Origin of the sequence: Lichenifustis flavocetrariae (assembly GCF_026130545.1) — a bacterium.
In the GTDB taxonomy this organism is placed as follows: Bacteria; Pseudomonadota; Alphaproteobacteria; order Rhizobiales; family Beijerinckiaceae; genus Lichenihabitans; species Lichenihabitans flavocetrariae.
The window spans coordinates 225,702-283,057 of record NZ_JAMOIM010000002.1 but is presented as its reverse complement, the minus strand read 5'-3'; the positions used below and the strand labels follow the sequence as shown (position 1 = coordinate 283,057).

53 protein-coding genes (2 of these 53 cut by a window edge) are annotated in these 57,356 nt (G+C 63.8%); 14 read left to right on the top strand and 39 right to left on the bottom strand.

All coding sequences use genetic code 11. The features are described from left to right. Positions 1 to 747, top strand: the 3' portion of a protein-coding gene (locus M8523_RS04770) for an ABC transporter ATP-binding protein (protein WP_282583684.1). The gene continues 27 nt to the left of window position 1, outside the view; only the last 747 of its 774 coding nucleotides appear in the window; its start codon lies beyond the left edge, outside the window; it ends in the stop codon at positions 745 to 747. A 105-nt stretch (positions 748 to 852) separates the two neighbouring features. On the opposite strand, the gene M8523_RS04765 is transcribed toward M8523_RS04770, so the two are convergent. From M8523_RS04765 to M8523_RS04740, 6 genes are all read right to left on the bottom strand, one after another. Continuing rightward, positions 853 to 1,974: an aminotransferase class V-fold PLP-dependent enzyme gene (locus tag M8523_RS04765; RefSeq protein ID WP_282583824.1), complete on the bottom strand. Its 1,122-nt coding sequence runs from the start codon at positions 1,972 to 1,974 to the stop codon at positions 853 to 855. Positions 1,975 to 2,039: 65 nt separating this feature from the next. Then, complete coding sequence (locus tag M8523_RS04760) at positions 2,040 to 2,513, bottom strand: RidA family protein (protein ID WP_282583683.1); 474 nt, start codon at positions 2,511 to 2,513, stop codon at positions 2,040 to 2,042. 15 nt (positions 2,514 to 2,528) lie between these two features. Then, on the bottom strand, positions 2,529 to 3,308 hold the full coding sequence (locus tag M8523_RS04755; protein WP_282583823.1) for an amino acid ABC transporter ATP-binding protein: 780 nt from the start codon (positions 3,306 to 3,308) through the stop codon (positions 2,529 to 2,531). 14 nt (positions 3,309 to 3,322) lie between these two features. Continuing rightward, positions 3,323 to 3,991, bottom strand: coding sequence for an amino acid ABC transporter permease (locus M8523_RS04750; RefSeq protein ID WP_282583682.1), 669 nt, complete (start codon positions 3,989 to 3,991; stop codon positions 3,323 to 3,325). Further along, the gene (locus M8523_RS04745; protein WP_282583681.1) at positions 3,975 to 4,640 is read right to left on the bottom strand and encodes an amino acid ABC transporter permease; all 666 of its coding nucleotides are present in this window, start codon (positions 4,638 to 4,640) and stop codon (positions 3,975 to 3,977) included. The genes M8523_RS04750 and M8523_RS04745 overlap by 17 nt, the downstream gene beginning before the upstream one ends. 21 nt (positions 4,641 to 4,661) lie before the next feature. Continuing rightward, positions 4,662 to 5,546 (bottom strand): transporter substrate-binding domain-containing protein, encoded by an 885-nt coding sequence (locus M8523_RS04740; RefSeq protein WP_282583680.1) that lies wholly within the window; start codon positions 5,544 to 5,546, stop codon positions 4,662 to 4,664. Between the two features lie 147 nt (positions 5,547 to 5,693). Between M8523_RS04740 and M8523_RS04735 the strand changes: the two genes are divergently transcribed. Next, complete coding sequence (locus M8523_RS04735) at positions 5,694 to 6,509, top strand: IclR family transcriptional regulator (RefSeq protein ID WP_282583679.1); 816 nt, start codon at positions 5,694 to 5,696, stop codon at positions 6,507 to 6,509. A gap of 154 nt (positions 6,510 to 6,663) precedes the next feature. Here M8523_RS04735 and arfA read toward each other — a convergent pair whose 3' ends face one another. The 4 genes from arfA to M8523_RS04715 form a co-directional block, all read right to left on the bottom strand. Further along, a complete protein-coding gene (gene arfA / locus M8523_RS04730; RefSeq protein ID WP_282583822.1) occupies positions 6,664 to 8,172 on the bottom strand; it encodes an arabinosylfuranosidase ArfA in 1,509 nt (502 codons plus the stop codon). A gap of 47 nt (positions 8,173 to 8,219) precedes the next feature. After that, positions 8,220 to 9,047 (bottom strand): carbohydrate ABC transporter permease, encoded by an 828-nt coding sequence (locus M8523_RS04725; protein ID WP_282583678.1) that lies wholly within the window; start codon positions 9,045 to 9,047, stop codon positions 8,220 to 8,222. Then, entirely contained in the window at positions 9,044 to 9,922 is an 879-nt protein-coding gene (locus M8523_RS04720; RefSeq protein ID WP_428349824.1) for a carbohydrate ABC transporter permease, read from the bottom strand. The genes M8523_RS04725 and M8523_RS04720 overlap by 4 nt, the downstream gene beginning before the upstream one ends. 75 nt (positions 9,923 to 9,997) lie before the next feature. After that, complete coding sequence (locus M8523_RS04715; RefSeq protein WP_282583676.1) at positions 9,998 to 11,290, bottom strand: extracellular solute-binding protein; 1,293 nt, start codon at positions 11,288 to 11,290, stop codon at positions 9,998 to 10,000. A 211-nt stretch (positions 11,291 to 11,501) separates the two neighbouring features. Here M8523_RS04715 and M8523_RS04710 point away from each other — a divergent pair, with 211 nt between their 5' ends. Next, positions 11,502 to 12,257 (top strand): FadR/GntR family transcriptional regulator, encoded by a 756-nt coding sequence (locus M8523_RS04710; RefSeq protein WP_282583675.1) that lies wholly within the window; start codon positions 11,502 to 11,504, stop codon positions 12,255 to 12,257. 12 nt (positions 12,258 to 12,269) lie between these two features. Here M8523_RS04710 and M8523_RS04705 read toward each other — a convergent pair whose 3' ends face one another. The 15 genes from M8523_RS04705 to bchF are packed head-to-tail and all read right to left on the bottom strand — an operon-like array spanning position 12,270 to position 29,025. Next, positions 12,270 to 13,574, bottom strand: a complete 1,305-nt coding sequence (locus M8523_RS04705; RefSeq protein WP_282583674.1) for a DUF3422 family protein — start codon at positions 13,572 to 13,574, stop codon at positions 12,270 to 12,272. A 56-nt stretch (positions 13,575 to 13,630) separates the two neighbouring features. Beyond that, on the bottom strand, positions 13,631 to 14,842 hold the full coding sequence (hemA, locus tag M8523_RS04700; RefSeq protein ID WP_282583673.1) for a 5-aminolevulinate synthase: 1,212 nt from the start codon (positions 14,840 to 14,842) through the stop codon (positions 13,631 to 13,633). Positions 14,843 to 14,861: 19 nt separating this feature from the next. Then, positions 14,862 to 15,740, bottom strand: coding sequence for a putative photosynthetic complex assembly protein PuhE (gene puhE, locus M8523_RS04695; RefSeq protein WP_282583672.1), 879 nt, complete (start codon positions 15,738 to 15,740; stop codon positions 14,862 to 14,864). A 14-nt stretch (positions 15,741 to 15,754) separates the two neighbouring features. Continuing rightward, positions 15,755 to 16,819, bottom strand: a complete 1,065-nt coding sequence (acsF, locus tag M8523_RS04690; RefSeq protein ID WP_282583671.1) for a magnesium-protoporphyrin IX monomethyl ester (oxidative) cyclase — start codon at positions 16,817 to 16,819, stop codon at positions 15,755 to 15,757. Next, complete coding sequence (locus M8523_RS04685; RefSeq protein WP_282583670.1) at positions 16,816 to 17,118, bottom strand: O2-dependent cyclase accessory protein; 303 nt, start codon at positions 17,116 to 17,118, stop codon at positions 16,816 to 16,818. Before M8523_RS04685 ends, acsF begins: the two co-directional genes overlap by 4 nt. Beyond that, entirely contained in the window at positions 17,115 to 17,567 is a 453-nt protein-coding gene (puhC, locus tag M8523_RS04680) for a photosynthetic complex assembly protein PuhC (protein WP_282583669.1), read from the bottom strand. Before puhC ends, M8523_RS04685 begins: the two co-directional genes overlap by 4 nt. A 12-nt stretch (positions 17,568 to 17,579) precedes the next feature. Beyond that, positions 17,580 to 18,248, bottom strand: coding sequence for a photosynthetic complex putative assembly protein PuhB (gene puhB / locus M8523_RS04675; RefSeq protein WP_282583668.1), 669 nt, complete (start codon positions 18,246 to 18,248; stop codon positions 17,580 to 17,582). Next, on the bottom strand, positions 18,245 to 19,027 hold the full coding sequence (puhA, locus tag M8523_RS04670; protein WP_282583667.1) for a photosynthetic reaction center subunit H: 783 nt from the start codon (positions 19,025 to 19,027) through the stop codon (positions 18,245 to 18,247). Before puhA ends, puhB begins: the two co-directional genes overlap by 4 nt. Next, positions 19,027 to 20,505 carry a BCD family MFS transporter gene (locus M8523_RS04665; RefSeq protein WP_428349819.1) on the bottom strand — a complete coding sequence of 493 codons (1,479 nt, stop codon included), beginning with the start codon at positions 20,503 to 20,505 and terminating at the stop codon, positions 19,027 to 19,029. The genes puhA and M8523_RS04665 overlap by 1 nt, the downstream gene beginning before the upstream one ends. Continuing rightward, positions 20,502 to 21,206 (bottom strand): magnesium protoporphyrin IX methyltransferase, encoded by a 705-nt coding sequence (gene bchM / locus M8523_RS04660; RefSeq protein ID WP_282583666.1) that lies wholly within the window; start codon positions 21,204 to 21,206, stop codon positions 20,502 to 20,504. Before bchM ends, M8523_RS04665 begins: the two co-directional genes overlap by 4 nt. Beyond that, a complete protein-coding gene (bchL, locus tag M8523_RS04655; protein ID WP_282583665.1) occupies positions 21,206 to 22,117 on the bottom strand; it encodes a ferredoxin:protochlorophyllide reductase (ATP-dependent) iron-sulfur ATP-binding protein in 912 nt (303 codons plus the stop codon). Before bchL ends, bchM begins: the two co-directional genes overlap by 1 nt. After that, positions 22,114 to 25,716: a magnesium chelatase subunit H gene (locus M8523_RS04650; RefSeq protein WP_282583664.1), complete on the bottom strand. Its 3,603-nt coding sequence runs from the start codon at positions 25,714 to 25,716 to the stop codon at positions 22,114 to 22,116. Before M8523_RS04650 ends, bchL begins: the two co-directional genes overlap by 4 nt. Next, positions 25,691 to 27,247 (bottom strand): ferredoxin:protochlorophyllide reductase (ATP-dependent) subunit B, encoded by a 1,557-nt coding sequence (bchB, locus tag M8523_RS04645; protein WP_282583663.1) that lies wholly within the window; start codon positions 27,245 to 27,247, stop codon positions 25,691 to 25,693. The genes M8523_RS04650 and bchB overlap by 26 nt, the downstream gene beginning before the upstream one ends. A gap of 3 nt (positions 27,248 to 27,250) precedes the next feature. Then, positions 27,251 to 28,522: a ferredoxin:protochlorophyllide reductase (ATP-dependent) subunit N gene (locus M8523_RS04640; RefSeq protein ID WP_282583820.1), complete on the bottom strand. Its 1,272-nt coding sequence runs from the start codon at positions 28,520 to 28,522 to the stop codon at positions 27,251 to 27,253. A gap of 14 nt (positions 28,523 to 28,536) precedes the next feature. Next, a complete protein-coding gene (bchF, locus tag M8523_RS04635) occupies positions 28,537 to 29,025 on the bottom strand; it encodes a 2-vinyl bacteriochlorophyllide hydratase (protein ID WP_282583662.1) in 489 nt (162 codons plus the stop codon). 326 nt (positions 29,026 to 29,351) lie between these two features. Here bchF and M8523_RS04630 point away from each other — a divergent pair, with 326 nt between their 5' ends. From M8523_RS04630 to M8523_RS04600, 7 genes are all read left to right on the top strand, one after another. After that, on the top strand, positions 29,352 to 30,233 hold the full coding sequence (locus tag M8523_RS04630) for a cobalamin B12-binding domain-containing protein (protein ID WP_282583661.1): 882 nt from the start codon (positions 29,352 to 29,354) through the stop codon (positions 30,231 to 30,233). A 67-nt stretch (positions 30,234 to 30,300) separates the two neighbouring features. Next, positions 30,301 to 31,731, top strand: coding sequence for a transcriptional regulator PpsR (gene ppsR, locus M8523_RS04625; RefSeq protein WP_282583819.1), 1,431 nt, complete (start codon positions 30,301 to 30,303; stop codon positions 31,729 to 31,731). Next, positions 31,721 to 32,614 carry a chlorophyll synthase ChlG gene (chlG, locus tag M8523_RS04620; RefSeq protein ID WP_282583660.1) on the top strand — a complete coding sequence of 298 codons (894 nt, stop codon included), beginning with the start codon at positions 31,721 to 31,723 and terminating at the stop codon, positions 32,612 to 32,614. The genes ppsR (M8523_RS04625) and chlG overlap by 11 nt, the downstream gene beginning before the upstream one ends. 14 nt (positions 32,615 to 32,628) lie before the next feature. Beyond that, the gene (locus tag M8523_RS04615) at positions 32,629 to 33,987 is read left to right on the top strand and encodes a BCD family MFS transporter (RefSeq protein WP_282583659.1); all 1,359 of its coding nucleotides are present in this window, start codon (positions 32,629 to 32,631) and stop codon (positions 33,985 to 33,987) included. Next, complete coding sequence (locus M8523_RS04610; protein ID WP_282583658.1) at positions 33,975 to 35,159, top strand: geranylgeranyl diphosphate reductase; 1,185 nt, start codon at positions 33,975 to 33,977, stop codon at positions 35,157 to 35,159. The genes M8523_RS04615 and M8523_RS04610 overlap by 13 nt, the downstream gene beginning before the upstream one ends. 232 nt (positions 35,160 to 35,391) lie before the next feature. Next, positions 35,392 to 36,729, top strand: a complete 1,338-nt coding sequence (gene ppsR, locus M8523_RS04605; protein WP_282583818.1) for a transcriptional regulator PpsR — start codon at positions 35,392 to 35,394, stop codon at positions 36,727 to 36,729. Positions 36,730 to 36,746: 17 nt separating this feature from the next. Next, positions 36,747 to 38,918, top strand: coding sequence for a GAF domain-containing protein (locus tag M8523_RS04600; RefSeq protein WP_282583657.1), 2,172 nt, complete (start codon positions 36,747 to 36,749; stop codon positions 38,916 to 38,918). Positions 38,919 to 39,032: 114 nt separating this feature from the next. On the opposite strand, the gene pufC is transcribed toward M8523_RS04600, so the two are convergent. From pufC to M8523_RS04540, 12 genes are all read right to left on the bottom strand, one after another. Beyond that, a complete protein-coding gene (gene pufC / locus M8523_RS04595) occupies positions 39,033 to 40,154 on the bottom strand; it encodes a photosynthetic reaction center cytochrome PufC (RefSeq protein WP_282583656.1) in 1,122 nt (373 codons plus the stop codon). Then, positions 40,151 to 41,128, bottom strand: coding sequence for a photosynthetic reaction center subunit M (pufM, locus tag M8523_RS04590; protein ID WP_282583655.1), 978 nt, complete (start codon positions 41,126 to 41,128; stop codon positions 40,151 to 40,153). Before pufM ends, pufC begins: the two co-directional genes overlap by 4 nt. Before the next feature lie 33 nt (positions 41,129 to 41,161). Next, the gene (pufL, locus tag M8523_RS04585; protein ID WP_282583654.1) at positions 41,162 to 41,986 is read right to left on the bottom strand and encodes a photosynthetic reaction center subunit L; all 825 of its coding nucleotides are present in this window, start codon (positions 41,984 to 41,986) and stop codon (positions 41,162 to 41,164) included. 210 nt (positions 41,987 to 42,196) lie between these two features. Then, entirely contained in the window at positions 42,197 to 42,379 is a 183-nt protein-coding gene (gene pufA / locus M8523_RS04580) for a light-harvesting antenna LH1, alpha subunit (protein WP_282583653.1), read from the bottom strand. A 13-nt stretch (positions 42,380 to 42,392) separates the two neighbouring features. Next, positions 42,393 to 42,608: a light-harvesting antenna LH1, beta subunit gene (gene pufB / locus M8523_RS04575; protein WP_428349886.1), complete on the bottom strand. Its 216-nt coding sequence runs from the start codon at positions 42,606 to 42,608 to the stop codon at positions 42,393 to 42,395. 124 nt (positions 42,609 to 42,732) lie between these two features. Further along, positions 42,733 to 42,960, bottom strand: coding sequence for a hypothetical protein (locus tag M8523_RS04570; RefSeq protein ID WP_282583651.1), 228 nt, complete (start codon positions 42,958 to 42,960; stop codon positions 42,733 to 42,735). 40 nt (positions 42,961 to 43,000) lie between these two features. Further along, positions 43,001 to 44,464 (bottom strand): chlorophyllide a reductase subunit Z, encoded by a 1,464-nt coding sequence (gene bchZ / locus M8523_RS04565; RefSeq protein ID WP_282583650.1) that lies wholly within the window; start codon positions 44,462 to 44,464, stop codon positions 43,001 to 43,003. A gap of 2 nt (positions 44,465 to 44,466) precedes the next feature. Then, positions 44,467 to 45,993, bottom strand: a complete 1,527-nt coding sequence (gene bchY, locus M8523_RS04560) for a chlorophyllide a reductase subunit Y (protein ID WP_282583649.1) — start codon at positions 45,991 to 45,993, stop codon at positions 44,467 to 44,469. Between the two features lie 7 nt (positions 45,994 to 46,000). Further along, positions 46,001 to 46,996, bottom strand: a complete 996-nt coding sequence (locus M8523_RS04555; protein WP_282583648.1) for a chlorophyllide a reductase iron protein subunit X — start codon at positions 46,994 to 46,996, stop codon at positions 46,001 to 46,003. Continuing rightward, positions 46,993 to 47,934 carry a chlorophyll synthesis pathway protein BchC gene (gene bchC, locus M8523_RS04550; RefSeq protein ID WP_282583647.1) on the bottom strand — a complete coding sequence of 314 codons (942 nt, stop codon included), beginning with the start codon at positions 47,932 to 47,934 and terminating at the stop codon, positions 46,993 to 46,995. The genes M8523_RS04555 and bchC overlap by 4 nt, the downstream gene beginning before the upstream one ends. 102 nt (positions 47,935 to 48,036) lie before the next feature. Further along, positions 48,037 to 49,173 carry a methyltransferase gene (locus M8523_RS04545; RefSeq protein WP_282583646.1) on the bottom strand — a complete coding sequence of 379 codons (1,137 nt, stop codon included), beginning with the start codon at positions 49,171 to 49,173 and terminating at the stop codon, positions 48,037 to 48,039. Between the two features lie 4 nt (positions 49,174 to 49,177). Continuing rightward, positions 49,178 to 50,044 carry a polyprenyl synthetase family protein gene (locus tag M8523_RS04540; protein WP_282583645.1) on the bottom strand — a complete coding sequence of 289 codons (867 nt, stop codon included), beginning with the start codon at positions 50,042 to 50,044 and terminating at the stop codon, positions 49,178 to 49,180. 69 nt (positions 50,045 to 50,113) lie between these two features. Between M8523_RS04540 and crtD the strand changes: the two genes are divergently transcribed. From crtD to M8523_RS04520, 4 genes are all read left to right on the top strand, one after another. Beyond that, a complete protein-coding gene (gene crtD, locus M8523_RS04535; protein WP_282583644.1) occupies positions 50,114 to 51,691 on the top strand; it encodes a 1-hydroxycarotenoid 3,4-desaturase CrtD in 1,578 nt (525 codons plus the stop codon). Further along, on the top strand, positions 51,631 to 52,557 hold the full coding sequence (locus M8523_RS04530; RefSeq protein WP_282583643.1) for a carotenoid 1,2-hydratase family protein: 927 nt from the start codon (positions 51,631 to 51,633) through the stop codon (positions 52,555 to 52,557). The genes crtD and M8523_RS04530 overlap by 61 nt, the downstream gene beginning before the upstream one ends. A gap of 231 nt (positions 52,558 to 52,788) precedes the next feature. After that, entirely contained in the window at positions 52,789 to 53,688 is a 900-nt protein-coding gene (locus M8523_RS04525) for a formate/nitrite transporter family protein (RefSeq protein ID WP_282583642.1), read from the top strand. 102 nt (positions 53,689 to 53,790) lie between these two features. Continuing rightward, positions 53,791 to 55,350 carry a c-type cytochrome gene (locus M8523_RS04520; protein ID WP_282583641.1) on the top strand — a complete coding sequence of 520 codons (1,560 nt, stop codon included), beginning with the start codon at positions 53,791 to 53,793 and terminating at the stop codon, positions 55,348 to 55,350. Positions 55,351 to 55,380: 30 nt separating this feature from the next. Here M8523_RS04520 and bchO read toward each other — a convergent pair whose 3' ends face one another. After that, positions 55,381 to 56,340, bottom strand: coding sequence for an alpha/beta fold hydrolase BchO (gene bchO, locus M8523_RS04515; protein ID WP_428349884.1), 960 nt, complete (start codon positions 56,338 to 56,340; stop codon positions 55,381 to 55,383). Between the two features lie 32 nt (positions 56,341 to 56,372). Continuing rightward, positions 56,373 to 57,356: the 3' portion of an alpha/beta fold hydrolase gene (locus M8523_RS04510; RefSeq protein ID WP_282583640.1), read on the bottom strand. It continues 132 nt past the right edge of the window; the window shows 984 of its 1,116 coding nt (coding positions 133–1,116); its start codon lies beyond the right edge, outside the window — the gene reads right to left on this strand; it ends in the stop codon at positions 56,373 to 56,375.

Below are 57,356 nucleotides of genomic sequence, written 5' to 3'. Positions count from 1 at the left end.
GATCTCGCCCTCGGTTTCGACCAGGGCGGCACGCGTCACGAAGTCTTGCGCCACCTCGATCTGGACGTTCCTCGCGGTGAGTTTCTCGCCATTGTCGGGTCGTCGGGCGTGGGCAAGTCGACGTTGCTGCGCGTCCTGATGGGATTGTCGCCCCCCAGTGCGGGAAGGGTGGAGATCCGGCCGAGCCGGAAGGCGGAGCGCACGGCTGCACTCGTGTTTCAGGATGCGCGCCTTCTCCCCTGGCGGCGGGTGACAGCGAATGTCGCTTTCGGGCTGGAGAGGTTGAACCTGTCCGGGGCGGAGCGGCGCGACCGCGCCCTGCAGGCCCTGGCTCGCGTCGGGCTCCGCGAGCATGGAGGCCGCTGGCCTCATCAGCTTTCAGGCGGGCAACGCCAACGCGTGGCGCTCGCCCGCGCCCTGTGTGTGAAGCCCGAGCTGCTGTTGATGGACGAACCATTTAGCGCGCTCGACGCGCCGACCCGCGAGGGCCTGCAGGACGAGGTCGTCAGAATTTGGCGCGACCAGGGGGTCACGGTGCTCTTCGTCACGCATGACATCGATGAGGCGGTGTATTTGGCCGACCGGGTCATCGCACTTGGCGGCAAGCCGGGAGAGGTTCGATCGTCGCTACCGATCGACGTCGAGCGACCGAGGCGGCGCGGTGACCCGCGCCTCCAGGTGCTTGCTGAAAAGATCAAGCGCGATTTGTCGGCGGAAGCTGCATCGCGGGAGGACTGGAGTATCTGAACGCGGGATGGTTGCGCCATCCGGAAGCCCTGCTCTGCGACGCCCCCGGACCGGTGCTGCATCAGCTATTTGCGTGACGCAGTTCGCCCGCCAGATTACGTAAATTTAGTCCGGCCATTGAGCCTCGGCTGAGCTCGTCCGAATCGCAGAAGTTTCGGCGAACCTGCTGGAATTGGAGGACCGGAGCAGATGCGTGATCTGCCGGGCCACGACTTCGGCTTCTCCTGGATGGAGGTTGCAGGGATCGAGAAAGAAGTGGCCGCGCTCGACCTCGTGATTTCGCACGATGATCGGCGGATCGCCCGCCGCCAGCGCCGACGCGAGGCTCGCCGCCGAGAAGCCACTCTCGGGGCCGACATCGACCTGGAGCCGATCGAGCGGGTTATCGGTCGGATCCGGGATCATCCTTGCGGTGATGCCGGTCATGCCCTGCATCGCGGTGAGCCACAGGTCCAGCGCGGCGCGTTCCCTGGCTCTGATCCCAGCATGGTCCCGCACGTCCCAAGCTTCGAGCGCCGCCATCACGCCGGCGATACTTTCCTTGCCGACCTTCATGCCGCGCCCGATGCCGCGGTTCTGGTGGTAGGCCGCCCGCACGAGATCCTTGCGTCCGGCCACGATCCCGCTCGTCGGACCGCCCAGGAATTTGTGGCCGGAATAGATGACGATGTCGGCCCCCTGGGTGAGAAAACCCTTCAGGTCGTATTCCGAGGCTGCATCGACGATGACTGGAACGTCTCTGGCCCTGCAGATCGCGGCAAACACCTTCAGTGGAATCATGCCGTACTGCACCGTGTGGTGCGACACGACATAGAGCGCCGCCGCCGTGCGTTCCGAGATCGCATTCTCGAGCTGATAGGTGGCGGCGCTGCTCACCGTCCCCACCGGGACAGGCGTGCCGCCGGCGAGGCGGATCGATTGGTCGACAGGCGCGCCATAGCTGACCATATGGCCCGCCAGGATGAGGACCTCAGTATGGAGGCTACGTGTGTCGTCCGGCAGCCGCTCGACTGCGAGAAGATTGTCGCGCGTCATGGCGCCGGCGATCGACAGGGCGATGCCGCTTGCACAGGAGGCTGTCACAAAGCCCGCTTCGCCGCCGGTCAGCCTGCCGATCACCTGGCTGGCCTTGCGGAAGAGCGCGTCCATCTCGACAAATTCAGGCCCAATCGCGGCCATGGCGGCAATCGCCTCCGGCACCATGATTGAGGCGCCGAGCGCCGTCATGGTGCCTGACACGTTGATGACCGGCCGCAAGCCGAGACGGGCGCGGATGTCGTCCGAGGTGGCGCTCACAGGGCAGCTCCGCTGATTTCGAAGATGGCCTCGATTTCCACCGAGATGCCGCCTGGCAGCGATCCCATGCCGACCGCGGATCGAGCATGGCGCCCGGCCGCCCCCAGCACATCGACGAAAAGGTCCGAGCAGCCGTTGATGACGGCCGGATGGTCGGCGAAGTCCGGCACCGCGTTGACCATGCCGAGCAGCTTGACGGTCTGCACGATGCGACCGAGATCGCCGAGGACCTGATGGGCCACCGAGAGAAGGTTGAGGCCCGTGAGGCGCGCGTGCGCATAGGCGTCCTCAATGCCGATGTCCCGGCCGACCTTGCCGATCATGAGCCGGCCGTCCGCATCGCGCGGGCCCTGTCCGGAGAGGTAAAGCAAGTTGCCGACGCGCGTGCTGGGCACGTAATTGGCGATCGGCGTCGCGGGAGTGAGGAGCGACAGGCCAAGTTCAGCCAGTCGGTCATAAGGGTTCGGCATCGGAGTCTTTCAGGGTTACAAGCGGTGAGCCGCAGTGAAGCGGCCGAGGAAACCGCGCAGCCTCTCGTTTGGCTGGTCGGCGGCGAAGATCTCGCGCGGCGGGGCGTCGGCTCCGACCGCGCCGCCGGCCATGAAGACGATCCGGTGCGAGGCATCCCGCGCAAAGCCGATCTCGTGTGTCACGACCAACATGGTCATGCCTTCGGCGGCGAGCGAGAGGACGACATCCAGCACCTCGCCGACAAGCTCGGGATCGAGCGCCGATGTGATCTCGTCGAGCAGCAGGATCTTGGGTTCCATCGCCACGGCGCGCGCGATCCCAACCCGTTGCTGTTGGCCACCCGACAGCTCGGAGGGTAGCCGGTCGGCTTTGTCGGTCAACCCGACCCGGCCGAGCCAATGCAAGGCCTTGTCCCGCGCCTCGCGGCGGCTGAGCTTCCGCACCTTGGTCAAGCCCAGCATGATGTTCTCAGCCGCGCTGAGGTGGGGAAAAAGGTTGAAGAGCTGGAACACCATCCCGGTCTCGGCCCGCATGCGGGCGAGGTCGCGTTCGGAGCGTCGTTTCCGCGCCGCGACATCGCGGTAGCCGACTTCCTGACCGTCGATCATGATCGAGCCGTTGTCATACGACTCCAGGAAGTTGACACAGCGCAGCAAGGTTGTCTTGCCGCCACCGGACGGCCCAATGACGGTCACGACCTCGCCTTTGGCCACCCTCAGGTCGACCCCGCGCAGCACCTGCGTCGCGCCATAGGATTTTTGGACGTTCTGGATCTGCAGAAGCGGCGGACCGATTGGCATCGTGGCGCTCACTCGCGGATGTAGCTGAAGCGGCGTTCGAGCGCGCGGCTTGCCAGCGATAGGGCGTAGTTGATGACGAAATACAGGAAGGCACCGAAACCGTAGAGGGCCAATGGCTCGTAAGTGCGGCCCACCACTTTCTGGATGCCGAACATCAGGTCGCCGACGCCCAGCAGCGAAATCAACGCCGAGCCCTTCACGGCGTCGGTAACTCCGTTGAGCCAGGGCGGCAGGAAGCGGCGCAACGCCTGCGGTGCGATCACATAGGCGAGACGCTCCGGAAACGGCAATCCTATCGCCTTGGCCGCGTCGGTCTGCCCGCGCGGGATCGAGCCGATGGCGCCGCGAACGTTTTCGATCACCTGGGCGACCTTGAAGACGATCAGCCCAAGCACGGCCGCCGCGAAGGGCTGCAGGTTCAGCCCGGTGATCGGCAATCCGTAATAGACGAAGAACAGGAGCACCAGGATCGGGATGCCGCGGACGATGTCGCTGAACGCCCGCACGACCCAGCGCAAGGGTGCGGGGCCGTAGACGAGGCCGACGCCGAGCAACGCGCCTACGATGGTCGAGATCGCGACCGTGATGGCCGACACTTCGAGCGTCGTCCACAATCCGGGCAGCAGAAACGGGAACGCGTAGGCGATCTGGCCGAGCATGTCAGCGTCCGATCGCATAGCGGCGTTCCAGCAGTCGGAGGCCGATCAGAATGGCATAGCCGGTCACGAGATAGAGGCCGGTCACCACCAGATAGACTTCCATGATGCGGAACGTGTTGAAGTTGATCCACTGCGCGCCGTAGGTCAGCTCGGGCACGGCGATCACGGAGGCGACCGACGTGTCCTTGAAGAGCGACACGAACGTGTTCGACAAGGCCGGCAGCGCGATCCGCAACATGGTCGGCAGTCGCACGTAGAGAAGTCGCTGCCCAGGCGTGAGGCCGATCGAACGGCCGGCATCGATAAGCCCGCGTGGCACGGCGTCGAGACCGGAGCGGAACACTTCGACCAGATAGGCGCCCGCATAGGCCGAGAGCGTGACCACGAACGACGTCGTGTTGCTGTAGGCGATGTCGACCACCGTCGGCAGGCCGTAGAAGACAAGATACACGAGCAGGAGGAGCGGGACGTTGCGGATCACCTCGACGTAAGCCGCGATCAGCCCGCGCACGAGACGGTTGCCCGACACATAGGCGACCGCCAGTGCGAGCCCGATCACGCAGCCGATGCCGATCGACACGACCGCGAGTTCGAGGCTGAGGATCAGCCCCGACCAGAGCTTGTCGAAGTGCCGCCAGATCAGCGCGAAATTGAGGTGGTATCCCACCCGCCGCCCCGCTTGGTCGGCTCAGACGCTGGGGAAGCCCGTGGCGCGAGGCGGCAGAGTGACGCCGAAATATTCCTTGAAGGCGGCGTCGTAGACGTCCGAATTGTTGCCGAACATCGCGACGTTGAAGCAGGTATTCACGAAGGTGAGCCAGTCGAGATCCCCCTGGCGCACGCCCGCGCCATAGAGCTGGTTCTGCCAGCTCTTCCCGGCGTCGGCATAGCGGGTGGGGTTCTTGGCCACCATCCAGCGAACGGTCGACAGATCCACGGCCGCCGCGTCGGCACGCTTCGACTCGAGCGCCTGGACGACATTGGCTTGCGTGTCCACCTGCAGCACCTGCGCTTCCGGTAGCACTTGATGCACGCCCGCCTCGGCGTCGACGTTTTGCAGGATCGCCACCCGGGTCGCGCTGCCACCCTTGAGCAGGGCGTCGAAGCTCTTGTTCGCCGCATCCGGCCGCGTCAGCAGCGCGACGCCTTCGACGTAATAGGGGCGCGAGAAGTTGATGAGCTGCGCGCGGGCCGACGAAATCGTCATGAACTGCAGGACGATGTCGACCTTGCCCGTAGTGATGTTCGGGATGCGCTGCGCAGGGTCTTCCTGCACGAACTCGACCTTGCTGTCGTCGTCGAACAGCCCCTTGGCAAGGATTTTCGCCATGGCGATGTCCATGCCGACAAGCTCGCCCTTGTCGTTCTCGAAATGCCAGGGTGCGTTGGTCGAGCCGGTTCCGACGAGCAGCTTGCCGCGATCAAGCACCGTGCGGAGCAGGCTGCCGGTTGCCGCCTGGGCGTAAGCCTTCTCGGCGGTGCCTGGCATGGCCGCGAGGGCCGTGGCTCCGGCCAAGACCGCGCCGGCGGACCCGAGCTTGAGGAATTGACGGCGTGCGCTGTCCTGATCCATCGCGATCCCCTCTAAAACTTGGCTGCCGTCTGCTGGCAATGTCGAACCAAGGCAGCAAACAGATGTCCTGTATATTGGACAGCCATCTGGAATACTGTACGATGCTAACACGGCTGCGACCGTGAACAAGAGGAAGTTTCGAGCGGGATGACCGATAAACAGGCGCTGGCGCGCCGACGAAAATCGACGACCGAAGGTCCTGCGGCGATCACGGGGCGTGAACGTGGACTCGACCGCCTCGTGGCGCTTCTCGCCCATCTCCATCAGGTCGGGCGACCGGTCCGCATCGGCGATCTCGCCCGCTCACTCGGCGCGCCACGCTCCACGATCTATGTCCTGGTCAAAACCCTCGTCGAGGCCGGTCTGATCGAGAGCTCGGAAAGCACGGGCGAAGTGTTCTTCGGCAAGACGATCTATTTCTACGGAATGGATTACCTGCGTGGTCATGACCTCTTCGGCCGCGCCCGGGTGGAAGTCGACCGGCTCGCGCAGCAAACGGGCGAACTGGCGCAATTCTGCGTCATGCACGAGTGGAAATACACCGTCGCCTACATGAGTGCGGGCGCGCGCTCCTTCCGCGTGAGTTCGGATATCGGCACTCAGATTCCGCTGCCCTGGACGGCGTCCGGTCGGCTGTTGATTTCCGATCTCCCGGAGCACGAGATCCGCCGTGTCATCACGTCAGAGGATCTGCGTCCGCCCCGCAGCGCGGAAATGACGCTCGACGAATTCATCGTCGCGGTGGCGCAGGCGCGCCACGATGGCTTCTGTGTCACCTCGGGCCTCGTCGACCCCTTTACCCATTGCATCGCGGTGCCGATCCGCGATCAAACGAACCGTATCGTCGCCACCCTGTGCTTCGTGGTCAAAGTCGACACGAGTGCCGATCGGATGGCCTTCCTTCGCGACTTGTTGTTCGCCAGCGCTCAAGCGCTGTCTTTGTCTCAACCGGCAGACTCGTAGCGGCGTCGAACCCGCTACGTAGGAGTATCGCGGTCGCTACGGCTGCGTGATTTTCGAAGAAGCCTCGACCACCCGGCCGGCAGATATCGCGGCTTCATGCGCTTGACCCGTGTTATGGTTGAAGGTGAGCCCCGGTCCGACCGGAGGATCAGTGCTATCCGGCCTTCGTCACGATCACGTTCCAGGACAGCGGCTTCAGCTTGGCGCGTAGCCCATCGCCCTCAATGGTCACGTCGGCATTGGGACGCGGCACGACCGTGTTGGGTGCGGATTTGGTGTTGCTGGCCTTGAGGTTCGGGTGATGCAGCTCCAGGGCCTCGATGAGCGTCCGGTTGGGGCCGAACCCGCGGAGCCCGATCTCGACGTCGAGGCTTTCGCTCGACGAGCGGTTGAGGGCGAAGATCGCGGTCTGGCCTGTCGCGGGATCGTCGGTCACGGCGGCGAGCAAGACCGGCATGTCCGGGACGGCCTTCGTGACCATCGTCGGCGTGTCGATCTTGGCCTGCAGCACGCGGCCTTGGCCGTGCTTCGCCGAAAGCGCGAAGGGGTGGAAAATGCTCTGCCGCCAAGCCGGCCCACCAGTCTCGGTCATGATCGGGCCGATCACGTTGACGAGTTGGGCGAGGCAGGCGCATTTCACGCGATCGGCATTGTTCATCAGTGTGATGAGAGCGCCGCCGACGATGAGCGCATCCTCGGCATTATAGATTTCCTCAAGCAGAGCAGGGGCTTCGGGCCAGCCGGGCTTGCGCATGTGCTCGATCTTGTGCGTCTTGTACCAGACGTTCCACTCGTCGAAACTCAGCATGATCCTCTTGGGAGAACGCCGTTTCGCCGCCACAGCATCGCAGATCGCGACCACCTCCTTGATGAAGGAATCCATCTGATCGATGACGCCGAAATACTCGTCGATCTCGTCGGTCTTATTGGCGAAATAGGTATGGAGCGAGATGAAGTCGGCCTGATCGAAGCAGTGGTCGAGGACCTCATATTCCCAAGATCCATAGGTGGGCATCTGCCGATGCGAGGAGCCGCAGGCCGAGAGCACGAGTGTGGGATCGATCCAGCGCATCACCTTGGCGGTCTCCAGCGCCGTGCGGCCATATTCCTGCGCGGTCTTGGCACCGATCTGCCAGGGACCGTCCATCTCGTTGCCGAGACACCAGAATTTCACGTCGTGCGGCTGCTCGTAACCGTGTGACCGCCGCAGGTCGGCGAAATGGCTTCCGGATGGATGGTTGCAATATTCGAGATATTCACGAGCCTCGTCGGGACCCCGCGTGCCGAGGTTGACGCCCAGCATCGGCTCCACGCCGGTGGCCTTGCACCAATCGACGAATTCGTTGGTCCCGAAGGTGTTCGGCTCGGTCGAGAACCAGGCGAGGTCGAGCTTTTTCGGCCGGGCTTCGACGGGGCCGACGCCATCTTCCCAATTGTAGCCTGACATGAAGTTTCCGCCCGGGTAGCGGATGATGCTGGTTCCGAGTTCGCGCGTGAGTTCCATCACGTCGCCCCGGAATCCCTTGGCGTCAGCGGTGGGGTGTCCGGGCTCGAAGATACCACCATAGACGCATCGCCCCAGGTGTTCGACGAAGGCGCCGAACACGCGGCGGTCGAGATCGGACAGGGCGAAGTCGCGGTCGACGACGATCTTGGCACGGATCATGGGAGGGTCCTGGTTTCCTGCGGTGAGACGGGCGGCGCCGAGCGCTACCCTTTGATGCCGGCCGAGAGCATGATGGCTTCGGTGACGCGGCGCTGGAACACGAGATAGGCGATGGCGACCGGCAGGGCCGCGATGACGGCGCCAGCCAGGTTGCGTGCGTATTGCACGCCGAAGTTTTCATGCACCTGTGTGATGCCGACCGTCACGGTCATGCTGGCGTTGGAATTGGCGACCAGGAACGGCCACAGAAAATTGTTCCAGGCGCCGATGAAGGTGATGATCGCAAGTGCGGTCGTCACGCCCCAGTTCATCGGCAGGTAGATCCGACCGAAGATCTGGAATTCGTTCGCTCCGTCGAGCAACGCCGCCTCGCGGAACTCCTTCGGGATCGAATCGAAGAATTGCTTGTAGACGATGACCGTGACCGGAACGATGAGCTGCGGAAGGATGACGCCGAGCCAGGAATCGATCAGGCCGAAGCTGTTCATCAGCACGAAATGTGTGACGATCAGGGCCTGGATTGGCACCATGAAGCTCGCGAGGATCATCCCGTAAAGCAGGTATTGGCCTGGGAAACGCAGTTGCGACAGGGCATAAGCGCAGCCGGCGCTCAGAATTAGAACCAGAACCGTGATAGCGACCGCCGTCCCGGTCGAATTGACGTACCAGCGCAGGATTGCCGTATTGGCGAAGACGTAGACATAGGCGTCGAGCGTCCAATGCCGGGGAATGAGGCTGATGGCCGGCTCGATCACCTCATATTCGGGCTTGAGCGAAGTGATGATCCCCCAGTAGAGCGGAAAGATCCAGAGGGCCGCGGCCAGGAGGGTCAAGCTCGTGAGAGCAACGCCTGAAGGCGTAAAGCGCTTCATGAGGGCCTCACGCGAAGCGCCTGAAACTGCAGCACCGACAGGGCCGCGATCGCCACGAACAGGACGACCGCCACCGTCGCTCCATAGCCGCCGTGGTTGCTCTGGAATGCCTGCTTGTAGATGTATTGCACAACCACATAGGTGGAATTGAACGGGCCACCTACGGTCATCAGATACACCTGATCGAAGATCTTCAGTTGCAGGATCAACTGGATCGTCAGAACCAGCGCAGTGACGGGCCAGATCAGCGGCCAGGTGATGTAGCGGAATCGCGCCCAGCGATGCGCGCCGTCGAGCGAGGCGGCGTCGTGGACGTCCTGGCTGATATTCTTGAGCCCCGCGATGAAGAGCAGCACATTGAAGCCGTTCGTCCACCAGATCGTGATGAAGGCGATGCTCGGCATGGCCCAGAGCGGGTCGGACCACATCGCGACAGAGTGGCCGAGCAGCAAACGGATCGGCAATTGCGCGATGCCGAATTGCGGATCGATCATCCATTCCCAGATGCGGTACACGACCGTGACGGGCAGGATGTAGGGAAGGAAGAAGGCCGCGAGAACGAGGCTTTGCAGCAGGCCCCGCAAGCGCAGAACCATCATGGCGATGACGAGACCAAGCAAGGTCGTCGGAATCACGGTCAGCACCACGAAATAGATCGTATGCCCGACGGACTGGAGGAAGAGGTTGTCATGGGCCAGCCGGAGATAATTGCTCCAGCCAACCCATTTACCCTCCCCGATAAGCGGCGCGTTGGTGAAGCTCAGCACCACCATCTTGAGCGTCGGATAGACAAACAGGACCAGATAGGCGACCACGAACGGACCGACGAAGACGACCGCCGCTCCGGTCTGTTGGCGTTTACGCACAGTCGGCATCGAGGACGAACCCGATCGAAGATAAAAGTGGACCGGTCGGGCAAGATCGACCGACCTCGGCACTACGGAGGACGCTTATTGCAGCGCGTTCTGCAATTCGTCGCGCGTCTGCTCGATGGCGCTCTTGGCATCCATCTGCCCGTTGACGGCCGGCTCCATGAAGTTCGTGGCCGCATCGTAGGCCGGCGAAGCCACGCCGGTGATGGTCGACTTCGGATCGAATACAGCGGTCTTGGCCAGGGCCGAATAATCCGCGTTGGGCTTCAGGGTCTCGAAGGCCGGGCTTTCCGTGACGGGCTTGTAGGCCGGAATGTGTCCGGCCGAAGCCCAATCGATGCTGTGCTTGTTGATCCAGGCGATCGTCGTCAGCACGGCCTTGAGCTTGTCGGGTGCGATGTCATTGCCTTTACGGTTCGGGATCGCAAAAGCATGGCTGTCGGCCCAGGTCGCCGGATGTTCGAACAGCGTCGGGACCGGGATGGCACCCCATTCGAAGCCGAGCTTGTTCTGCTTGGCGAGGTCGACCATGGTCGGTACCTCCCACACGCCATTGATGTGCATCGCGGCCTTGCCCGATGTGAACAAAGCGATGGAGGACGGGTAGGTGGTGTTTTTGGGCATCCATCCCTGCGCGGCCCAATTCGCCATCGCGTTCAAAGCCTTCTCGGCCTTGCCAAGATTGTCGCCGTCGAGGACCTTGCCGTCCTTCATGAATGTGCCGCCCTGCTGGCTGAGCAGGGTGTAGAAGATGCGCCACACCGAACTGCCGTCAGGCTGGCCGTTGTGCATCGACAGGGCATAGTGCCCGCTTCCAGCGTCCGTCAGTGCCTTTAAGGCAGCGTTGAAATTGTCGAGACCGTCGAAGCCCTTGGGCTTGCCGTCATCCCCCAGCAGGCCGGCCTTCTTGAGGAGATCCTTATTGTAATACAAGACGATCGAGTGGATATCGAGCGGTACCGCATAAAGCTTGCCGTCAACATGCGCCGCGTCCCAGTCGGACGCGAAATAATCGTCCTTGGTCAGGCCGACACTTTTCAGCTCATCATCCGTGAAGGGCCGAAGCGTCCCGGTCGAGACCCCGAGCGGCAGGCGGGACAGATGATAGGTCATCACGTCCGGCCCCTGCCCGATGGCTGCCGAGGTCTGCACCTTCGTGTAGAAGGGGACACCCCATTCAAGTGTCGTCGCGTTGATCTCGATGTCGGGGTTGTCCTTTTGGAAAGCGCTGATGAGCGCCTTCATGCGGACGCCGTCACCGCCGGCCAGGAAATCCCACCAGACGATCTGGGTCTTGGCTTCCGCGGCCGACCCTAGCCCTAGTAACGCCAAGGCCGATGCCGCGGCGACGTTCTTCCACAATCCCTTCATGCCGACCTCCCTGACATGGTTCCGGGCCCATCGAACCCGATCCTGAACCTGGCCCTTTGGGCTCTTGGCGGCCGGGGCCGCTGCGTTGATCTTTTACGGTCTGCCTCACAAACAGGCACAAAGACCAAAACATGGCTTTCATATTATCTTATGTCGGGTATTCTGTTGGCAGCCGCCGGCCTTGTCAATCGGACTCTGTGCCCGCGAGAAGATGATGAAAGGGGTTTGGCGCGGCATGCTTGAGCGTGAACTCGTGCCGATCGGGACGATGTCGGCCCAGATTGCCGCACTGTTGGGTACGCGTATCGTCGCGGGTGAATTTCGGCCTGGTGACACGCTGCCGATCGAGAGCGACCTGTGTCAGCTCTATGGGGTCAGCCGCACCGTCATCCGCGAGGCCGTGAAGAATCTTTCGGCCAAGCGCCTCATTGACGTCTCGCCGAAGGTGGGCACGCGCGTGCTGCCGTTCGCGGACTGGAACCTTCTCGATCGCGACGTCCTCACGTGGCGCCTCTCGGCGCAATTCGACGCGAAGATCATCGAGGACATTTTCGAGATGCGGCTGTGCCTGGAGCCGCGAGCCTCTTTCCTTGCCGCTCGGGACGGCACCGCCGATGACCTGCGGACGATCGAAGATCATTACCGCGAACTGAAGGACGCCTTCGAGAGCAATCTCGCCATTGAGGCGACGTCGCAGGCCGATCTCGCGTTTCACCTCGCGGTCATCCACGCGTCCCACAATGCCCTGTTCATCACCGTCGGCGGCGCTCTGAAGTCCGCGCTTCGGGTGTCCTCACAGATGCTGCAGCGCCATGCGACCCGGCCCGCCGAGGATCTGGCCGCGCATGACGCCGTTCGCGCCGCAATCGCGTCCCGAAGTTCGCCGCGCGCCGAGCGCGCCATGGAGAAGCTTCTCGTCGCTGCCCGCGACCGGCTGCTGCCGCTCACCGTGAAGGCGATCTCCTAGCGAAGCGATCCGCTAATGCTTGTGAATGCGTCGCATGCGAAGCCAGACGAGGGCGACGATCAAGGGCGCGAGGAGCGCGATCGCGATCGTCTTCTCGTATTCGTAGGAGTGATCGAACACATGGAACGCGTAGCCGACGATTCCAAGTATGTAATATGAGATCGCAATGGTCGATAGACCTTCGACGGTTCTCTGTAACCTAAACTGGCTTTGCGCTGTATTTGAAATTGTCTCAAGGATGTGTCGGTTTTGCGTTTGAATATCGAGGCTGATGCGTGTGCCGAGCAGAGCTGTCGAGCGTGCCATCTGGTCAAAAAGGGCGGTCTGTCGTTGTTGGATCGCCTTGAACGTGGCGAGGGCAGGGTCGACCCGGTGGTTGAGGTAGCGCGCTAGCGTGCGATGTTCGCCATTCGGACGTTCGTCGAGGTTTTTCAAACGTTGTCCGAGGATGTCGCCATAGGCTTGGCAGGCGCCGAATCGATAGCGGGTCAACTCGACCGTGTGAGCGGCCGCCACCTGCAGATCATGCATGGTTTCGAGCAGAACATGGCTCTCGGCCGCCGAGGCAGAGGAGCCGATCGCCTGCATGGCCTCGGTCAGCCTCGCCTCGAGGCGACTTAACTGCGGCGACACGTGCCGGGCGAGGGTGATGCCAATGAGGCTCATGACCCGATACGTCTCGATTTCGAGCACCCGCCGGACAATGGCGCCCAGATTGTAGGGCCCGACTGTCCCGGCTGCCATCTCGTAGCGGGTATAACCATGGTGGTCGGCGACGAAATCGGTCGCCAATTGGGCGCGGCCCCCCTCGATGTCGGAGTAACACAGACTCAATTCGTCGAAGCCCGCGAGCGCAGCTGACGTGATGGTCTCGGACGCCATGACGTCGACCCGGACCGCGACGGCCACGCCCTCATTCCCGACGGCCTCCAGGCCGATCCCGGTCGGCCAGTGATCCGCGTTGTCGAAGGGAGAGATCCATGTCGCGGTGTAGAATTCCGTGTGGAATTCCCAGGTAACCTCATGAGGCGCCGCGGCAAAACTGAACCGGCGGTCCCGCTCCGCAGGCGGCGCCACGCCCGCCGCCAAGCAATAGGCGACAAGCCTCGACCGCACCGCGACGATATCGTGCAGATTTTGGCCGAGCAGGAAGGCTATACGCCGGATCCGCGCCGGCGCCTGGATGCGCGAGATGGGACGGGCGTGAATTTCCGCCTGCGCCATCTCCCGGTCGGGATGGTCGATGAAACGACGGCCGGGCGCTGCCTTGGCTGCAAGACTTTGGAGGGCTCGCGTATCCGGATCATTGATCGGCATGGATCGCGGCCATTTCCAAGAAGGTAAGCCTTAGCGCCGGTTCGACCTCGGGAATGCTAGGCCGCTTTCGCGACGCCCAATTCCGCCCAGATCTCCGACAGGGACGCGACGAGGTGCTCGATGTCCTGATCCGAATGAAGGGGCGAGGGCGTGACACGGAGGCGTTCCGTGCCGCGCGCGACGGTCGGGAAATTGATTGGCTGGACGTAAATCCCGTATTGGTCGAGCAGCCGGTCACTGATCTGCTTGCACAGCACAGGATCACCGACCATCACCGGCACGATATGGCTGTCGTTCGCCAGATGGGGAATGCCGGCGGCATCGAACTTCCGGCGGGTGAGGGCCACGCGGTCTTGGTGACGGTCGCGTTCCGCCGAACTGCTCTTCAGATGCTGGATGCTGGCGCGAGCCCCCGCCGCGATGGCCGGCGGCAGGGACGTCGTGAAAATGAAGCCCGAGGCGAAGCTGCGGATGAAGTCGCAGAGCGCGTTCGAGGCCGCGATATAGCCGCCCATCGTCCCGAACGCCTTACCGAGCGTGCCCTCGATGAGGGTCAGCCGGTGGCTCAGGCCTTCGCGGTCCGCGATGCCGCCGCCGCGCGGCCCGTAGAGCCCGACGCCATGCACTTCATCGAGATAGGTCATGGCGCCATGCCGCTCCGCCACGTCGCAGATCTCGGCGATCGGCGCGATGTCGCCATCCATGGAATAGACCGACTCGAAAGCGACGAGCTTCGGCCGGTCCGGGTCGATCTGCGAGAGCCTCCGGTCGAGGTCTGCCACGTCGTTGTGGCCGAAGATGCGCTTGTCCGCGCCGCTCTGCCGGATGCCTTCGATCATCGAAGCGTGGTTGCAGGCGTCGGAGAGAATGACGCAGCCGGGGATGCGGGCGCCGAGCGTGCTCAGCGCAGCCCAGTTCGACACGTAGCCGGAGGTGAACAGCAGCGCCGATTCCTTGCCGTGCAGGTCTGCGAGCTCCTCCTCGAGAAGAATGTGATAGTGGTTGTTGCCCGAGATGTTGCGTGTGCCTCCCGCTCCGGCGCCGCAGCGGTCGAGCGCGCGGTGCATGGCGTCCAGCACCTTCGGGTGCTGCCCCATGCCGAGATAGTCGTTCGAGCACCACACGGTGATTTCACGCCGGTTCTTGTCGCCATAATGTGTCGCTCTGGGGAATCCTCCCGCATGGCGTTCGAGTTCCGCAAAGACGCGATAGCGCCCCTCCCGCCGAAGGCTCTCGAGTTCCCCCTTGAAGAAAGCGTCGAAATTCATGGGACTCCCTTTGCCTTTTCTAGGGTGTGACGGGTTGGCTGAGCCCGGGCTCGGCAAAACTCTGGCCGATGCGCTTATGCGACGGGGATGACTCGGAAGCCCCCTCCACGCCGACTGCGGTCGCGTCAACACTGACCTGGCGGCTCGCCTGCAGGCACCAGCGCCATAGCGCCTCGACCGGCAGCGGCACCACCAGGAACCAATGTTCGAGGATCGCGAGGACCATCAGGCTCGACAGCATCGTCAAGCTGACGGCCTGGAAAGGGGTGGCCTCGCCTGACACGATGCCTTCGATCATCAGCGTGGCGGAAATCATCGAGACGGTGATCGACACGGGGAAGAACAGGTTCATCGACTTCCGGGTCATGAAGCTGCGCAAGAAGCTGAGGTGAGCCGGAAGGAACTCTTCCGCGAGATTCGGCACGCCAAGGAAAACATTCAACTTCGCGCTAAGCTGCATCAACCACAGGATTGCGAAGGTCCAGAATGCCACCTTGTTCGGCATGTCCCAGGTCACGGCGGCAATCATCGCGGCCAAAGCCAGAGCTGCAAGCTCGTGATAGAGGGTCGTGGCGGCTGCGTTGAAGAAGTGACGCCAGCCCGAGCAGCCATCCGGAGATGGCTCGCGACGCGGGCCCATCATGAAACCCATATAGTAGCCGATCTCAAGCCATCCCCAGAGGGCAAGGCCGATGGCAAACCCGATATAGGCGCCGCCGATCGACACGTCGCGGCTCGTCTGCGTCAGCGCATAGACGGCCCCGGCCATGATCGCTGTCGCGCCCGCCATGCTCCAGCGAAAGGTGTGCGTTGGGCGCGAGTCGAGGAAGAAGATCGCGCCGGTGCTGGACCACCAGAGGAAGAGCGTGAAGGCAACGGGCAGGCCGTAGAAGATCACGGGGCTGCTCCCGCTTACCAGGCTGGCGAGAGACGGATGGTTGCCGGAAGCGCGTTGCTTTTCGGCGCAAGCAGGAACAGCCGCGCGAAGGTGGCGGCTGCCGCAGCCACGAGCCCGACCCGCTTGATGTTGCCGACAAGGCCGCCCTGGCGCTTTGCCTCCGCCATCGCATTGGTGATCCGCAACAGCCGGTCGAGACCGGCGTGGAACACCGGGTTTTCGAGATCGAGCGTGATCGGAAAGACTTGCTTCGAGATTTCCGATGTCACGCGATAGACTTCGAAATCATAGGCGGTGGGATCGAGCCCGAGCGCCTTGTGAAACTCGATGCGCGCATGGTCGCGCACATACATTGTGGCAAAGACCGCCAGCAAGAAGAAGCGGATCCAGAGCTTGTTGGTGCCCTGCAACACTTTCGGATCGGCTCGCATCAGCAGCGCGAAAGCCTCACCGTGCCGAAACTCGTCGTTGCACCACTTTTCAAAATACGAAAAAATCGGATGGAATTGCCGCTCCGGATGGCGTTCCAGCTGCCGGTAGATCGTGATGTAACGGGCGTAGCCGATCTTCTCGGACAGGTAGGTCGCGTAGAAGATGAATTTCGGCCGGAAGAATGTGTATTTCTTGGCTTTTGTCAGGAAGCCGAGATCGACGCCGATGTCGAATTCCTTGAGCGCCTGATTGATGAAGCCCGCATGGCGCGCTTCGTCGCGGCTCATGGCCGTGAAGAGGTCGCGCAGATCCTGGTTCGCGACGCGTTTCTTGATCTCGGCGTAGAGCACGCAGCCGGAGAATTCGGCTGTGACAGAGCTGATAAGAAAGTCGAGAAACTCGCGGCGCAGGCCTTCGGGCAGGCTTTCGATGTCGGCATGCCAGTCTTCCGAGCGGATGAAATGCTTGGCGTTGGGGTCGCTGCGCAATTCGTCCATCAGTTCGGTCCACTCGCGGCGGACCAGGCTGACGTCGAGCCTGTCGAGGGCCGCGAAGTCCGTTGTGTAGAACCGCGGGCTGAGGACGGTGTCCTCCTGCGCCTGCCGGGTCGATTCATTGGGTTCGAAGCTGCGGATGGGAGCGTTCATAGAGTCCTCCTCGGCGTGAAGCTGACCTCGTAGAGCTCGGTCAGTTCGAGGAACGCGGTCACCTGCGTCCACAGGCGTTCGATGGGGCCCGCCTGAACGACGGTGGCGTGGCTTCGATGGGTGACAATCTCGCCGAAGCCGACGGCGGTTGGAGCGTCATGCACGAGCACCGTATCCCCCGGACCGACCTCGATACCTTCGAGACTGACATGGGCATGGAGACTGTTCGGCGTATGCTCGATCTCGATCGTACAGGGCACGTCCAGCTCACGCCGTCCGAGCCCGAAGGCCCCGCTCATCGGCTTTGGCTCCCGACATGAAGGAGTTTCGCGAAGGCCGCCTCGTTGGTCTCCCCGAAGGCTTCCAACTCGATCGGGTTCCCGGTGCTCGGATCGTCGAGCGTCAGGCGGCCGTCGGACCAGGCCGTGATATGGAACACCTGGCTCATGTTGCCATCGAACTGACGGCGTTTGGCGAGGCTGCGCAGTGACGCGCGGATGAAGCCATTGCTGCCGGGTGGGAGCGTGTCGACCGTCTGGCCACTACCGGCGTCGACCACCACGATGCTGCCGTCCGCCTTGTCCTCGAACCGAAGGTCACGCGCGGCCAGAACGGCGGCCACCGGGTGAGGTTGCTTCAGACCCACCAGACGCGCCGTTCCAGCCGAGACGATCGTGATCCCCACCAGGGCCGCGGCTCCCAGAAGGGCCCCTCGGGGAAAAGGTTGGATGCTTTGGGTCTGGCTCATCGACATTTCGCCTTAAGCTGCGGCCGGTGCCATCGGCCATGACGGCTGCTTGCCGGCCTGGGCTTGCGAGACGACCGGGTTGGTCACGTTCACGGTCTCCGGCAAGGCTGCTGAGACCGCTTCAGCAAGGATCTGCGCTACCTTCGCGGCATCCGGCACGAAACGCAGCGCCGGCTCGGTCCTTGCCGTGCGCCAGGGTCGCGCATGAGGCCACATGACAAGGTAGGCCAGCCGATTGGAATCGGTCAAGACAAGCGGGATCGTGCCGACGCCTTTTCCCTGCAGTTTCAGGGACGCCGACGCGAGCGTCTTGAACGGCAGGTTGAAGGTGATCGGCAGTGCCACGCCGATGCGCATGACGACGCGCCGGCTGGTGATCGAATAGACGGTCGTGCGGCAGACCAGAGCCGCGAGACCGGCAAGAATCAAGACGGCCGCGACACCGAGCCCCGTAAGTGGAAGCGCCGCTTTGGCGGCCCCAAAGAGCGACGCGCCGTCGTGGAGGGCGCTTGCGAGGCGATAGGCGACCAGAAGGCCAAAATAGATTGCGACTTTGCGGACGTGAAAGACGCGCAGCGCCATGGCGCGAAGGTCGGGCTCGCCCTGCCAAAGCAGGGTCTCCCCCGGAGGCAGGCGCGCCGGCAAGCCGCGGATTGGTTCGAAGTCGAGATCGCCGCTCATAGGATCGGTCCCAGGCGAGAGGGTTTGGCGTAGAGGTGGCCGGAGCCGAAGTAGGCGCAGATGCGGTCTTCTTCGCGCTTGGTCACCTGGTCCAGGCTCTTGGTCGCCGGCACTGTCGCAAAGTGCCTGGCCAGGATGGACTTCACCTTGACCTCGCGCCGGTTGTCGCTGATGCGCGCGAAGGTCATCGGCAGCAACACCTCGCGAGTTCCCGCCTCCGCATCGACCGTGACCTGGAGATAGCGGATCTGGGGTTCGGCCAGATCGATCCAGAGGTCGCTGACGACGCCTGCCCGCTTCTTGTCCGCGCCGATCACCACCATGCCGCGTGGGTCCGAATCCTCAAGGTCGACCGACATATCGGCCCGGTCCCGCATCGGCACGATCATCGGGCGGCCGTCGATCATCATCTCGGGGACCTCCTGCCGTTCCGCGTAGGCCGCAGGCCCGACGGCGTCGATCATCGGGTCGCCGGTGGGTTGAAGCGGCGAGCCGGGCCACCGCTCCAAAGGCTGGGCGAGGATCGGACGACTGTCCGGTTTTCCCGAGGGCGCGAGAACCACGCCGCCGTGGCCGAGCCGGAAGATCTTCGGCTTCGGGACGAGTGGAAAGCCCTGTTTCTTCTCCGCATTTTGCGAAAGGTATTCGACCTCGAGCGGATATCCTTCCCGCTTGTCCTCGCGCCGGAGGTAGAGCACGATTCCCAAAAAGAAGAACAGGAACGCGTAGAGCGTCATTTGGGCAACGTCGATGTAGCCCGTCAGTGAGCCTTTCAGCATCAGGCTTTCCTCCCAGTAGCGACGGAATAGGCGAATGTATCGGACCCGGGGGCCGGCTCCCTGCCTGACCGGCCGACCAGAGGGCCGACGGCAGCGAGTGTGGTGACGAGCAGCACGATCTCGATCAGGTAGACCATGCCGTAACCGACGGACGAGTCGGTGAGCACCGGCCCAAGCGCGCCGTGCGATGCGAGGCTCGAGACGACATCGCGGATGATGCCGCCGGACGCCATGGCGAGCCCGGCCGCCGTGGCCTGGACCGCCCCCCAGACTCCGAGGGCGAGACCGATATGGCTCTTGTCGGCGGTCGCCATGGCGGCCGTCAGCGTCGCATGGGCAAAGAGGCCGCCGCCGAAACCGATCATTGCGACACCGACGACGAACAGGATCGTCGAACCGAGAGGAGCCGACAGGAACACGCATGTGAAGGCGACAAGACCGTTCAAAGCCCCGAAGCCCGCGACCCGGTAGGCATCGATGCCGCGCCCGAGCCATTTGGCCGCCAGGCCGAAGCCGATGCAGCCACCGACGGCCAGCATCGCCGTAAGGGCCGTCGTCTGCCCAACCGTCAGCCGAAGAACCTGGCCGCCGTAGGGTTCGAGCAGGATGTCCTGCATGCTGAACCCGAAGGTGCCGACACCGAGCGCTACGAGGCGTCGGATGGCGCGATCCTCCTGCGCGAAGATGCGCCAGGATTCGCGGAAAGTGGGAACCTTACGGTCGGGCGCGGTTTCGCGCGGACGACGCGGCTCCTGCTTCCACAGCGCAAAGAGGTTGATCAGCATGGTGACGAGCGCGGCGCCCTGGATCACCTGGATCAGCTTGACCTCGGTGAAATTGGCCAGCAGCGCCCCGAACACCAGCGCGCTTACGACCATGCCGACCATGAGCATGACGCAGAGCAGGGCCACCACCTTCGGGTGAGCGTCTTTCGGGGCGAGATCGGTGGCGAGCGCGAGGCCGACGGTCTGCGTCGTATGGAGACCCGCGCCCACGAGCAGGAACGCGAGGGACGCGCCGAGTTGGCCGACGATCAGCGGCCCGTGCGTGTCGCCGGACAGAACGAGCAAGGCGAACGGCATGATGGCGAAGCCGCCGAATTGCAGCAGAGTGCCGAACCAGAGGTAGGGCACCCGCCGCCAGCCGAGCACCGATTTATAGGTGTCGGAGCGATAGCCCACCATGGCGCGCAACGGTGCGAAGACCAACGGCAAGGCCACCATGACCGACACGAGCCAGGCCGGCACGCCGAGCTCGACGATCATCACCCGGTTGAGCGTACCGATCAGCAGCACGACGGCCATGCCGACCGTGACCTGGAACAGCGACAGCCGCAGCAGGCGGCCGAGCGGCAGCTCCGCGGTCGCCGCGTCCGCGAAGGGAAGGAAGCGCGGGCTCAGGACCATCCAGCGTTGCGCCAGCTTCACAGCCGGTTTGACCGGGATGGGCGCCCAGGGAAGGGTTCGCCGCTGGGTCATGACCGCACCAGCTCGAAAGCTTGCGAAATGTAGAAGCCGCCCGCTACCCGATCGGTCCGGGCTGGATACCAGTCGGCGAGCTTCGGCTCGGTTGCGATCCGGCGCCGCAACGTCGTCTCGCTGATCGGCGCGATCGCCGGCGCGCGATCGCCGCGCGGGAACAGGCGGCCGACCGTGTGCATGACGGTGAGCAGCGGGGTCCGGGGCGCAAAAGTGGTGATCACGGAGGTCGAGGCGCGTGCCGTCAATCCGACCATCATGCGCACCATGTCGGGCGCGTCATAGTGGATCAGCGAATCCATAGCGACCACATGATCGAACTGACCGAGCGCGGGGTCGAGCATGTCGCCGACCTGGAACTCGATCCGGCCCTGGCCGAGGTCGCCGGGCTGCCGCTCCCGCGCCAGTTTCACCAAGGTCGGCGAGAGGTCGATGGCGGTCACGAAGGCCCCCCGCCGCGCCGCTTCGACCGCCAGCGCACCCGTGCCACAGCCGGCGTCGAGCAGGCGGGCGCCCCTGAGATCGCCGGGAAGCCAGTTCAGCAGCGTCGTCCGCATTCGGTCGCGGCCGGCCCGCACGGTGGCCCGGATGCTGCCGACGGGCGCTTCCGAGGTCAGGCGCGCCCAGGCTTCGACCGCCGTCCGGTCGAAGTAGGTCTCAAGTTCGCCGCGACGGGCGCGGTAGGAGAGGGTGGTATCCATCAGTCGAACCCCAGCAGATCGAAGATGTCGCGGTCCTTCATGGGCTCGGCAATCAGCGGCTCGGTGCCGTCGAGCAGGGTCTGGGCGAACCGCAGATATTCGGCTTGGACCGCGAGGATCTCGTCGGTCGGCTCCATTTCGAACAACGTCGATTTCTTGAGCCGCGAGCGGCGGATGACGTCGAGGTCCGGGAAATGCGCGACGGTCTTGAGGCCGGTCGCCGCATTGTAGCGGTCGATCTGGTCGGTTGCCGAACTTCGGTTGGCGATGACGCCGCCGAGACGCACGGGGTAGTTCTTGGCCTTGGCCTTGATGGCTGAGACGATGCGGTTCATGGCGAAGATCGAGTCGAAATCATTCGCGGCCACGATCAGGGCACGGTCGGCATGTTGGAGAGGCGCCGCAAAGCCGCCGCAGACCACGTCGCCGAGCACATCGAAGATCACGATGTCGGTGTCTTCGAGAAGGTGATGCTCTTTGAGAAGCTTGACGGTCTGGCCGACCACATAGCCACCGCAGCCGGTACCGGCCGGCGGGCCGCCCGCCTCCACGCACATCACCCCGTTGTAGCCCTCGAACACGAAGTCCTCGCGCCGCAGCTCCTCGGCGTGGAAGTCGACGCTTTCCAGCACGTCGATCACGGTCGGGCAGAGGCGCTTCGTCAGCGTGAAGGTGGAATCGTGCTTGGGGTCGCAGCCGATCTGCAGCACCTTCTTGCCGAGCTTGGAGAAGGCGACCGAGAGGTTCGACGAGGTGGTCGACTTGCCGATGCCGCCCTTGCCGTAGACCGAAAACACCGTCGCCGAGCCGATCTTGACACTGGGGTCAAGCTTGACCTGCACGCTGCCTTCGCCATCCCCGCAGGAAGGCCCGATGCTGCAGCCGGTCGGGGGTTTGATTGCGATTGTCATGCGGCCACCTTTTCGGGAACGATGCCTTCGAGCCGGTCTTCGAGTTCCTCGCCGGCGCGGCGGAGGGCTTCGAGGGTTGCGGCGTCAGGCGACCAATATTGGCGCTCGTGGGCTTCGATCAGCCGGTTTGCGAGCTTGGCGGAAGTCGTCGCATTGAGGGCGGCGAGCCGGTCACGCATCTCGGGATCGAGCACGTAGGTCTCGGCGAGCTGCTGGTAGACCCAGGGCGACACCTGGCCGGTCGTCGCGGACCAGCCGAGAGTGTTGGTGACATGGGCCTCGATCTGGCGAACGCCCTCGTAGCCATGTTCGAGCAGGGCTTCGTACCATTTCGGGTTGAGGGCGCGTGTCCGGGTTTCGAGCGACACCTGCTCGGAGAGCGTGCGAACCGTGCCGTCGCCGCGCGTCTGGTCGCCGATATAGACCGTGGCCGACTCGCCCCGCGCCCGCTTGACCGCCCGGCTGATACCGCCCAGCGTATCGAAATAATGATCGACCGTTGTGACACCGAGCTCGATGGAATCGAGGTTCTGGTAGGTCACCTCGACGCTTTTCAGCATGTGAGAGAGTACGGCCGCCTGCTTGCTCGACTTCCCGTCGACGCCATACGCGAAGCCCTTGCGGCGGACGTAGGCCTCGGCCAGTTCGTCCTCGTCGCTCCAGGATCCGCTGTCCACGAGCTGGTTCACGTTGGCCCCATAGGCCCCCTCGGCATTGCCGAACACCCTGAGCGCCGCCTGCGCGATGTCGCCACCGTTGGCGGCCTGGAAGGCGAGAGCATGCTTGCGGATGAAATTCATTTCGATCGGCTCGTCGGCCGAGGCCGCGAGCAGGGCGGCTTCGGCGAGAAGCTTGGTCTGCAAGGGAAGCAGATCGCGGAAGATGCCCGACAGTGTGATCACCGTATCGACGCGGGCGCGGCCCAGGGTTGCGAGCGGCACCAGCTGGGCGCCGGTCAGCCGGCCGTAACTGTCGCGGCGCGGTTCGGCGCCCATCAGCCAAAGCGCTTGCGAGAGCGGGCCGCCCTCGGTCTTGAGGTTGTCGGTGCCCCATAGAACCATCGCGACGGTCTCGGGCAAGCCATGGCCTTCCGCCGCATGCCGGGCGAGAAGTCGCTCGGCCTGCCTTGCGCCATCCGCCACCGCGAAAGTGCTCGGGATGCGGAACGGGTCGAAACCGTGCAGGTTCCGGCCGGTGGGCAGCACCTCGATGTTGCGCAGCAGGTCGCCGCCGGGCGCCGGCCGGATATAGCCGCCGTCGAGCGCGTGGAGCAGGGCGGGGATCTCATGATCTTCGGCCAGAAGCGCGTCGGCCTTGGCGCGTCGCTCCGGATCGTTGATCCCGGCTGCGTCCAGCAATTCGGCGCGGGCCTCAGGCGAAGGCGGCTCGCCCACGACATGGAACCCGTGCGGGATCAGCGTATATTCGAGGTCGAGCAGGGCTGTGCGAAGCCGGTCGATCTCTGCCGTCGCCTCACCGGTCCAGAGCGGCTCGGCCGGGGCGAGTTCGACAGCCGCGGCCTGAGCCTGCACGAGGACGATCAGCGGCGCGCGCTGCTCGGCCTCCTCGATCGGATCGAGTTGGCGAAGACGATCCATCGACCCTTTGAGCTCCGCCAGCCCGCGATAGAGACCCGCATGGGCGACCGGAGGAGTCATGTAGCTGATCAGCGTCGCGCCGGTGCGGCGCTTGGCGAGCGCGCCCTCCGATGGGTTGTTGGAGGCATAGAGGTAGATGTTCGGCAGGTCCCCGATCAGCCGATCGGGCCAGCAGGCGTGCGAGAGGCCCGCTTGTTTGCCCGGCATGAATTCGAGGGCGCCATGGGTACCGAAATGCAGCACCGCATGGGCGCCGAAATCCTCGCTGACGTAACGGTAAAAGGCCGAAAAAGCATGTGTGGGTGCGAAGCTATGCTCGAACAGAAGGCGCATCGGATCGCCCTCCACCCCGAAGGCAGGCTGGATGCCGATGAAGACGTTGCCGAGATGGAGCCCGAGCACGAAAATGCCCTTGCCGTCGCTTTGCTGGCGGCCCGGAGCCGCACCCCAGACGCGTTCGATCTCGTCGAGGTGGCGCTCGCGTCGGACATGGTCGTCCGTCGAAATGCGCTGCGCCACGTTGGCATGCATGCCGAAATGACTCGCGTTGCCGCCAAGGATCAGCTCGCGCAGCGCATCGGGCGACGCGGGGACGTCGACCTGGTAGCCGGCGTTGCGGGCCGCCGTGAGTGTCCTGTGCAACGAGGCGTAGACACCGAGGTAAGCGGCCGTTCCGACCGTGCCCGCATTCGGCGGGAAACTGAAGAGCACCACGGCCAGCTTGCGGTCCCGGCGCTCCGTCCGGCGGAGTTTCACCAATCGCGCCACACGGGCGGCCAGCATGGCGGCGCGCTCCGGCACGACGGCCATGTCGCGTCGCCCGCAGCCGGGTGTCGCGGAGGACCGGCCACCAAATGTCATCGGCCAGATGGCACCATCCAGTTCGGGGATCGCCACCATCATGGTGGCTTCCACGGGGGTCAGGCCGCGAGCGTCGCCCTCCCACTGCTCGATCGTCTGGAATTCGACCGGATGGGCGGCGAGATACGGCACGTCGAGCTTGGCCAGGATGTCCGCGGCCGCCGAGGCATCGTTGTAGGCAGGACCACCGACCAGGGAGAAGCCGGTCAGGGAGACCAACGCGTCGATAGTTGGAATGCCGTCCCGCAGGAAATACTTTTCGATCGCTGGACGTGCATCGAGACCGTGGGCGAAAGCCGGGACGACGCGAAGGCCGCGGGCCTCGAAGGCCGCGATCACGCCATCATAATGGGCCGTGTTGCCGCCCAGGATGTAGGATCGCATCACCAGCACGCCGACCGTGCCGCCGGCACCCGTGGGCCGTAGCTTTTCGAGCCTCTCGACGATGCGGCCGGGCGCCGCCGGATGATAGAGGCCGATGTCGGGATAGGTCTGGGGAGCGGCGGGCTTCAGCGTACCAAGCAGCGACAGGCGCGGACCGGCGGCATATCGGTTCACCAGAAGGCGCACCAGGTTCGCGATATTCTCGTCGGAACCCGCCAACCAATACTGCAGGGCCAGGAAGTAATTGCGGACATCCTGCGCCGTGCCGGGGATGAAGCGTAGCAGCCGCGGCATCTGTCGCAGCATCTTCATCTGGCCCGCGCCGCTCGATCCTTTGCCGGATTTCGCGCCACGGAGCCGCTTCAGCATCGCCATCGCGCCCGTGGAGGGGCCGGCCATGCTGAACTTGCCGAGCCGTGTCAGCTGCATGACTTCGCCGGCCGACATGGCGCAGAGCATCGCGTCGCAGCTCTCGCGGCGTGCCGCCAAGGCTGCCTGGACCAACCGGATATGGTCCTCAAGGAACAGCATGGTGGCGACCACGATGTCGCCATGGGCGATGGCCGAACGGCAGCGGGCCAGAGCTTCGTCGTCCGTGCCCCACTCGTCCGCCGCATGGATAGAGAGGTCGAGCCCGGGTAATTCTGTCCGGAGCAATGCGCTTGCACGATCGACAGATCCAGCCAGATGGCTGTCCATCGTCACGATGACGACGCGAATGGGCGTCGCGTCAGCGACCGAAATGCGCTTTGGCATCGTACAAGGTCTCGACGGTGATGAGGGCGACGCCGGTGTCGGCGGCGAAACGTTCGGTGTTGCGGCGTGCCTTGCCGCGGACGAAGAAGGGAATTTTGCCGACTTCCTTCTCGGCCTCCGACGACCAAAGAACGGCCGCCTTCTCGGTCTGGACCGTCGCCGGAGCCGGAACTTGCTCCAGCTCGGTCGTCGTACCGAGATGCGACGGCGTGGCCCCGTCATGGAACTCAGGGTCGTCGCGGAACATCGCGAGCAGATGCTCCTCGAGCCCCATCATCAGAGGGTGGACCCAGCTGTCGAAGATGACATTGGCGCCTTCAAATCCCATCTGGGGCGAATAGCGAGCCGGAAAATCCTGCACATGCACCGGCGCCGAGATCACCGCGCAGCCGATGCCGAGCCGCTTGGCGATGTGACGTTCCATCTGCGTGCCGAGCACCAGTTCGGGCCGAAGCTCGGCGACCCTGGCCTCGACTTCGAGGTAGTCGTCGGTGATCAGCGCCTCGATGTCATAGAGCTTGGCCGCCTCACGCACCTCGCGGGCGAATTCGCGGGCGTAGGTACCGAGGCCGACGACCTCGAAGCCGAGTTCTTGCGCGGCGATTCGTGCGGCCGCGATCGCATGGGTGGCGTCACCGAAGATGAAGACGCGTTTGCCGGTGAGATAGGTCGAATCGACCGAGCGGCTGTACCAGGGCAGGCGGGTCTCGTCGCCCGCGAGAAGCGGGGCAGGATCGACACCGGCGAGGGCTGCCACTTCCGAGATGAAGTCCCGGGTGGCGCCGACGCCGATCGGGATGGTTTTGGTTGCGGGCTGGCCGAAGGTCCGCTCCAGCCATTTGGCCGTGGTGGCGGCGATTTCGGGGTAGAGAACGACGTTGAAATCGGCCTCGCTGAGGCGGGCGAGATCAGCGGCCGTGGCACCAAGTGGCGCCACGACGTTCACCACGATGCCGAGCCGCCCGAGCAATCGTGTGATTTCCTCGACATCGTCGCGGTGACGAAAGCCGAGGGCGCTCGGCCCGAGGATGTTACAGCGGGCCGGCAAGCCTTCCGGGCGACGTGGCGGCTTGCTGCCGGACGGTGCCGAAGATCCGGCGAGAGTGCGCACGAGCTGGTAGAACGTCTCCGACGCGCCCCAGTTTTCCTTGCGCTGATACGAGGGCAGGTCCAGCGGAATGACCGGGATCGGCAGGTTCAGCGCGCGGGCGAGGCCACCCGGATCGTCCTGGATCAGTTCTCCCGTGCAGGAGGCGCCGACGATCATCGCGGTCGGCTGGAAGCGCGCATAGGCGTCTTCCACCGCTGTCTTGAACAGCGCGGCCGTGTCGGATCCGAGATCCCGTGCCTGGAAGGTCGTGTAGGTCACCGGTGGCCGCTTGGCGCGGCGCTCGATCATCGTGAAGAGGAGATCGGCATAGGTGTCGCCCTGCGGAGCGTGCAGCACGTAATGGACGCCCTCCATCGCGGTGGCGATCCGCATGGCGCCGACATGGGGTGGGCCTTCATAGGTCCAGACGGTGAGGCGCATGGTCTAGGCCACCAGCCGGGCGCGCCGCGACAGCGGACGCACGAACAATTCGGCGAGGTCCCCCGCCTGATCGTAGCCGTGGATCGGCGAAAACACGAGTTCGATCGACCACTTGGTCGTCATGCCTTCGGCTTCGAGCGGGTTGGCGAGGCCGAGGCCGCAGACCACGATATCGGGCTTGGCGGCCCGGCAGCGGTCCAGCTGCCGGTCGACATCCTGACCCTCGCTGATCAGCGTCCCGGCGGGCAGCAACGCCAACTCCGCTTTCAGGTGCTGCCGATGCAGGTAGGGGGTGCCGACCTCCACGAGCTCCATCGAGAGCTCGCGGCTCAGGAAGCGGGCCAGCGGAATTTCCAACTGGGAATCCGGGAAAAAGAAGATCTTCTTGCCCCAAAGCTGGCAGCGGTAGCGCTGCAGGGCGCGTCGGGCACGCTCCCGGCCTGGCTCGGTCGCACGACGGAATGCCAACGGATCCACGCCGAAGGCCGTCGCGGCGACTTGCAGCCATGCCGTCGTGCCATCGACCCCGAACGGGAAGGGTGCGACGAGAAGCGTGGCGCCGCGATCCTCGATGAGCCGCGCCGTTTCGGCCAGGAACGGCTGCGCGAGGAGCATGCGGGTGTTGGGCCCCACGGGTGGAAGCTCGGCGGCATGGCGCGGCGGGAAGAAGCGCACGTCGATCCCGAGATCGTCAAAGATCCGGCTGAACTGGTCCTCGACGACCTCTGGCAGAGCCCCCACGACAAGCAGCGAAGCCGGGCACCCCTGAGGACTCGCGGGCAGGCTCGGCACGAGGGCCGCCAGGCACGCATCCTCACCCTGGGTAAACGTCGTCTCGATGCCACTGCCGGAATAGTTCAGGATGCGAACAGACGGCGAGTAGGTGCGCGAAAGACGGCTCGCGGCACGCGACAGGTCGAGCTTGATGACCTCCGAGGGGCAGGAGCCGACCAGGAAGAGAAGCTTGATATCCGGCCGACGGTCCAGGAGTTGGGCCACGATGCGGTCGAGTTCGTCATGCGCGTCGGCGAGGCCGGCGAGATCGCGTTCCTCGATAATCGCAGTGGCAAAACGTGGCTCGGCGAAGATCATCACGCCGGCGGCCGATTGCATGAGGTGGGCGCAGGTCCGCGAACCCACGATCAGGAAAAAGGCATCCTGGATCTTGCGATGCAGCCAAACGATACCGGTCAGCCCGCAGAACACTTCGCGTTGGCCCCTTTCCCGCAGGACGGGAAGGTCACCACAGCCCGATATCGCATCTGGCTTCTGCATGGTCAGAGTGTCGCTCATCCGACTGCTCCCGCGAGCGTTTCGACGGAGTGTTGATCCCTCGCGAGCCGCGCCGCGCGCAGCTTCAGCAGAAACTGCGCGGCGTTGATCGCGTAGGTCGCATAGGCCACGAGCGCGAGGGCCAGCAGACCATGCGGCGACAGAGCCCCGGTGAACAGGGACGCCAGGTAGGCTGTGTGCAGGGCCAGCACCACCATGCTGAACATGTCCTCCCAGAAGAAGGACGGCGCGAACAGGTAGCGTCCGAAAACAACCTTCTCCCACATCGAGCCGGTGATCATGATGGCGTAGAGGGCAAACGTCTTGACGACGGCCGATGCGGTCGCGAGCCAGAGTCCCTCGCCGGTCGCGAGATAGTGCAGGATGCATCCGATGCTCGCGAGGCAGATTGCAAACTGGATCGGCGCCAGGACGCCTTGCACTAAGGTCCAAGGAGAAGCGTCGCGCCGGCGGCGCTGTTCCGGCGTGTACAAACCTGCCAGCACGCGTGGAGCCTTTAACGTCTCTACCTCGGCGGCCCCTACCCGTAAGGTCCAAGAGCCGCTGGCCGACCTAAGCGTGGGTTGAGACTTGAGTCGTGTAAACATGCCTTGACATCCCTGGCGGGGAAAGGTCGGATAGTTCCAACGCCACTGCGATCCACCTCTTGAAGCGAGATCGAAACGAGACGGCGGACGGGGGAAACTCTTCTAGGCCTGGGCCCAAGTGGCTATTCGATGAGGCTAGAATGCACGATCCCGACTGTCAACAACGGTTGACGTAAATTTAGATTGACGCCTGATACAATCGGCAATCTATTGGGGAGAGACACATGGCGGAAAGGCAGACCCGCTTGACCCAGCAAGTCGTTGATATGGGCCATTGGGGCGAGACAAATCGAGTCGTTCCGCCCTCGGATCATCCCTGGTCGGTTCCGACGAGCGTCACGGAGCGCGAAAAGCGGCTCGAGGACATCCGCCAGGCGGTCGAGGCCGATATCGTTCCTCGATTGGTCCAGAGCCATGATCGCGCTTATGCCCCCGCCGCCATTGTCCCGGTCGCGGCCGAGGTCATCGCTTTCGTGAAGATCCTTCTGTCTCACCAAGACGAAGCGACGATCGTTGCGCATGTCGCTGCCGTGCAGGCACGCGGGGTCTCGGTCGATGATATCTACCTGCAGTTGTTTCAGCCCACCGCACGCTATATCGGTGAGCTCTGGTGCGACGATCTCTGCAGTTTCATCGACGTGACGCTCGCGGTCGGGACCATGCAGAAGCTTCTTCGGATGCTCGCTCCGATCTTCCATGCGAATGGCCGGCCGGAAGACGGGTCCCGCCAAGCCCTCATCGTGCCGTTACCGGGCGATCAACACACCTTCGGGCTGTCGATGGTGGCGGAATTCATGCGCCGGGCCGGCTGGAGTATTTGGAGCACGCCCTTCGCGTCGATCGAGACGTTGAGCGAAACATTGGGCAAGCTGTATTTTGTGCTCGTCGGCTATTCGGTCAGCAGCGACGAGCGGCTCGACGAGTTGACGAAGGTGATCCGCCAAACCCGGCGGGCATCCTGCAACAAGGCGATCCGCATTCTTGTCGGAGGCCCTGTGTTCGTCGCGCGCCCGGATTACGTCACCAGGGTCGGGGCCGATGCCATGGGAACCGATGCTCCACATGCCTTGAGCCTCGCCGAAAGCTTCGTGGCGTCCGCCGCATGACGGGCCGGCGGATGACGCTTGCGAGACGTGTCCGATCCCGACGTGCTTGGGGAGATCGCTTCCCTTGATGCCCTTCAGCGCGCCCAACCGATCGCTGGGCAAGATAGATCCAGCGACGACCGCGACGCTCATTGCCGCCGCTGCGGATGTCGCCCTCGTGATCGATCGGGAAGGCATCATTCAGGATGTCGCGTTAAATAGCGACGACCTTTCGACCGATCTCACCGGTTGCAGCACGTGGATCGGTCGCCCCTGGGTGGACACGGTCACGATCGAGAGTCGATCCAAGATCGAGGCACTGCTCAAGGAGGCCGTTCCGGGACGCTCCGGGCGATCTCGGCAGATCAATTATCCTTCCGTCCAACAGGCCGACGTTCCAATCCTCTATTCCGCCGTATCCGCCGGTACCGAAGGCAGTGTCGTTGCATTCGGCCGGAACCTTAAGCAGTTCTCGGTCCTGCAGCGCCGGCTGGTCGAGGCGCAGCAGACGATGGAACGGGATTATTCCCGGTTGCATCATGTCGAGACCCGATACCGTTTGCTGTTCAGCGTTTCTGCCGAGCCTGTCCTGATCGTCGATGCGGACAGCCAGAAGGTGATCGAGGCAAATCCTGCGGCCGCCGATATGTTCGGCGAGGCGGTCACGGCAGTGATCGACAAGCCCTTGGTGGACGTGTTCGGGCCACAGTCGACGTCCCCGCTCCAGAGCCTGCTCGCGGTCGTCCGCGCAGCCGGACATGCCGATGACGTGCGCGCCAACTTGCGGCATAGCGGAGAAGAGGTGCTGGTTTCGGCCTATATGTTTCGACAGGAGAACGCGTCGCTCTTTCTGGTTCGCTTGCTCCGGCTGACATCCGACAGCGCGCTTGGCGTCGTTCCCAAAATGACCTGGAAATTATTGAAACTGGTTGAGAATTCGCCGGACGGATTCGTCGTGACCGACGCAGACGGCCGGATTGTCTCCGCCAATGCAGCGTTTCTCGACATGGCGCAGCTCGCCACCGACCGTCAAGCCGTCAACCAGAAGCTCGATCGCTGGCTCGGCCGTCCGGGAGTTGATCTCGATGTTCTCATCGCGAACCTGACGCAACGTGGGACGGTGCGGTTGTTCGGATCGAGTCTGCAAGGGCAATTCGGCACCGAGACGGCCGTCGAGATCTCGGCGGCGTCGGTGATGAACAGCGAGCGGCGCTGTTTCGGCTTCGCGATCCGCAACATCGCGCGGCGCTTCAGGACGGACATGCGGTTCGGGCCCGATCTCCCCGGCTCGGTCGAACATCTGACCGAACTGGTCGGCCGCGTTTCCCTCAAGGATCTGGTGCGGGAGGCGACCGATGTCATCGAGCGCCTCTCTATTCAGGCCGCCCTGAAGATGACTGGCGACAACCGTGCCTCGGCGGCCGAGATGCTCGGCGTCAGCCGGCAGAGCCTCTATGTCAAGCTGCGGCGCTATGGGCTCGCGGATCCCACCGGTGAGAACGGCTCCGATGTCAACTAGAGCGATCTCAGCGCAACCCGCGCCTTCCGCGGTTCTAGAATTGCTGAAGCCGATCACCTGGTTTCCGCCGATGTGGGCCTTCGGCTGTGGCGTCGTCTCGGCGGGTGTTCCGATCGCGGGCCGCTGGACGATGGTCGTCGCCGGCGTCGCTCTTGCGGGCCCGCTGGTCTGCGCGACGAGCCAGGCCGTCAACGACTGGTATGACCGTTACGTCGACGCGATCAATGAACCCCATCGGCCGATCCCATCCGGACGCATTCCAGGGCGGTGGGGATTGTATATCGCCATGATCTGGACCGCGCTGTCGTTCGAAGTTGCCGTCTCATTGGGGACGGCCGTTCTGGCGGCCGCGATCCTGGGTCTTGCTCTCGCTTGGGCTTACAGCGCCCCGCCGTTCCGGCTGAAGCGCAACGGCTGGCTCGGCAATGCGGCTGTGGCGATCTGCTACGAGGGCCTGCCCTGGTTCACCGGCGCGGCCGTCATGATCGGCGCCGTGCCGAATTGGCAGATCATTCTGCTCGCCCTCGTGTACAGCGTCGGCGCGCATGGCATCATGACCCTGAATGATTTCAAATCGGTCGAGGGCGACATTCGGACGGGAATCGCATCGCTTCCGGTGTTGCTCGGGGTCGACCGCGCGGCGCGCCTGGCCTGCGCCGTCATGTTGATTCCGCAGGTCGTCGTCGTGGCCTTGTTGTTGGGTTGGGATCGGCCCGAATTCGCGCTTGTCGTGGGCGGGTTGACCAGCGTGCAACTCGTTCTCATGCAGCATCTGTTGCGCAGGCCGCGTGAGAACGCGCCCTGGTACAATTCGACCGGGGTCACCCTTTATGTGATCGGCATGCTGGTGAGCGCCTTCGCGGTGCGTCACCTGGCCTTTTAAGGGGCGTGAGAGCCATGTCGCGCGTCTCGCCATGGGTTCAAATCGTACGGCTCGGCTTAGTGCAAGCCTCGATTGGGGCGATCGTGGTCTTCGCCACTTCGACGCTGAATCGGGTCATGGTCGTCGAACTGGCCCTGCCGGCGATCGTTCCGGGTGCGCTTGTCGCACTGCATTACGCAGTGCAGATGCTGCGGCCCCGCTGGGGCCACGGATCGGATCGCGGGGGACGCCGAACGCCCTGGATCCTTGGCGGTATGATGGTCCTTGCCACGGGCAGCGTCCTGGCCGCGCTTGCGACGGCTTGGATGAAGACCGCTCCTCTGGCCGGGATCACATTGGGCGTCACAGCCTTTCTCATGATCGGGATCGGCGTGGGATCGGCGGGCACCTCTCTTCTGCTGTTGCTTGCCCGCCAGGCGGGCGAGCGGCGTCGAGCCGCCGCTGCCGCCATCGTCTGGATGATGATGATTGCCGGGTTCCTCGTGACTGCTGCTGTGGTGGGTCAGATGCTGGCACCTTTCTCCGTCGCGGCGCTCGTCAGGACTTCGGTCCTTATCTCGGGGGCAGCCGTTCTTATGACTTGTCTGGCGCTCTGGAGGGTTGAACCCGCCGAAGCGACCGCTCCGGAGGTGTCGACGCAATCTGCCCCCGTGGCCTTTCTGCCGGCCCTTCGCGAGGTGTGGACAGAGCCTGACACCCGCGGCTTCACGCTCTTCGTCTTTTTCTCGATGCTGGCCTATTCGGCCCAAGAACTGATCCTGGAACCCTTCGCCGGATCGGTTTTCGCATTGCCGCCGGCCGAATCGGCAAAGCTCGCCGGCTTCCAGCATTCGGGACTTCTTGCCGGCATGGTGCTCGTGGCCGTGCTGGGGAGTGCGATCGGGGGGCCGCGTCTGGGGTCGATGCGCCTTTGGACGATCGGCGGGTGTCTGGCCTCGATGGCTGCGATCCTTGGCGTGACATGCGTCGCACTTGCGGGAGCCTCAGCTTCCCTGAATGTCCTGCGTTGCGCGGTTGTTCTTCTTGGCTGCGCGAACGGCGCGTTCTCGATCGCGGCTGTCGCCTCCATGATGCAACTCGCGGGCGCCGGTCAGCCGGGACGGGAGGGTGTCCGGATGGGATTGTGGGGCGCCGCCCAGGCTCTGGCCTTTGCGCTCGGCGGGGTTGTCGGGACCGGGTCAAGTGATCTGGCTCGCCAACTCCTCGGCTCGCCGGCCCAGGCCTATACGGCGGTCTTCCTCGGCGAGTCCTTGCTGTTCGGACTTGCGGCATGGTTGGCCGCGGGCGCTTTTCCCCGGGCCGATCGCGACGCGCGCGTGACCGGCAGCGGTCTTGCCCTTCGCGTGCAGGACACGGGCCGGTGGGCGACCTAGGTCTCTACGACGTCCTCGTGGTTGGCGGTGGCCCTGCCGGAGCGATCGCTGCCGCGGATCTGGCCCGGATGGGCCGCAGCGTTCTGCTGCTCGATCGGGACGGTCGTATCAAACCCTGTGGGGGTGCGATCCCGCCGCGCCTACTTGCAGATTTCGAGATCCCCGAGCACCTGCTGGTCGCCCGCGCAACCGGGGCCAGAATCGTGTCGCCTGGCAATCGACACGTGCACATGCCGATCGAGAACGGCTTCGTCGGCATGGTCGACCGAGAGGATTTCGATGCTTGGCTGCGGGGGCGGGCGGAAAGCGTCGGCGCGTCGCGGCTCTCGGGCGTCTTCGAGCGCTTGGAACGCTTGGCTGACGGCACGGTGTCGGCCGTCGTGCTCCGGGGTGGGGAGAGGGTCGATGTGCGTGCCCGGGCGGTCATCGGCGCCGATGGCGCCTTGTCGGCCGTCGCCCGGCAGTGTGTGCCCGTAAGGGGCCGAGAGCCGGTCGTCGTCGCCTATCACGAGGTGATCCGTTCCCCAGGGCCCGAAACCGGTTTTGATGGTACGCGGTGCGACATCTACTATCAGGGTGCCCTGTCGCCTGATTTCTACGGTTGGATCTTTCCGCACGGCACATCGACAAGCGTTGGCACAGGCTCGGCCAAGAAGGGATTCGCGCTTCGTGACGCTGTCGCGGAACTCCGGTCGGTCACGGGGCTGGCGACTGCCGAGACCCTTCGCTGCGAGGGGGCACCGATCCCCTTGAGGGTGCGGCGCAGATGGGACGACGGGCATAACGTGGTGCTGGCGGGCGATGCCGCCGGCGTGGTGGCACCGGCATCCGGCGAGGGGATCTACTACGCGATGGCAAGCGGCAGGATGGCCGCCACCTGCGTGGAGACGTTTCTGTCGACTGGCGATGTACGGGCGCTGGGCGCGGCGCGGAGGCAATTCATGAAAGCCCACGGGCAGGTGTTTCGCGCCCTCGGCATGATGCAGCGATTCTGGTACGCCAACGACTGGCTTCGGGAGCGCTTCGTCGCGCTCTGCGGATACAAAGATGTCCAGCGGCTTGTCTGGTCTGCCTACCTGACAAAGACCACGATGGGATCGCAAAGCCCGATGACGTTTATTCGCGTCATGGCGGCCAATTTTGCTGAATTGCTGGGGCGGCAAACTGTATGATTGGTTAGAACAGCTTGCAAAACTGTAAGGCGGTCAAAATCTTCTTTGTCAACTTCCCTTGACACTTGTCAGCCGCCTTCCTATGTGTATTAGCAGTGGACGATAAAGCCGAAGCCTTGAATAATTGACCCAAGCATATCGCCTGCGGGAACGACCTCAAGACACTTCCGCTGTTGGGCTTGCGGAGCAAGGTAGCAGTCAATTGGCCCGCCTCGATCTCGCCCAACCTGACGTGACACTCCTTCTCGATATGGGGGGGGTCATACGAGAAGCATCGGTCTCGAGCCTGCTCTCGAACGAGAGCGTCGAGGGCTGGCTTGGATGTCCTTGGGTTCAGACAGTGCCTGACTTTGTCGAGGACAAGGTTCGACGCATCGTCGACGACGCCCGAGGCAAGGGGATTTCGGCTTTCCGGCAGCTAACTCAGCGCTTTCCAAGCGGGCGCGAGGTTCCGATCGAATACACCACGGTGCTACTGGGCGGTAGCGCCGGCATGCTGGCGGTGGGCAAGAGCCTGTTGGCTGTTGCGGAGCTGCAATCGCGATTTATCGCTGCCCAGCAGACGATGGAACGCGACTACTGGAAGCTCCGCGAGGTCGAAACCCGCTACCGGCTTTTGTTCAATCATTCGAGCGAAGCCGTGCTGGTCCTCAAGGTCGGAACTTTTGCGATCGAGGAGGCCAATCCCGCGGCCCTGCAGGCGTTGGGGCTCAATGCGTCCGGAGCAGCGGCACGGCGCAGCGTGATGTCCGCTATTCCGGAGGGCGAGCAGCAGGCGTTTCGGGCCATGCTCCTGCGCGCGCAGGATCAAGGAAAAGCACCCGGTATTCTGGTCCACCTTGGTGAGGCTCGCGAACAATGGCTCGTTCGCGCTTCCTCCATGAAGGGAGAGACGGGGCCGATGCTGCTTCTCCAGCTCGTTCCAGCGCAGCCGAAGGCCGCGAAGGCGATCCCCGAATCCCTTCCATCGACCGATGCGGCGATCGGCAGCCTTCCCGACGGTTTCGTCCTGATCGACCAGGATGGGGTCATCCGGCGCGCCAACCAGGCCTTCGTGGATCTGGTCGAATTCGGCTCAGTCGACTCTGTGGTTGGCGAACGTTTGGAACGCTGGATTTGGCGTCCGGGGGCCGACATTCCCGCACTCCTGTCGATCTTGCGTACCCATCAGGTCGCGCGACTGTTCCCGTCTGCGCTGCACAGCGAGCTTGGAACCGAGACGGAGGTGGAAATATCCGCGACCGCGACGCCGCTGGGTCATTCTTTGAGCTGCGCGTTGTTGATCCGTGACGTCGGTCGTCGCCTCGGCCGGCAGCGCGATCCGAAGGAGGTGCGGTCCTTGATCGAGTCGGTCGCCGAACCGGTTGGCAAAATGCCGCTGCGTCAACTGGTGAAATCGGCTGTGGACGGGGTCGAGCGCCACTATGTCAAGGCTGCGCTCGATCTGGTGGGCGGCAACCGAACGGCTGCGGCGGAGCTGCTCGGCTTGAGTCGGCAAAGCCTCTATGTAAAACTGGGCCGATACGGCTTTGATAACGAGGATCAAACGGCACAAAAAGAAGAAGAATAGCCTCGGACTGAGACCTAATGGCATTTGTTGCCTCATCGATGCCGGCTTTCGGCAAAGCTGATTTATCGAATTGTGAACGTGAACAGGTTCATCTCGCGGGGTCGATACAACCTTTTGGCGCACTTCTTGTCCTGAGCGAACCGGGATTGTTGGTCGTGCAGGCGAGCGACAATGCGCAAACCTTCCTGGGTCTCGATCGCTCCCCCGTCGGGCTGGAACTTTCAGCGCTTCCCGGCAACCTGCTGCATCGGGTTCGTCCCCATCTTGATGAACCTTTGACTGATGCTGCAATCGGGGTTCGTTGCACCATCGGGCAGGGTGCCGAAGAATTCGATGGTCTCGTGCATCGGCCGAAAGGTGGGGGTTTGGTGATCGAGCTCGAACGCGTCGGGCCGAATGTCGACCTGTCTCTCCACGTGCAGCAGGCACTCACATCCATGATGGCCTGTTCGTCGCTGCGTCCGCTGTGCGACGAAGCCGCAAGGGTCTTTCGACAACTCACCGGCTACGACCGGGTGATGGTCTACCGCTTCGACGAGCAGGGTCACGGCCAGATCCTTGCCGAGCGCAAGAAGGCGCAACTCGAGTCTTTTCTCGGTAACTGGTACCCTGCCTCCGACATTCCCCAGATCGCGCGTCGCCTCTACGAAATCAATCGCGTGCGTATCCTTATCGATGTCTCGAGTGAGGCTTCACCGCTGGTTCCGCGGCTGTCTCCGATCTCCGGGCAAGACCTAGACATGTCGCTGTGTGTCCTGCGCAGCATGTCACCTCTCCACATCCAATATCTCAAGAACATGGGCGTGGCCGCGACCCTCGTGGTGTCCCTGATGGTTGGAGGACGACTCTGGGGTCTGATCGCCTGCCATCATTACGGGCCGCGCTTCGCGCATTTCGAGGTGCGTGCCGTCTGCGAGCTGCTTGCCGAGGCCCTGGCAACCCGGATCGCGGCACTGGACGCCTTTGTACAGGCTCAGGCCGAAATCTCGGTCAGGCGTCTCGAACAGCGTATGGTCGACACGATTTCTCGCGAGGGCGATTGGCGCGCTGCGCTCTTTGACCGCTCACAGGCCATTCTCACGCTCCTCGACGCTCAGGGGGCAGCTCTCCTTCTCGACGATGACGTCCAGACCGTCGGTGACGTCCCGTCCACGCAGTCCATTCGGGCGGTTCGCGGCTGGCTCAAGCAACGTGATCGCGCGCGGGTGATCCTCACCACGTCTTTGGTGCGGGACATCCCAGAGCTCGTCGGGCAGATGCCGGGCATTGGCGGTCTGTTGGCGGTGCCGATCTCGGATATCGAAGGCGACTACCTGATCTGGTTCCGCCCCGAGCGGATCAAAACGGTGACCTGGGGCGGAAATCCAAGCAAGCCCTTCACGGTCGGCGATAATCCGCTCGACCTCTCACCCCGGAGGTCGTTTGCCAAATGGCACGAATTGGTCGAGGGGACATGCGAGTCCTGGAGTGTCGCGGCGCAGGCGACTGGCCGCATGATTGGCGAAATGGTCGCTGATGTCGTGCTCCAGTTTCGAACCGTTGGAATGCTGATCGTTCAGAATCAGCTCGACAACGTCTCCAGGCAGGTTCAGTCCTCCGAACAGCCGATCATGATGTTCGATGCTCATGGCCGGGCTCTTTTGGCGAACCCGGCCCTTCGCAAGCTGCTGGGCGGGCGGGCGCCGCCCGAGAAGATTTCGGATTTCGCCGCTTATTTCGCCCAGCCGATGCTTGCCGAACAGAAGATCGGGGAACTGGTCAGACACCGCAGACCGTGGCGCGACGAGGCCTTCTTCGTCTCTGGCAACGATGCAGACGTGCCTCTCTTGGTTCGGGCCGATCCTGTCATGTCTGCGCCGGGACGCGTCCTCGGATTTGTCTTCCTGTTTCTGGATATCTCGGAGCGCAAATCCGTCGAGGCGGCTCGCGCCCGCTTCCTCCAGGATGTCATTGCACCGCACCGATTTGCCGAGAGCCGGATCGGCGCCGCTTCCGAGCCGATGTTCGCGGCCCTTATGTCCATCGTCGTCGAGAATGCCCAATTGGCAGCCCTGGAGGTCACGGACGGACATGACACCGGCGGGATCCCCCGGGCTCTCGACGCGATCCAGTCCTCGGTCGATCGCGCCGCGGCGGTCTTAGAGCGGTTGATCTGGCATGCGTCTCGGACCGCCGCGAACGATACGTGAGGCGCGGTCATTCGTCGGGATGGAACAAGCCTTCATCCGACAGGCCGGAACCCAATCTGTAGTTCCACCCAGGAAGAGAGGGGCGGCGGAGGCCGCCTCTTAGTTCGTCTCAGGTCAAGGTTTTGGCGCTGGCGCATCGGGCTGTGTTGCTGGCGCGGGGGCCGCCGGAGGGGTATTTGGGGCCGGAGCGTCGTCCGGGCTGGCCGGAACCGCGCCTGAGGTTGATGACGCAAGCTCCTGGTAATCCTTGAGGGTGCTTCCACCGTAGAGAGGCTTGTAGACGCCCTGGTGGCAGGTGGCGCAATTCACCTTAGGCCCGTCACCCAAGGGTCCCCACCGGTGCGCCGGGAGAACGTCCCGCAAACCAGCGAGAACATTCTGGTTGAGGTCGCGCACCATGCGGATCCCGTACCAGGCCGTCGCACGCTGTGGCGTACTCTGATCCCACTGCGCGAAGGAGCGGGTGTTGTGGCAGAAGGTGCAGTTCACGCCGAGGGAGTTCGAGAAATGCATCATCAAAGAATAGGTCCATTCCGTCTGCTTGATGGACGTATGGTCCGTATCCGGGAGGGCACTCGTGGAAATCACCCGGATATCGTTGTTCTGTTCGAGAAACGGCGTGAACGGATCGTAAGGCAATGACGCTAAGCCAGGCGCCAGGGTCGGCGCGTTCTGTCCTGCACGATTGCCGAGTTCGCCCAGCGCTTGCGGCGGTCCGGGATTGTTGAACCACACATAGGCCGGCACCGGCTGACCACGATGACAGGTGTAGCAGGTCACGCCCGTTCCGGCGACATGGGTTTTCCAGTCGGAATTGATATGCCAGACCATCTGGATCATGCGACGGGCGACGACCTTCGTGTAGAGTTCGTCCGACGCCAGATTATTGAGGTTATGGCAATAGGCGCAGCCTTGCTTGGGCGCGACCCATGTCGTCATCGCGGTCATCAGTCGGGTCAGTTCGGCCGCATCGATATTGCCGAGAACTTTGACGTTCTGGTAGACCTGCGAGGCCGGCACCCCGGTGAGGTCCGCGGCTGGCTCTGCCGCGGGCAGCTGGTTGGCATAGGCCTTCACGGCCAGATCCTGCTTGTTGAAGACCTGGTCCATCCCGGTGCCACGGAAGCCGCGCTGAACCACGTCGGCGTGTGGGCGCTGGAACGTCAGCGCCAAACCGATACCGACGACCGCGACGCCCGCCAGCGCCATGCCGAGCCTGAATTTCATCTGTTTCATGGCTTTGCCCCCGTGGTCAGCAAGGGATCCAGCGTCGTGGGAAACACCTGCGGATAGGCCGGCGCGACGCCATGTTTGACGGCCCACAGATACCAGTTGTCCACCACGGTTCCGGTCAACAGGATGCCGATACCGCCGGCAAGCGGGCAGAGTACGGCGAACCACCAAGCCCAGCGATGAATCGACTCCGCCGTGGCATTGAACCCCATGGTCCAGCGCCAGAACAAAGCGCCACGCTCGAAAGCCGTGCCCCGGTCGACAATCTGCTCGATTTCACGATCGCCGCCGAAGCGGCTGATGGCGAGAACCGTGGCCGCATGCATCGCAAACAGCATCGTCGAACCATAGAGAAAGACGATCGAAAGCATGTGGAACGGATTGTAGAAGAGGTTGCCATACCGGATCGAAAAGGCCGCAGTCCAGTCAAGGTGCGGGAAGATGCCGAAAGGGACCGCCTCGCCCCAACTGCCCATGAGCAACGGCCGGATGAAGCCGAGCACGAGATAGAGCCAGATCGCGGACGCGAAGGACCAGGCGATATGGGTCCCCATCCCGAGCGCGCGGGCCCGGCGATAGGTTCGCACCCACCAGAGAATTATCGAGGTCGTGAGGAAGAAGCCGGCGAGTAGCCACCAGCCGCCCTCACGCAATGGCGGAAGAATCTTCAGCCCATAGGCCGGCGGCGGCGGTTCCAGCGCCAGCCATGGCAATTGCCGGACGAACTGCACCGGGTCCCAATTGACCGAGGCCCACATGTTGAGGCCGATGATTTCGATCGCGATGAAACCGCAGACCAGTGACAAGACCCCAAGTGCGCCGAGGTAGATCGGGCCCACCTGAGCGTCACCGATCAGCCCCAACAAGTAGCTATGATACGGCTTGCCGATGCGGTTCTCGTTGGACTGACCGGGAACCCCGACATAGGCCGGTGCCCGAACCTGAACCTGTGTAAATATATTCTGATATTCGGCCATTGTGATCCTCCGACCGCTAAGGTTCCGGGTCCGTCAATTCCAGATCGGCAGGTTGAGCCACCAGCCCCACCATTCCGGCCAGCCACGCGCCCAGAACGGTCCGCTGATGATGATGCAGATGGCACTCCAAAATCCGGCCGATAAAGCGAGGAACAGGCCGAGCCGATGGATGCCAAGCGTGCCGATGGAATAGCCCATCAGGTCCCGAAACATCGTATTCTCATGTTCCGTCGACTTGACGGTTTCGCCTTTTCCCGGATTGACCGCCGACAGGATCAGAGAGCCGTGGAGGGCGAGTGCGAAGGTTGTCGTGAAGAAGAACGTCACGGCCAGCATGTGCGCCGGATTGTAGTGAAAGTGGAGATATTGATATCCGGTGTTCGAAACCCAGTCGAGATGGCTCATAATGCCGTAGGGGAAAGCGTTACCCCAAGCACCGAGAAGCACGGGACGTATGACTTCCAAGGAAAAATAGGCAAATATTGCAAAACTGAACGCAAAGGGCACGTGGTAGCCCATGCCGAGCTTTCGACAGATCTCGACTTGGCGGAGGGCCCAGGACACGAAGGCTCCGAATGCGAAGATTGTAATCAGTTGCCACAGGCCGCCCTCTTTGAGGGGCGCGAAGGCGAGCCCGTATTTGAGATCGGGCGGCGCGATATTGATGCGCCAGACGTTCCAGGTCGGTCCGATCGCGGCGCCGTAGATGATCAGCAACGTCCCCACGATGGCGCAGAACGCCGATGTGACGCCGAAGAAACCAATGTAGAACGGTCCGATCCAGAAATCGAAAAGGTCGCCGCCGACCAGGGTTCCGCCGCGGACGCGGTACTTCCGCTCAAAGCTGAGCAAAGCCATCGACGTGGTCCTATCGAGATGTCGAGCCGAAACGTGGAGGGCTCGCGCAGATTCAGAGCGATGAATACGGAGCAAGCCTTCGCACGCGAAGGCTCTCCCAGGACCTGCTCTTGAAGGGCAGGGGGTGCAGCCGGGGTCGGATGAACCGTCTCGGCTACGCTTTGCGTTGCGGGTCCAGAATGACTTGGTCCAAGACTGGTTGGACCAAGGCTACTTGGCCGGCACCGGCGTCATTTGTTGAACCGAGGCCGTATGGGCACGGGGGCCTTCCAGCCAGTTGAAACGATCCGTGCTCAACAGGATGAAGTGAATCAACAGAGCAAGACCAAACAGGAACACGGCCAAGGCCATGAGTGTCCGGCGCGGATCGAAGAGCATCCACATGCGATGCATGGTCGCTGTCTCCTTAGGCGAAGTGTTGGATGGCGACGTGAACGCCGTCCATCAAGGATGAATAGCCGTTCGGGCCCGGCAGCCACGGGCGCCACGCCCAAGCCAGAATGTGCGCCACCACGGCGACACCGGTGAAGATGAGGAAGCTCTTCACAAAAAGCTGGTGAACTTCCTTCGCCTCGGCTTCCGTCATGCTCACAGGGGCCTCCGGGATCGGTTCGGTCTGCATCGTCATGAGATTTCTCCTTTCTGAGTGAAATCTTCTGGCTTCAAATCGAGAGTGCCGAGCCGGCCATGCCGTTTTCGGTCATCTCGTGCTTCGCCCGGCACGGCCGCGCGAAAGGGGGGCGCCTTCAGCCCATGAAGGCGAACATGAGGGCGCTGGAGCTCGTGGCTCGAGCTTCGGACAACAAGGATTTCGACGTGCCGGTCAGGCGGGGCCCGACACCCGCCCATCGCCCGAGCCGAATCACCAGGGCGGCCGTCAGGAACAACGGAAACGTCGACACGAAAAGGAGTCGGTACTGCCGGAGATCCGAATAACCATTAGACGGAGCGCGGGGCGAGGCGATGGAGGTCATGGTCGCTCCTGTGAAGTTCTGGGGGTGAATCGCGGGCCGGTCATGCGGCCTGGACTTTGAGACTGGGGTCGAGCGTGGCTGCAACCTCGGTCGCGGTCACTTTGGTCAAGCCTGCGGCGCGGGCGCTCCGTTCGATCCGCTCACGCGCCTGCTTGGCGGCCGAGATGCGGGTCAGGAAGGGAATGGTGTCGAGGTGCTGGTCGAGCGCTTCCTGTGCAGCAGGCTCCCAAATCAGCACGCTGCCGGCCTGCGCGCGTGCCGGTGTCGCCTCGATCTTGTCGAGGTCGGTGCCGAGCGGGAGGATGTGGAACAGCGCGTCGAACAGCGCGTTGCAATAGTCCTGCACGATCGTGGTGGCGCCCGCATAGCCCATGAAGGGCGTGCCGGTGGAGCGGCGGATGATGGCGCCGGGGAACGAGGCCGGGATGAACATCGATCGCCCGCCGAGCTCTGCCGCATACATGCGCTCGTTGAATGAGCCATAGAGCACGAGGGGCGCCTTGGTCCGCAGCGCCTCACGCACAGCGGCATTGTCGGGCTTCACCCCGGGCTTTCGCGCGATCGCGAAGGTGCAAGGAATGCCGAGCTCGCCTTCGAGGAACCGGCGCAGTCCGCGAGCATAGGTATCTGTTGCCACCACAGCGAAGGAGGCCGTGGCGAAGAAGTCCTGTGTGACGCTGCGCCACAGATCCCAGATCGGCTTGATCGTCGTCTGCTTCTCGCGGGCGATGAAGGGCTGCGGGTCGACGCCCGTGAGTTCCCCCAGGGTTTCAAGGAATTTCGTGGTCGCAAAGATACCGATCGGGGCCTGGAGATAAGGCCGGTCGAGTTCCTCGCAGAGCTTTCGCCCGAATTCACGGTACATACAGACGTTGACGTCGGCATCGGCGAGTTTCGGGATGTCCTCCACGTGCGAGCCGAGCGGGAAGGTGAGGTTCACCTCGCAGCCGATGCCTTCGACAAGGCGGCGGATCTCGGCCAGATCGGACGGCATGTTGAACGTGCCGTAGATCGGTCCGATGATGTTGACGCGGGGCTTGGCGCCCTCGGGCCGAGCCGCTTTGCGCCGCCCCTTGGCCTTCTTGGCCCCGAATTCCGACCACAGCCAGTTGATGGCCCGGTCGGCGCTCTGCCATTGATCCTCGTCGATCGTACGCGGCAGGAAACGCAGGAGGTTCGAGCCCTCCGGTGTGACGCCGCCCCCGATCATCTCGGCGATCGAGCCCGTCACCACCACGGCCGGCATATCCGGATCCTGCGTGGCGGCGGCGCGGCGCAAAGCGCCCTCGGTGCCGTGCATCGACAGTTCGTCTTCGGAGAGGCCCGTGACGACGATCGGCAATTCATGCGGCGGCAGGCCGTCGGTATAGTGCAGCACCGCCGTGACCGGCAGGTTCTCGCAGCCGACCGGGCCATCGATGACGACGCGCAATCCGCGCACCGCAGTGAAAGCGTAGACGGCGCCCCAATAGCCCCCGGCGCGATCGTGATCGAGAACCAGCATGGCTAGTTCCCCACCGGAATATTGGCTTCGGCGCGGGCGCGAGACTCACGAACCTTGCGGAAGCGCTCTTTGGCGCCGGGGTGGCTTTCAGGGATGCCCTGCCAGCCGTAGCCGGTGGACTCACCGCTGCCGACACCATCGAAGAACGAGACCATGCGGGCAAAGCGGTCCTTGCCGGCACTCTGGGTCGCCACGATCCTGGTCAACGCCCCAACGCCGGCGGCGCCGAACAACGGGCGGGCCGACACCATGTTGGTGAAGTAGATGGCCGGAATGCCGAGTTCCTTCGCCTTCTGCACCAAAGGCGTCGTGCCGATGGCGAGATCTGGCCGCACCTCCTGCATCGCGGCCAAGTCCTGTTCGAGCGAGGCGCGGTATTGCACGTGGGTACCCCGCGCTGTGAGCCATTGCCGGTCGGCTTCGCTCCAGTCGGTGCGGGGACAGGCCGTGCCCACATAGGGGACTTCCGCCCCGGCTTCGCTGAGCAGCCGCGCCACCAACAGTTCCGATCCCTCATAGCCCGAGACGGTGACACGGGCCTCGATCCGGTTGCCATCGAGCGCTGCCCGGATCGCGGGCAAGCTTTGCGCCTTGGCGGCGTCGATCAACGAGGGGGCGACGCCGGCCGCCTTGCCGATCGCGTCGAGCCAGTCAGCCGTGCCGTCGAGTCCGACGGGGCCGGAGCCGACCACCGGTCGGCCTGCCGCCTGAAATTCGCGGACCGAGGCAGTATAGAAGGGGTGAACCGCTGCCGCGACCGTGCAATCGAGCGCCGCATAGAGATCGCGCCATTCCCGCGCCGGCAGTTGCGGCGCGACACCCAGGCCCATCGGGGCCAGCAGAGCGCCGACGCCGACCGGGTCCACCGGAAACAGCTCGCCGATCAAACTGATCGTGCGGGTCCGCTCCGTCATTGAACGCGGTCGTTGGACGGGGCCGTTCTGGGCCTCCAATCGCGCGTAGCGCAGCATGGCGCCGGCCAGCACATCCTTGGCTTCCGCGTGGGTCGGAACCCCGAATCCGGGAACGTCGATGCCGATAATGCGAACGCCGTCGATCTGGCGCGGCAGACGGTCGAGCGGTACGCCCGAAGCCGTCGGCACACAGAGGTTGATGACCACGACAGCGTCGTAGTCGGCGGGCTTGGCGATCTCATGGACCGCATTGCGGATATCCTCGTAGAGCTGGCCCGTGACCAGCGTCTCGGAATTGAACGGCACGTAGCCGACCGTCCGCTTCGCGCCATAGAAATGTGACGTGAAGGTAAGTCCGTAAACGCAGCAGGCGGACCCGGACAGGATCGTCGCCGTGCGTCGCATGCGCAAGCCCACACGCAGGGCGCCGAAGGCAGGGCACATGGATTGCGGCTGGTCGTGCGGCCCGCGCGGGTAGGTCGCGAGCAGACGATCCATCGTCTCGCTTTTGCCGGCCGCCTTGGCGGCTTCGAGCATGGTGGTCCGGCCGCCGTGGCAGCCGCTTCCGGCCGCTTCCACGGGTCGATCCTGGTCGATGACGGCGGATGCGCTCATGACCGCCTCACGCCTCTTCGTAGATGACTTCGAGGGACGGCTTCTCGACGACCGTGCCGCCGCACATGTCCTCGATCGTCGCCGGCACCAGCACGACGCCGCGGCCCACCGCATCGCCCTTGAAGAGGCCGAGCAGCCCGTCCTGTGTCAGTGGCGTGGGCCGCAGTGGCGGTGCGACCGCGACCTGTTCGCCGAGCGCCTCGAACAGAGAGGCCCATTCGCCGCCCGGCCGGCCGATGATCTCATAATTCGCACTCTTGCGGCGGATGTCCTCGTTGGCCGGAATCGCGGCCAGGACCGGGATACCGACGGCCTGAGCAAAAGCCTGCGCCTCACCGGTGCCGTCGTCCTTGTTGATCACAAGGCCCGCGACGCCGACGTTGCCGCCCATCTTGCGGAAGTAATCGACGGCCGAGCAGACGTTGTTCGCCACATAGAGCGATTGCAGGTCGTTCGAGCCGACCACGATAACCTTCTGGCACATGTCGCGGGCGATCGGCAGGCCGAAGCCGCCGCAGACCACGTCGCCCAAAAAGTCGAGCAGCACGTAGTCGAAGCCCCAATCGTGGAAGCCTAGTTTTTCAAGTAGCTCGAAGCCGTGGATGATGCCGCGTCCGCCGCAGCCGCGCCCGACCTCTGGGCCGCCGAGTTCCATGGCGAAGACACCGTCACGCTTGAAGCAGACGTCGCCGATCTTCACGGGTTCGCCGGCGAGCTTCTTCTTCGACGAGGTCTCGATGATGGTTGGGCAGGAGCGGCCCCCGAAGAGCAGCGAGGTCGTGTCGCTCTTCGGGTCGCAGCCGATCAGCAGCACGCGCTTGCCCTGCTGCGCCATCATGTAGGAGAGGTTGGCGAGCGTGAAACTCTTGCCGATTCCGCCCTTGCCATAGATGGCGATGATCTGCGTCTCCTTCTTGGGCGCGGCGGTCGACACGGGATCGGGTTCGATCGCGGCCTCTGCGCGAAGCGCGTCCGTATTGGTGAAGCGCGGGATGGCGTTCATGAGCAGGCGCTCCAATCGAGAATCATCTTGAGGCAGGCCGGGTCTGCGAAGGCCGTACGGTAGGCGTCGACAGCCTCGGAGGCCGGGGCCGCGTGAGTGATCAGATCAGCGAGGCTCAGCCGTCCCGCGCGGAGCAGATCGACCGTCGCGTCGAGGTCCGGCTGCTTCCATTCCGCGGCAACCCGGAACCGGGCCTCGCGCATGAACGCTGGCGGAAACGAAAGGGACAGAGGTGCGGCGTAGAAGCCCGCCAGGACGATCTCGCCAGTTGGCGCAAGGCGTTGAACAAGTTTGTCCAGCACCATCGCGTCTCCGCTCACGTCATAGATCGATCGGTAATCGCGGCGTTCGTCGCTGCTCGGATCGACCACCGGATACGCTAAGGTTCCCGTGCGCCGCGCCGCATTACTCTCCCAGACGGTCGGCGGCTCGCCACCGAGCGCGACTGTCAAACGGGCGAGCAGGCGGCCCAGCACGCCATGGCCCACGATGAGATCCGGCAATGCGGCATTCGGTGCCGCCAAGGCATGGCGAGCGGTGGCCGCAAGAGCCAGCAGAACCGCATCCTGTCCCCAATCCGAGTCGATCATCGTGGTCCTCGCGGCCGGCACGATCAATCGTGACGCTGCTCCGCCGAACAGTCCGCGTACGGGACCGAAACACCGCGCACCGGGCACGAACACCATGTCGCCGGGCTTTGCGTTCGTGGCGGCGCTCGCCTGCACCACACGCCCGACAGATTCGTAACCAGGGACCAGCGGGTAGCCCATGCCCGGGAAGGTCGGCATCTGGCCCGTGTAAAGCAGCCGCTCGGTTCCGGTCGAAATGCCGCTCCACACCACATCCACCACAAGGTCGTCGCCCTGCGGATCGGTTAGCGGAAGATGTTTGAGATCAAGCCGTTCGGGCGCTTCGAGCACCACCGCAAGCGTATCCATCTGCGGCTCCCTGTTTGTTTTTGACGCTCAATCGCGTTCGTTGTTGTCAGCTTAGTTTGACGCCCAGGACTGTCAACCAAAATATACAAATGGAGCGTCAATCTACGTTGACAGGTGGGCGATCAGAACACTGGTCAACATCGGCATACCGGTCTTGACTGCGTTGACCGTGCCGAACCCCGCGAGGTGCAGCAATGCCGTCAGCTCGGCGCGACTCCGCGGCCGGCCTTGGCCCATGGCCAGGAGATAAAAGCCGAAATAGGCGTGGCCGATCGGTTCGGCTCCCCGTGTGTCAGCCATCGGCTCGGCGAGAATCAGCGTACCGTTCGAAGGGAGGGCATGGCGAACCGCCTGGAGAATCGCCAGCGCCGTGTCGTCGTTGTGATCGTGGATGACGCGCACCAAGGTAACGATGTCGGCGCCCTCGGGCAGCGGATCGACGCGAAAATCGCCGCCAGTGACCGTCGCGCGTGTCGCCAAGCCTGCGCCGGACAAGCGAAGTCGAGCCCGTTCGGCGACGGGCGGCAGATCGAACAGCATGAGGCGGATCTTCGGCGCCTGCGCGGCGACAGCCATCAGGAAGCTGCCGTCGCCGCCGCCAACATCGAGCAACACACGATGTTGCGTGAATGAATGGGCCTGCAGAACCTCGGCCGCGATCATTGCCTGGGTCTGCCCCATCAGGGTGGTATAGGGATCGGTGTCGTCCGCCGTGAGTTGCCTCGGGTGCGGGCGTCCCGAATAGGGCCAGTAAGAGGCAAGATCGTGTGAGGTCGAGGCGCCCCGCAGCAGCGCGACAGGGTCGGCGAGATCGGCGTAGAGCGCCTGATGGTGGGCGATCATCGCGGCCACCCCTGGATTGCCGCGTAGGGCCGCGCCGAGCGCACCGAGCCCGTAGAGCTCCCCTTTGCGAATCTCGACGAGCTCCAGGGATCGGGCCGCTTCCAGGAGCCGCCGTGTCGCGTCCTCGCTCAGCGACGAATGACGGGCGAGCGCCGCGAGGCTTTGCGGACCCTTGGACAGTTGCTCGAAGATGCCAAGCTTCACGCAGGCAAAGAGCACCTGCGAATAGACGAAGCCGGCGCAGAGGTCGAACAGCGTGCGGGCGCGGCGTCGCGCGATCCACCGGGTCGGCGGAAAGCGAATCGCCCAACGCTGGAAGCGGGCGCTCGCCAGCAGGCGATCGCGCCAGGCCTGCCAGTCGCGGAGGGCCGGCAGACCCAATGCCGTCGTGGTCACAACCTCAAGCGGCCCGCTGCCAATGCTGCTTCGGCAGTAGGCGTCGCGATTCCGTGATGATCAGCGTCTGAAGGTCGTTCACGCCCGGGCAGGAGGGAATCGAGGCGATAGCTTCCTCGACCAGCCTGTCGAACCGCTGCAGCGCGCCGGCAAGGCCGAACTGGGCGACGATGCTGGGACGTCCGAATGCCAGATCGCGTCCGACGGGTTTGCCAAGCGCCTCGACTGAGGATTCGGCATCGCCGATGTCGTCTGCGGCCTGATAGGCTTCCCCGAGTGTCTCCCCGAGCTGCCGCCACGCGTCGTGTTGCGCTCCGCACGCGGCGGCGCCGATCATGGAAGCCCCTGCGAAAAGCGCTCCCGTCTTCTGTCTGTGATAGAGGCCGACATCGGGTGCGTCCTCGCATTCCCAAGCCTGGCCGGCGACGATACCGGCCGGGCCCCCGACAGCGCGTGCCAGGATGGTCACTAAGGCGCCGAGCCGCTGCGGTTGCGTTGACCCGAGCGCGAGGATTTGAAAGGCGAGGACGATCAGGGCGTCGCCGGCCAGCACGGCGGTTCGTTCATCGAAACACTTGTGCACGCTCGGGCGCCCGCGCCTGAGGTCGGCGTCGTCGAAACAGGGAAGGTCGTCATGCACCAGTGAGGCGCAATGCATGAGTTCGATGGCGGCACCGGCGAAATCGACCAGCGCCGGCTCATCCTCGCCGCAGGCTGCGGCGACCGCCAGCGTCAGGCGCGGCCGGATGCGGGCCCCGCCTGGAAACACGGCATGGCGCATGCCGGCGGCAAGCCGCGGAGGAGAATCGGATGTGCCGACCCGGGTGAATGCAGCTTCGAGCGCTTTTTCGATCCGACCCGAGACGCTCATGGCGCCGCCTCCTGGAGTAAGTGTCAATTCATCTTGTCACTCTTATGTGTCTCATCGTATAGACACATTGTGGCACACTCAACCGTCTTTTCCACATTGTCGTCGCCCCGCGGAACGCCCCACGTCATCGTGATCGGCGCGGGTGTCGGCGGTTTGGTGGCTGCCCTGATGCTCGCATGCCGCGGTCTGCGCGTGACTGTGCTCGAACGAAGCCAGGTACCCGGCGGCAAGCTGCGGCAGGCCTGTGTCGAAGGCTCAGCCATCGATTGCGGCCCCACCGTCTTCACCATGCGAGAGATCTTCGAGGAGATCTTCGCGGAAGCCGGCACGACCCTCGCCGAGCACCTCACGTTGAAGCCGGCCACGGTTCTGGCGCGTCACGCGTGGGGTGCAGGCGAGCATCTCGACCTGCACGCCGACATCGAGACCTCCGTCGCCGCCATCAGCGCATTCGCCGGACCCGCGGAGGGCCGGGCCTATCGGGCGTTCTGCGCGCAAGCGCGCCATGTCTACCGCACACTCGATCAGCCGTTCATTCGGGCCGCGCGGCCCAGCATGCTGAACCTCATGCGCGCCGTCGGCCCAACCTCAAACCTGTTCGCCCTCGCGCCCTTCTCGACACTCTGGCGGACGCTCGGGGGGCATTTTCGCGATCCCCGCCTGCGGCAACTCTTCGCCCGCTACGCCACCTATTGTGGGTCGTCCCCCTTCGCCTGTCCGGCCACGCTGATGCTGGTCGCCCATGTCGAACAAGCCGGCGTCTGGCTGGTCGAGGGCGGCATGCACCGGCTTGCCGTGGCGCTCGCGACACTCGCGCAAAAGCGCGGTGTGACGTTCCGGTATGGGGTCGGGGCCCGAACCATCCGGGTCGAAGCCGGCAAAGTCGCGGCAGTCGAACTCGACGACGGCGCCAGGCTTACCGCCGATGCGGTTGTCTCCAACGCCGATATCGCAGCCCTGGCGGCCGGCGCTTTCGGGACTCAGGTGCGTGGCGCCGTCAAGGCCCCCAAACCGCGAGAGCGATCGCTTTCGGCCGTCACCTTCGCGTTGAAAGCCACCAGCCGGGGCTTTCCCCTGGCCCGGCACAATGTGTTCTTCTCAGAGGCCTACAAGGCCGAGTTCGAGGACATCTTCCGGCATCGCCGCTTGCCGCGAAATCCCACCGTCTATGTCTGCGCACAGGATCGCGACGAGACGGGCGCGAGCCGTGCTGGCCGGGAGGCAGAGCGCCTGTTCTGCATCGTCAACGCCCCGCCCACAGGCGACACCCATTCGTTCGACGCATCGGAGATTGCGCAATGCGAAGCGAGGACCTTTCAGACGCTGGAGCGCTGCGGCCTGACCCTGGACTGGCGGCGCGAACACTGCACGACCACGACGCCCGCGGATTTCAATCGGCTCTACCCGGCCACCGGGGGGGCGCTCTATGGCGCGGCCTCGCACGGCCCGCTGGCCTCGTTCCGCCGGCCGGGCGTGCGCAGCCGAGTGCCGGGTCTCTATGTCTGTGGGGGGAGCACCCACCCCGGGCCCGGCTTGCCGATGGCGGCACTGTCGGGCCGGATGGCGGCCCTGAGCCTGATCGAGGATTGGGCTTCGATGCGCCGGTCCCAGCCGACGGCTATGCTTGGTGGTATATCGACGGCCTGAGCGCCGACGGCCAGAACGGCATCACGCTGATCGGCTTCATCGGCAGCGTGTTTTCACCCTATTACGCCTGGGCGCGCCGCCGGGGGCGCGGCGACCCGCTCAATCATTGCGCCATGAACGTCGCCATCTATAGTCGGGGGCGCAACCGCTGGGCCATGACGGAACGAGGCCGCGCCGGGCTCGCCCGTGATGCAGCGACGCTCGCGATCGGGCCAAGCTCGATGGTGTGGGATGGCACGAGTCTCACGATCAGCCTCGATGAGCGTACCGCACCTTTTCCGTCCCGCATTCGCGGAATGGTGCGGGTCCACCCAGAGGCCGTTTCCAGCCGGACCTTTAACCTCGACAGCGTGGGACAGCATCGCTGGCGACCGGCCGCGCCCTGTTCAACCGTCGAGGTCGACCTCGACGAGCCGGGCCTGTCTTGGCGCGGTCCGGCCTATTTCGACATCAACCATGGCGATGGCCCGCTCGAAGCGGCCTTCAGCCATTGGGATTGGTCACGCGCCCGGGTGCCTGGCGGCACTGCGATCCTCTACGACGTCAAGCGCCGCGACGGGCTAGAACTTTCGATCGCCATGCATGTCGACCGGACCGGCCGGGCCCGGGATCTCGACTGCCCGCCGCAAGCCACCCTTGCAAAGACGCTGTGGCGCATGCCACGCACCACCCGCGCCGATGAAGGCTCGCGCCCCACCGTTCTCCGGACGTTCGAGGATGCGCCCTTTTATGCGCGCTCGCTGGTTGCCTCGCATGTGCAGGGTGCGCCGGTTACGGCGATCCACGAGAGCCTGTCGCTGGATCGCTTTCGGGCGCCGGTGGTGCAGGCGATGCTTCCGTTCCGAATGCCGCGGGTGTCTCGTTAATACGAGAGGGTCGTCCTGTTTCCTGTGAGGCGGTTCTGCCGTTCTTCGCCGGCGCGCGACGGAGCGTCCAGAGTTCGTAGAACCCCCAACCCATGGCGCCCGAGAGCACCAGCACGAGTTCGATCAGCCCAAGACTATTGCCCATGATGGCGTCTCCAACTGCACGACAACGTCCGGACGACCCGATAGGAGCACCGTTTCCGATGGGTTTTCTCTTTTCCACGGCTCGCCATGTCCGAATCTCCTGAGACGCCTGACGACGGAAAGGAAGCCTCGCCACTGCCGACCCTGTCCGAGGACGAGATCACCGCTGTCGCTGAACGAAAGGCGGGCTCGCCGAAAGTCGTTCACGAAGTGATCCGGCTGCAGGGCGATGAGGAGCTTGACCGCCCGCTACTCTCCCTCGTGTCTTCGGCCTTTGCGGCGGGGTTCTCGATCTGCGCCTCAATCCTGGCCGAATCGGCTCTGGCGATGCGGCTGCCCACGGCGGAGTGGTCCGAACTCCTCTCGAAGCTCGGCTATTCGGTCGGCTTCGTGATCGTCATCATGGGCAACCTGCAGCTGTTCACCGAGAATACGATCACGGTCATCCTCCCGCTCGCGACCCATCCCACCCTGCGCAACCTCGGCCGCCTCGGCCGGCTCTGGAGCATCGTGTTCTGTGCCAATCTCATGGGCACCTTCCTGGTCGCGCTCGTCATGGCGAAAGGCTGGATCATCTCGGGGGAACAACTTGCCGTCGCTTTGGAGCTCTCGGCCAAAAACCTCGGCCACGACGCGACGACGATCCTGCTACGCGGCGTCCCGGCGGGCTTTCTCGTGGCATCCATCGCCTGGATCATGCCCAATGCGCGCGGCGGCAGCGAGTTCTGGCTGATCGTGCTCATCACCTATGTGATCTCGATCTGCGGCTTCAGCCATGTGGTCGCAGGATCGGGTGAGGCCTGGCTGCTGCTTCTGGCCGGCAAGGTAAGCTTTTGGGGCTTGATGACGGGGTTCATCATACCGGCGCTGCTTGGCAACATTCTGGGCGGAACGGGTTTGTTCGCGGTTCTGGCCCATGGCCAGGTTCGAGAGGAGATCGCAGCGAAGGGCGACGATGTAAGAAGCAAAGACGGTGCCTCGGTGTAAGGTCCGCAGAGCATACGATCGTCAACCAGAGTGGACGAGTGCGGGAACCACACGTGCGCTCGGCCGTTCGATATGGCGTCCCTTCGAAGCGCGAGCCTGACCGTGCCCTTTCGTTCCTCACTGGCAAACATCTCTGCCGCACTGACGGCGGGTGTGATGCTTCTGTCCTCTCACCCGGTCTCCGCAGCTGAGGATAGTTTGACCGAACGGGGCAAATATCTCGCCACGGCGGGCGATTGCGTCGCATGCCACACCACGCCGGGCGGCAAGCCTTTCGCGGGCGGCTTGGGGATGGAGACGCCGTTCGGAACGATCTACACACCCAATCTGACACCCGACAAGGCGACCGGGATTGGCGATTGGAGCGACGACGAGTTCTACCGGGCCTTGCATGAGGGGATCGGGCACAAGGGCGAGTACCTTTATCCCGTGTTCCCGTTCCCCTGGTACACGAAGGTCACGAAGGACGATGCGCTGGCCATCAAAGCCTATCTGTTTTCGCTGCCGCCCGAAAACGCGCCGCGGAAACCGCTGAAATTCATGTTTCCGTTCAACATTCGCACGGCGCTGCTGACCTGGCGTACCGCCTTCTTCAAGCCGTCGACCTTCAAGCCCGATCCGGCCAAGAGCGATGAGGTCAATCGTGGTGCCTATCTTGTCGAAGGGCTCGGCCACTGCGGAGAGTGCCACAATCATAACAATCTGCTCGGTGCCTCCGACTGGAGCGGCAAGCTGAAAGGCGGCCAGATCGAGGGATGGTATGCGCCGAACATCACCTCCGATGGCAAGGAGGGCGTTGGATCCTGGCGTCAGGATGAGATCGTGCAATATCTCAAGACCGGCGCCGCACCCGGTCGCGGCATCGCGGTCGGCCCGATGAAGGAGACCATCCACGACTCGCTGCAGTATCTGACGACTGCCGATCTGGGCGCCATCGCGGCCTATCTCAAATCATTTTCGAAATCGGAGACCTACAAGCCGCTCGATACCGCGCAAGTCGATACGGCGTCGGCGGGCGCGGGTGCCTATCTCAGCAATTGCTCGTCCTGTCACGGTATCGATGGCCGTGGCGTCAAGGGCCAGATACCTGCTCTGGCCGGGAACGGATTGGTGACGGCCGCGGGACCGGAGAATGTGATCCGTGTCGTGGTCGGTGGTCTTCCAGCCTCGGGCGGCTACGCGCCGATGCCTGCGGCCGGCGCGGCCCTCAGCGACGAGACCGTCGCGGCTATCGTCAACTACGCCCGCACGGCGTGGGGCAATGCGGCGCCGGCCAATGCCGAGGCGGGACAGGTTGGGACACTGCGGGCCAAGACATCGACCTTGATGTTACCATCCCTGGCCTCCGGGTGCTCGAAGCCGGAAGCCACGACCTCCTTGGCCGCAGGGATCAACCAGGCCGGGGTCCGCGAAGCGCTCACCGGGGTCAAGCTGACCGACATGCTGCAGCGGATCGACGACGTGCTGCCCAAGGTCAAGTCCAGCGATCCTACCGCAACCAACGACGCGATCGTCAACGCCATGATTGAAGCCTATTGCCCGATCGTCCTGGCCGACAACACCGTGCCGCCCACCGAAAAGTCGGCCGTCCTCGGGAGCTTTGGTGGGTTGGTCTATGGCCAACTCAACAACATCGAGGCTAACGGGTCGCCGAAGAACTGAGGGCGAAACAATGCTTCGCTTGACGCGCCGTTAGCTCTGGCCAAACCCGGCCGACGCGACATCGTCGGTCGGTTCTTCGATGACATCCCAAACCACGGCCCAGCGCTTGATGACATCGACAATCTCGGCCGGCCGCTCTTCATGCGCCAAATGACCGAGACCCTTGAGCTGCTCGACCTGAGCTCCAGGCAGTAGCCGCCGAATACGATAGGCCTCGCTAGGCTGGATACTTCGATCGCGGCTGCCGACAACGAGAACGAGGGGAACCGGCAAGCCGGGGAGCCGGCGCTGTAGCCCGGCCAAATCCCAGTTGGCCATCATGGCCAACGCACCTGCGGTGTGATGAGGGTCGCGCGCGAGGCGGCGGTAGAAGGCAAGTCCTTTCGCGTCGAGCCGCGATCCGGTCTGGGCCATCAGCCGATCGACGACGCTTTCGTCGCTGGCCCACCATGAGAACAAACGCGCCGCCGTCGGGCTGCTCGCCATCAGCTTGGCCAAGGGTGAGAAGATCTGGCCAGCGATGCCGCCGATAGGCAGCAAGGCACCATTCAGGCTGATGATCCCGGCCGGCGCGATCTGCCGATCGAGAGACATCTGCGCCAAGATCGCGGCACCCGCCGAATGACCCGCTGCCAAACGCGGCGAAAGACCCAGCCTTTGCAGCAGGCTGCTCAACGCCGCCGCCATTCCTGGCAGCGACATCCGGGTGACGTCCGATCGACCGGTGAAAGCGTGGCCCGGCAGGTCCGGAGCGATCACCGTGAATCGGGCCGCCAGCGGTGACATCAGATCGCGCCAGGAATGGGTCGAGGCGCCCGTGCCATGAAGGAGGAGAAGGGGAGGCCCGGAGCCCATCACCTGGACGTGCCACGTCAGGCCACCGGCCTCGATGAACCTGCTCGCGTCTCGATGCGGCCAGTCGCGTCCTTCGTTCTCCCAAACCAATCCACCCGCAGGAAGATTGTCGCTGGCTCGGCGGACGTCGTGCAGGGGATGGCGCTCCTCACCCACCCTCGGCTCGCTCACAGTTGTTGTGCGGGCAAATTCCCATCTCGATCTTGTGGAATAGCCGTTGCGGGTGCGGGCAACGTGGCCAGGAAGGCCTCGAAGCGGTCCTGGAACCGATCAGGGATCTCAAACTGGGGCAGTGCACCCGTCTGAAAGACCTCGATCGACCAGTTCGCACGATTTTCGACCATCCGCTTTCCGCTGTAGTCTTGGAAATCACCGCGCACCCCGTGCACCATCCAGATCGGAAGCCGCAGGGCATCGTAGATGCGCGAGATGTCGTTGCTGAACAGAAATCCTGAAATGAAGGAAAAGGGCGCATGTTCGGCGCCAGGTTGATGCGTCGTCAGATAATCGTAGTCGATCAGGCTCTGATCGACCTGCTTCGAGCCGAAGGTTTTTTCCAGGAAATACCGGATGCTGACCCGGCTCGTCAGCAGGTCGAAGAAGGGCCGGCGCCAGAGACCGAACGTAAACCCTCTGTAGAGCTTGGGCATGCCGCGATTCGACCCCGGCGGGCCGTTGCGTGGGCTTCTCTTGTCGAAGCCCGTTGGGCTGATCAGAGACAGAGACCGAAACGCCGCGGGTCGCTCCGTCGCGGCGCGGGCCAGAAACTCGCTCGACAACGAGAGCGCCAGAGCGTCGATCGGACCCGGACCATGACGGCGAGCGACCTCATCCACCGCTGATAGAATTGCGTCTGTCATGATCCGGGGCGTGTAGAGCTCCGCCCGGCGTTCGGAGAGCCCGTAGCCCGGCAGATCCAGGGCGTAGACAGGCCGGCCGCGGCTCCTCTCGAAGATCGGCTTGATCTCATAGGCCGAGGCGGCCGCATTGATGCTGTGGACAAGAAGCAGAGGCGGTTCACCGGAAACGGCAACTGCATCGGCGGCATAGAAGGCGAGCCTGCCGAAAGCTGTCTCAAGCGAAGTATGAGTTCCCGGAACGGGCGGCGGCAGGTCGAGGTTGTGAGGTATCTGTTTCGCGGCGCGGCCAAG

Bases quoted from the DNA above. Each gene is read 5' to 3' on its own strand.
- M8523_RS04765 (WP_282583824.1), bottom strand. From the start codon at position 1,974: ATGACGGCGCTCGGCGCCTCAATCATGGTGCCGGAGGCGATTGCCGCC.
- M8523_RS04760 (WP_282583683.1), bottom strand. From the start codon at position 2,513: ATGCCGAACCCTTATGACCGACTGGCTGAACTTGGCCTGTCGCTCCTC.
- M8523_RS04750 (WP_282583682.1), bottom strand. From the start codon at position 3,991: ATGCGATCGGACGCTGACATGCTCGGCCAGATCGCCTACGCGTTCCCG.
- M8523_RS04740 (WP_282583680.1), bottom strand. From the start codon at position 5,546: ATGGATCAGGACAGCGCACGCCGTCAATTCCTCAAGCTCGGGTCCGCC.
- M8523_RS04735 (WP_282583679.1), top strand. From the start codon at position 5,694: ATGACCGATAAACAGGCGCTGGCGCGCCGACGAAAATCGACGACCGAA.
- M8523_RS04725 (WP_282583678.1), bottom strand. From the start codon at position 9,047: ATGAAGCGCTTTACGCCTTCAGGCGTTGCTCTCACGAGCTTGACCCTC.
- M8523_RS04720 (WP_428349824.1), bottom strand. From the start codon at position 9,922: ATGCCGACTGTGCGTAAACGCCAACAGACCGGAGCGGCGGTCGTCTTC.
- M8523_RS04715 (WP_282583676.1), bottom strand. From the start codon at position 11,290: ATGAAGGGATTGTGGAAGAACGTCGCCGCGGCATCGGCCTTGGCGTTA.
- M8523_RS04710 (WP_282583675.1), top strand. From the start codon at position 11,502: ATGATGAAAGGGGTTTGGCGCGGCATGCTTGAGCGTGAACTCGTGCCG.
- M8523_RS04705 (WP_282583674.1), bottom strand. From the start codon at position 13,574: ATGCCGATCAATGATCCGGATACGCGAGCCCTCCAAAGTCTTGCAGCC.
- hemA (WP_282583673.1), bottom strand. From the start codon at position 14,842: ATGAATTTCGACGCTTTCTTCAAGGGGGAACTCGAGAGCCTTCGGCGG.
- acsF (WP_282583671.1), bottom strand. From the start codon at position 16,819: ATGAACGCTCCCATCCGCAGCTTCGAACCCAATGAATCGACCCGGCAG.
- M8523_RS04685 (WP_282583670.1), bottom strand. From the start codon at position 17,118: ATGAGCGGGGCCTTCGGGCTCGGACGGCGTGAGCTGGACGTGCCCTGT.
- puhC (WP_282583669.1), bottom strand. From the start codon at position 17,567: ATGAGCCAGACCCAAAGCATCCAACCTTTTCCCCGAGGGGCCCTTCTG.
- puhB (WP_282583668.1), bottom strand. From the start codon at position 18,248: ATGAGCGGCGATCTCGACTTCGAACCAATCCGCGGCTTGCCGGCGCGC.
- puhA (WP_282583667.1), bottom strand. From the start codon at position 19,027: ATGCTGAAAGGCTCACTGACGGGCTACATCGACGTTGCCCAAATGACG.
- M8523_RS04665 (WP_428349819.1), bottom strand. From the start codon at position 20,505: ATGACCCAGCGGCGAACCCTTCCCTGGGCGCCCATCCCGGTCAAACCG.
- bchM (WP_282583666.1), bottom strand. From the start codon at position 21,206: ATGGATACCACCCTCTCCTACCGCGCCCGTCGCGGCGAACTTGAGACC.
- bchL (WP_282583665.1), bottom strand. From the start codon at position 22,117: ATGACAATCGCAATCAAACCCCCGACCGGCTGCAGCATCGGGCCTTCC.
- M8523_RS04650 (WP_282583664.1), bottom strand. From the start codon at position 25,716: ATGCCAAAGCGCATTTCGGTCGCTGACGCGACGCCCATTCGCGTCGTC.
- bchB (WP_282583663.1), bottom strand. From the start codon at position 27,247: ATGCGCCTCACCGTCTGGACCTATGAAGGCCCACCCCATGTCGGCGCC.
- M8523_RS04640 (WP_282583820.1), bottom strand. From the start codon at position 28,522: ATGCAGAAGCCAGATGCGATATCGGGCTGTGGTGACCTTCCCGTCCTG.
- M8523_RS04630 (WP_282583661.1), top strand. From the start codon at position 29,352: ATGGCGGAAAGGCAGACCCGCTTGACCCAGCAAGTCGTTGATATGGGC.
- ppsR (WP_282583819.1), top strand. From the start codon at position 30,301: ATGCCCTTCAGCGCGCCCAACCGATCGCTGGGCAAGATAGATCCAGCG.
- chlG (WP_282583660.1), top strand. From the start codon at position 31,721: ATGTCAACTAGAGCGATCTCAGCGCAACCCGCGCCTTCCGCGGTTCTA.
- M8523_RS04615 (WP_282583659.1), top strand. From the start codon at position 32,629: ATGTCGCGCGTCTCGCCATGGGTTCAAATCGTACGGCTCGGCTTAGTG.
- M8523_RS04600 (WP_282583657.1), top strand. From the start codon at position 36,747: ATGGCATTTGTTGCCTCATCGATGCCGGCTTTCGGCAAAGCTGATTTA.
- pufC (WP_282583656.1), bottom strand. From the start codon at position 40,154: ATGAAACAGATGAAATTCAGGCTCGGCATGGCGCTGGCGGGCGTCGCG.
- pufM (WP_282583655.1), bottom strand. From the start codon at position 41,128: ATGGCCGAATATCAGAATATATTTACACAGGTTCAGGTTCGGGCACCG.
- pufL (WP_282583654.1), bottom strand. From the start codon at position 41,986: ATGGCTTTGCTCAGCTTTGAGCGGAAGTACCGCGTCCGCGGCGGAACC.
- pufA (WP_282583653.1), bottom strand. From the start codon at position 42,379: ATGCATCGCATGTGGATGCTCTTCGATCCGCGCCGGACACTCATGGCC.
- pufB (WP_428349886.1), bottom strand. From the start codon at position 42,608: ATGCAGACCGAACCGATCCCGGAGGCCCCTGTGAGCATGACGGAAGCC.
- M8523_RS04570 (WP_282583651.1), bottom strand. From the start codon at position 42,960: ATGACCTCCATCGCCTCGCCCCGCGCTCCGTCTAATGGTTATTCGGAT.
- bchZ (WP_282583650.1), bottom strand. From the start codon at position 44,464: ATGCTGGTTCTCGATCACGATCGCGCCGGGGGCTATTGGGGCGCCGTC.
- bchY (WP_282583649.1), bottom strand. From the start codon at position 45,993: ATGAGCGCATCCGCCGTCATCGACCAGGATCGACCCGTGGAAGCGGCC.
- M8523_RS04555 (WP_282583648.1), bottom strand. From the start codon at position 46,996: ATGAACGCCATCCCGCGCTTCACCAATACGGACGCGCTTCGCGCAGAG.
- bchC (WP_282583647.1), bottom strand. From the start codon at position 47,934: ATGGATACGCTTGCGGTGGTGCTCGAAGCGCCCGAACGGCTTGATCTC.
- M8523_RS04540 (WP_282583645.1), bottom strand. From the start codon at position 50,044: ATGAGCGTCTCGGGTCGGATCGAAAAAGCGCTCGAAGCTGCATTCACC.
- M8523_RS04525 (WP_282583642.1), top strand. From the start codon at position 52,789: ATGTCCGAATCTCCTGAGACGCCTGACGACGGAAAGGAAGCCTCGCCA.